Below are 57,671 nucleotides of genomic sequence, written 5' to 3'. Positions count from 1 at the left end.
CGTTTCTGGTGGATCACAGGTGATTAATGTGATGGTTGGGGAAGCGACAGATTGATCGAGGACGGACAATGTCGTCGGTGTGACAAGACGACTGGATGTGATGCGGTACGTATACCGATGTGTTTTTGTCGTGACGACGACGGTATCGCCTTTTTTGACGTCAGGCAGGCGATTGAAATGAAGCCCTTCCGTGAAACTTCGGTGTCCGGCGAGCGCATAATTGCCTTTTCCGGGTGATCCGGTTTCTGGAATATGACCGATACTACGGTCTAAGACCGCTGTCGTCGAGCCTTCTAAGATGACTTGCTCGAAATCTATGCTTGGAATCGATAGCAGTCCAACACCTGATTTTGCGAGCGGTTGTTTCGTCTCTTTTGCATCGACGGTCTTTAGACTTTTTGTCCATTGTTCTTTTAAATTGGCTGCCTCTTGTTCACGCTGATAGTCACTGATGAAGGGCCAAGCAATCAGAGCGATGCCTGCGAGTAAAAAAAGCAGACCGATGAATTTACGACGTGTCATGAGAAAAAGTCCTTTCGGATACGCTAAGGCGCATCATCTTTTTTAAAAATCAGGGAAAAACTTGTCCTTCCCCGATGGAAAACGATTCTGTTATGATAAAGAGAACGATTTAAAAACATGGGGTGCAAATAGAGATGAACTATAAAACAGCAGTAGCGTTGACGTTATCGAGCACGTTATTTTTAGGTGCTTGTTCGTTCGACCTTTCGCCAACGAGCGATACGAAAGAAGTCATTACTGAAAGTGAACAAGGTAAGGAAGTCCAAGCCGTTGTCAGTCCAGCCATTGATACGACGGATTCGTACTACCGGACGGTCTTGCCGTTTCGTCCAAGTGTTGCACGTGGAATGACACAAAAACGTGTCAGTTCACGTCTTGAGCTTGATGAAATCGAAACGGGTTTAATGCGTCACTCGACACAGTTTTTTGATCCGGAAAAATACTATTACCAAGAAGGTCAGTTACTCGAAGCCGACCAAATCGCGAAATGGTTGTTGCGAAAAGGAAAAGCAGGCGATGGCGTCAGCGATCCTGAAGGTCTGAACCCAGCTTATACGTCTGGTAAGTCGTATAAAGAAAAAAATCAAAAGTCACCTATGATTCTATCGCATATCTTAGAGCAAGACTACATGCTTGAAGAAGATAAGAAACTCGAACTCGGTGGCACGTCGATTGCGCTTGTCTTAAATAGTGAGTATGTGTTCCAAGATGAAAACTATGGACCAACCTATACCGTTAAACTTGATGAAAAGAAAGTCGTTGCTGAAGGAAAGCGGATGGCGAATGATTTAGTCAAGAAGATGCGTAAGACACAAGGGATGAAGACGACACCGATTCACGTCGCTCTCTACCTCCAGGAAAAAGAAGGGTCACCGGTTTCCGGTCACTATCTCTCGTCTGCCTTCATCGGTCGCGGGAATCAAATCAGTGCGAACGACTGGAAAAACTACAATGAGCGCTATTACTACTACCCGTCAGCACGCGCAACGAATGACGTGCGGGATGATGCGGCGAAATTCGATTTATTCAAAGACCGTCTAGAAGACTACTTCCCGAACTACACTGGTATGATGGGGGAAGGCTTCTATCAAGAAGATGAACTGAAAAAGCTTGAGATGAAGATTCCCGTTCAATTTTACGGAAAAGCAGAACTCGTCGCATTCGTTCAGTACGTGACGTATCTGCTTGAGAATCGTTGGGAGTATAATCGAAACATTCCAACGACGATTACTGTGACGAACTTGAACGGGGATACGGAAGCGATGCTATTCCTCGATCCGGATACAAAGAAACCGATCGTCAAGATTCGCTGATTTCTCGATTTACTTTATGAAGCGACATTCCTCCAATGGACGGAATGTCGCTTTTTTTATATAACGGACGCTGAAAGAGAGAAGTATATGAATAAGAAAGGAAGGGTATGGAAGAAGAATGGTATTTTGTTTCACTTTCCCATTTTTTAGATTTACGAAAGCCAGTAGGAGAGAGCATAATGAAAGAAGAACAGTTCTACAAACAGGAACGACGCGGTAAGTGATGAATCGTTAGTTCTTTTAAAAAGAAGAGGATAAAGGGGAGATTTAGATGAAAGGCGGTATCTATTCACAAATCGGTGCAGTTCGAGAGGAACTACCATCATCCTCACGAAAAGTCGCAGACTATGTCTTGACGCATATGAACCAAATTGCGCGCATGACGATCCACCAACTTGCAGAGGAATCAGATACAAGTGCCGCTGCAGTCGTCCGCTTCTGCCGCGCGCTCGGATTAAAGGGATACCCGGAGTTGCGGATGCGCATTTCTGCCGATACAGCACGGACGGATTTAAAAGGATATCACGATATCGAAAAGGATGAACGTCCTGTCGACTTGATTGAAAAAACGCTTAGTAACAGCATTCAAGCGTTACAGGATACTGCGAAGCAGTTGAATGATGAACGGATTGCGGATGCGATTGATGTGATTGATCAGGCACGCGCGATTTATTTTTACGGGATTGGGGCATCGCATGTCGTAGCTGAAGACGCTGCTCAAAAATGGACGCGTGTCGGGAAACTAGCGATTCAAGAAACGGACCAGCATCTACTTGCGACGATCTTAGCGAATGCACGTAAAGAAGATGTCTTCTTTGCGATTTCTTACAGCGGAGAAACGGAAGAGGTCGTCGAATTGATCCGTTTGGCGAAAATCCAAGGGCTGAAGGTCATCAGTCTGACACGTTTCGGGGACAACCGGATCAGCCAACTAGCGGATATCGCGCTTTGGACATCACGCGCACCGGAAGCGCCGCTTCGTAGTGCGGCGCTCAGTTCGCGTCTCGCCCAACTATTTGCGATCGATGTCTTGTTCTTATCGTATGCTGCGGGACATTATGAAGACACACTCGAACGCCTCCAATACACGCGGGAAAGCGTTAAGACACTGCATCAAAAGAAATAAGGGGGATACATATATGTCAGAACGAACTGCCGGACTAGACGCGTTGTATCCAGAAATGGTCGAGCGCCGTCGTTATTTACATCAGCACCCAGAGTTGTCGTTTCACGAAGTCGAGACCCCGCGTTATATCGCGCGACATTTAAAAGCGCTCGGAATCGAAGTCAGGACGGAGGTCGGCGGACGTGGTGTCGTCGGGTATATTCGTGGAGGAAAACCGGGGAAGACCGTCGCGTTACGTGCTGACTTTGATGCCTTACCGATTGCTGACGCTAAAGAGGTCGCGTATCGGTCGACGGTTCCGGGTGTGATGCATGCATGCGGTCACGATGGTCATACGGCGACGTTACTTGCCGTCGCAGAGACGCTCATGCAACAGCGGGAATCATTACCGGGGAACGTCGTCTTGATTCATCAACATGCGGAAGAAGTCGTTCCGGGCGGTGCACGCGATATGATTGCGGACGGTTGTCTCGAAGGGGTCGATGTCATCTTCGGAACGCATCTTTGGTCAACGATCGATTTAGGACATGTCGGTGTTCGGACCGGTCCGATCATGGCGGCGGCTGATAAGTTCGAGCTGACCTTATATGGAAAAGGCGGACACGGTGCGAAACCACATGAGACGATTGATGCTGTCTTACTCGGGGCAACGATCGTTAAGGAATTACAATCGATCGTCAGTCGTCAACTCAATCCACTGGAACCGGCAGTCGTGACCGTCGGAACATTACATGCGGGGAATACGTTTAATGTCATCGCGGATCAAGCGACGTTGACAGGAACGGTCCGGACGTTTGATGAAGCGACAGCGGACGAGATCATCGAGCGGATGGAGCGGACGATCAAAGGAATCTGTGAGGCAGTCGGAGCAACGTATCACTTTACATACGAAAAAGGCTATCCAGCTGTCATCAACCATGCTGCACCCACCGCATTGATTGAATCTGTCGCACGAGAAGTTCTAGGAGACGAGCGTGTATTTGAGATCGAACCAACGATGGGTGGCGAGGATTTTGCTTATTATCTGCAACACGTACCGGGCGCGTTCTTCTTTACAGGAGCGGGAGATGCTTCGTATCCACCGCATCATCATCCGCAGTTTGATTTTAAGGAGCCGGCGATGCTCGATGCAGCGCGTATTCTCGTCGAAGCGACGTGGCGGTATTTAGAACAAGCGACTGAAGCATGAAAAAAATCGCTCGTCTTGACTCCGAAAAGGAATCAGGGCGAGCGATTGCTGTCTTTTTATCCTAAAATTTCTTGAACACGACCGACTTGACCGTCTTCTAAGCGCACTTTAATCCCGTGCGGATGCTGCGGTGATTTCGTGAGAAGGTCTTTGACGATTCCTTCTGTTCGTTTACCTGTTCGTTGATCTTGCTTCAACACGATGCTGACTTTAAGACCAGGCGTGATATTTTTACGTGTTTTACCGTCCATCTGTAAATCCTCCCATCGTTCATTTCCAGTTTGGCTATCAGTATAACATGGTTCAGTCGGTGAAACTTGTTTGTCGCAAGGACGTAAAGTGAAAAGAGAACAGAATGTCAGAAAAAAGTTTGACTATATTTGACCAATTAAGATACGACTTTTATAATTAAGGTAATGAAGTATAGGAAAAGGAAGTGAATTCGAATGGCAAAAGACTACTACCAAACACTCGGTGTCGCAAAGGATGCATCGAATCAAGATATTAAGCGCGCGTACCGCAAATTGGCGAAGCAGTATCACCCGGACGTCAATAAAGAGGCGAGTGCGGACCAGCGTTTCAAGGATATCCAAGAAGCCTTCGATGTGCTTGGAGATGAGGAAAAACGAGCGCAGTATGATCGATACGGCAGTAACTTCGACCAGATGGCAGGCGCTGGAGCTGGTGGCGCTGGAGATTACGAAGATCTGTTCCGACAGTTTGGAGGTGGTGGACGGACACGACCTGGACAATCGTTCGGATTTGAAGACATGTTTGGTTCGTTCTTTAGTCAGGAAGAAGTGTCGACCGATGAAGAGCTTGAATTGACGGTCACACTCAGTCATCTTAGTACGAACGAAAAAGTCACGGTGCGTCTTGCGACGGGTTCGATCCAGCTGACGCTTCCGAAAGATGTCTATGACGGTAAAAAAGTCCGCTTACGTGGAAAAAGTTCAATGCGTAACCGACAAGGTGTCGCGGGAGATGTTTACGTGACGATTCACTTGAAGGATGACGATCAATTCCGACGGGTCGATCAAGACGTCATTTCAACCGTCCGTGTTCATCCGACGACGCTTGTGCTTGGAGGCGAAGTCGTCGCAGATACGCTTGAAGGGAAACGAATCAAACTGAAAGTCAAACCGGGCACGAAACCAGGAGCACGACTCCGGATTCCGAATCGTGGTCTGAGTCAAGCGAATGGTCATCGTGGGGCGTTACTCGTTCAACTCGAAGTCAAGTTACCTGAGATGGACCGTGCCTTTTATGAAGAGTGGGAACGTCAACTTGCAGTGAAGGAGTGATCAAGGATGGATTTTGAACGTTTAACGGATCGGGCACACGAGGGAATCGTCTCTGCCCAAGCGATCGCGAAACAACGTCGTCATAGTGAAATCACAGAATGGCATTTGTTACTTGCCTTACTTGCTCAAGAAGAAGGAATTGCACGAGTTGTCTTTGAAAAGTTGAATCAACGGATTGAGACATTGAATGCTGCGATTGACGAGGCGATTGGTAAACTTCCTGCCTTGTCCCAGGCGACGACGCCTCGGATCGGGGGCTCGTTGCTGAACGTGTTGACGGAAGCAGAGACGGAAGCGCGCCTCATGCAGGATGACTATGTCTCCGTCGAACACTTATTGCTAGCATTGATCAAACAATCAAGTCCAGCAGCTCAGTACCTACGTCGTCAAGGCATCACAGAAGAGACACTCCGGGAAGCGATCGTCAGTATGCGAGGCAATCGGAAGGTCACGACGAAAAATCCTGAAGAGACGTTTGATGTGCTGAAAAAATATGGACGTGATCTCGTAGCGGATTTCCGGTCTGGGAAAACAGACCCGGTCATCGGTCGTGATGATGAGATTCGACGTGTCATCCGGATTTTGAGTCGGAAGACAAAAAACAATCCCGTCTTGATTGGAGAACCCGGCGTCGGGAAAACGGCAATCGTTGAAGGACTCGCGCAACGGATCGTCCGAGGAGATGTACCGGAGAGTCTGAAGAACAAGCAGTTGTTCAGTTTAGACATGAGTGCGCTCGTCGCTGGTGCGAAATACCGTGGTGAGTTCGAAGAGCGACTGCAAGCAGTCTTGAATGAAGTCAAGGAAGCCGAAGGACAGATTCTCTTGTTCATCGATGAGCTGCATACGATTGTCGGTGCTGGGAAGACGGACGGCGCAATGGATGCCGGAAACATGCTCAAGCCGATGCTTGCGCGAGGAGAATTGCACTGTATCGGTGCGACGACGCTGGATGAGTACCGGAAGTATATCGAAAAGGACCCGGCGCTCGAACGTCGCTTCCAACAAGTCCTCGTCGCGGAACCAGATGTCGAGGATACGATCTCCATTCTGCGTGGACTAAAAGAACGATTCGAGATTCACCACGGTGTACGGATTCATGACAATGCGCTCGTCGCGGCGGCGATGTTATCCGATCGGTATATTACGGATCGGTTCATGCCGGATAAGGCGATTGATCTCGTTGATGAAGCATGTGCGATGATTCGGACCGATATGGAGTCGATGCCAGCTGAACTCGATTCGCTCGTCCGTCGAGTCATGCAGCTCGAAATCGAGGAAGCAGCGTTAAAGAAAGAGACGGATGAAGCATCCCGGAAACGACTCGCCGTCTTACAGCAAGAACTCAGTTCTGTCCGAGAAGACGAGAGTGCGCTACGGACACGATGGGAACGGGAGAAAGAGAGTTCGCAAAGTGTTCAGCAGTTACGTGCGGATCTTGAGAAAGCGAAACTGGCGTTACAAGAAGCGGAAGGGCGCTATGACTTGAACCGAGCATCGGAAATCAAGTACGGGCAAATTCCGGATCTTGAGGCACGTCTGAAAGTCGCGGAAGAGTCATCTGAACACGTCTCACACGAACTCGTTCGAGAAGCGGTGACGGAAGAAGAGATATCCGACATCGTTTCGAAATGGACCGGTATTCCGGTGACGCGGCTTGCTCAGGGCGAACGCGAAAAATTACTTTATCTTGAAGATACGCTTCATGATCGCGTCTTCGGTCAAGACGAAGCAGTCCGTCTCGTCGCGGACGCTGTCATTCGAGCGCGAGCAGGCATTAAGGATCCGAACCGTCCGATTGGCTCGTTCTTGTTCCTCGGTCCGACAGGGGTCGGGAAGACAGAACTCGCAAAAGCCTTGGCAGCGGCGATGTTCGATAGTGAAGATCACATCGTCCGTATCGATATGTCGGAGTATATGGAAAAACACAATGTCTCCCGTCTCGTCGGTGCGCCTCCGGGATACGTTGGTTATGAAGAAGGCGGTCAATTGACGGAAGCCGTCCGACGGAGCCCGTATTCGGTGCTGTTGTTCGATGAGATTGAAAAAGCGCACGGGGACGTCTTTAATATCTTGCTTCAGTTGCTAGACGATGGTCGATTGACGGATGCGCAAGGACGTGTCGTCGACTTCAAGAACACGATCGTCATCATGACGTCAAACATCGGGGCACCGATCCTGCTTGAAGCAGCCAAAGATGGTGTCATCGATGCAGCGGAAGAGGAAGCCGTTCGCCAAGAACTGAAGCGCCACTTCCGACCGGAGTTCTTGAACCGGATCGATGATACGATTTTATTCCATCCACTCCACCGGACGGAAATCGAACGAATCATCGACAAAGCGGTCGAGAAAATGAGTTCACGTTTATCTGGACGTGGTATTACGATTGATGTCACGGATGCTGCGAAGACGTTGATTTTCGAAGAAGCATTTGAACCACAATACGGCGCGCGTCCAATCAATCGTTATATGCAACGAACGATTGAGACGAAACTTGCCCGTGCCTTGATTAGTGGGGCGATTCAAGATGGTGCCCGGATTGCGATTGATGTAGAAGACGGTGAACTTGTCGTCCACGGATGAAGCAGATGCTAGAAAAAGGAGTCGACTCGGCTGAAACGAGTCGACTCCTTTTAGCGTTTACGGAAGAACCATATCCGTATCCGTCAGATGCGTGATAAGCTAGAAAAAAAGAGAAAGAGGGAACGCCATGAATGTTACACAAGCCCAACTCGAGGAGTTGATTGAAGAATGCCGTCCGTATACGGTGCTTGGACAAGTCGCCAGTTACATCCCAGAGCTTGCGAAGGTTGATCCGACACAGCTCGGAATCGCCGTCTGTAATGCCGACGGAACGTTCGTCTCGGCAGGTGATGCGGATACGATGTTTACGCTACAGAGTGTATCGAAGATCATCACGCTCGCATTCGTCCTCGAGACATTCGGAGAAGATTATGTCTTTTCAAAAGTCGGGATGGAACCGACGGGCGATGCGTTCAATTCGATCGCAAAACTCGAAGAGACGATTCCAACAAAACCGCTTAATCCAATGATCAATGCAGGAGCACTAGCCGTGACGAGCATGTTACCGGGAACGGATGCTGCCGATAAATTACTTCAATTGCGTCAATTCATCGCAAAGCTATTGGATATTGAAGTAGAAATGGTAAAATATGACGCAGATGTTGCTGAATCGGAATTCGAAACGACGGATTTAAATCGCGCATTATTGTACTTCATGCGCTATCACGGTGTCATCGAAGGCAATGTCGAAGAAATCATCGACGTCTATACGAAACAATGTGCGATTTTGACGAACTGTAAAGGACTTGCCATGATGGGGAAAATTTTGAGTACATCTGGAAAAACACCATCAGGACGCCAAGTCATTTCACGTCGGAACGCACGAATCATTCGAGCGATCATGACGACGTGTGGCATGTACGATGCATCTGGAGAATTTTCCGTCCAAGTCGGGCTTCCAGGAAAAAGTGGTGTTTCCGGTGCAGTCGTTGCTTGCGGTCGAAGTGATTTCGATATGGCTGATCTCGGAATCGGTGTCTTTGGACCATCGCTTGACGCAAAAGGAAACTCCATTGCCGGAACAAAAATGCTGGAATTACTCGTTCAACGTCATCCATGAGCGATTTCAATCTGATCAAGCGCAGAACGTAGCTCGTCCTCTAACCGCTTGATCTGACGCAAACGCTCTTCTTGATAAGCAGATGGAACCTCGAAAGAGCGCCATCTTTCTAATCGCTGATACGTATCATTGATGTGTCCGAGTCGTGTCTGGGTTGTCTTTAGACGATCAACAGCAGACTTCGGTTGATGCGTGTAGGGACGAAGGTACTCGACCGTATAACGGTATGCTTTTGTAGCAAGCCGTAATTCATGCATCCGTTCGACACGCTTCGTTCCATCCTTTCGTTGCACTTTTTCAAATTGTTCACGTTTTTTCTCATAGCGTTTCTCAGCGGCCTGAATCAGCTCTTTTTCTGACATCCGCTTGAGGCGCTTTGTCATCGGACCAGCTAAAAAGCGACGAACGGATCGATCCAGTTCATTGGAGATCAAGAGATGCATCGTCTCGATTAAAGTCGAACGTTTTCCTTGAAGTTGCAGAGCGACATGGTTCGCGAACAACTGATCGATTTCTGTTTTGTTTGAGGTCGCTTCGAGTTGTACGTCGAGGTCACGGACTTCGCCGAAAGCATGCATCAGCCGCTTCCAAATCAAATAAACGGGTTCCTCCGTCAAATCGACCAATCGGGCGAATGTGATCAGTTTCCGTAACCGAATCCGCGCTTGATGGACATCTTCCGGATTCTCAAACGTTTGAGCCTCTTTGGCATAATGATTGAAGGTAGACCATGTCTCAAGCAGTTCGAAAGTCAGCTTTTCAGTATCTCGATGGTTCATGAGATGAATCCCTCCTCGGATTATTTTCGTAAGAGTTCAAGAGTGCTAGGTTTTAAAATTAAGGAGGACTCCTCCTGAAATGTGGTGGAAACATGTTAGAAACAGTTACGTTCTCAGGAAAGATGAAGCAGTTCATGAAAATTTTCTTTCCCATCCTCGTAACGCAAGTCGCGTTTTACTTAATTAGTTTTTTCGATACGGTCATGGCCGGTCGATATGGTTCTGCTGATTTAGCAGGAGTCGGTGTCGGAGCAAGTCTCTGGGCACCCGTCTACACAGGACTGACCGGTATTCTACTTGCCGTCGCACCGCTCGTTTCCCAAGCGATGGGAGCGAAACGCGAGCGGGAAGTCAAACGGATCGTCATGCAGGCGTTGTACGTTGCTGTTGTGATCATTGGTTTGACCGTAGTCATCGGACTTATTGCTGTCAATCCGATTCTCGAACGGATGGAGTTATCAGCAGAGGCGCGTGAAGTCGCGCGAAATTATCTCGTGATGTTAGCACTCGGGATCGTACCGATGTTCGTTTTCTTCGTTTTACGAACACTCGTCGATTCATTAGGTAAATCAAATATCACGATGGTCTTACTACTAATCTCTTTACCCATTAACGTCCTTTTCAATTATCTATTCATCTTCGGAAACTTCGGTTTTCCGGAACTTGGTGGAGTGGGCGCGGGAGTTGCGACTGCCATCACGTACTGGATTCTCTGTCTAGCGATCATCGCTGTCGTCTTCAAAGGAGAATTATTTCAACGCCTTGGGATTCTGCGGCGCTTTTACCGTCCAGATATGAAGCGAATCAAGGAATTGATTCTACTCGGTGCTCCGATTGGTCTAGCGATTTTTTCTGAAGTCAGTATTTTCTCGGCGGTCACGTTGCTGCTCGGAGCGTACGGCGATGTCATCATCGGTGCCTATCAAGCGGCCATCAACTTCGCTTCGTTTGTCTATATGATCCCATTATCTGCTGCGTCCGCTTTGACGATCACAGTCGGTTTTGAGGTCGGTGCCAAACGAATCAAGGACGCTGTCCAGTACGTCGTCATTGGATTGACGATGTGTGTTGCCGTCTCCTTGTTCTCCGGAATCTTGTTGTACTTAAAGAATGAAGAACTTGCCGCTTTATATAGTCGTGATCCTCAAGTCATCGAAGCAGCCGCACACTTCATGATTTTAGCGATTTTCTTTCAACTGTCGGATGCCGTTGCTGCACCGACGCAAGGTGCATTACGTGGATTCAAGGATGTCAATGTCACCTTCTTGTTGACGATTGCTGCCTACTGGGTCATTGGACTACCATTAGGTTTTTATCTCGAACGCTATACGACGCTCGGACCAGATGGTTACTGGTGGGGATTGATCATCGGTCTTGCGGTCGGAGCAACGCTACTACTTGTTCGTCTTATGCATTTAATCCGTAAATCAAGGAGGCTGGCAGCTTGAAATTCTCAAAACAACGCATCATGACGATTGCGAAGATCATCTTACCGATCGTCTTGATTGGATTCATTTTTTATCAAGGACAAAACGAATTGCGTAGTTTGTCGCTACAGGAATCGATTCAAGCGATTCGTCAAGTCCCATCTTGGCAATTCATCCTGTTGATTCTCGCAGGTCTTGCGGCAGTCTCGACGATGTTCTTTTATGACTTCTTCTTATTACGTTCATTGGAGGCGAAAGCACCGATCGGACTAATTTTCCGAGCATCTTGGATTGCGAACTCCTTTAACGGCATCATCGGATTCGGCGGTCTCGCTGGGATGGCGATCCGCTCCGCTCTTTATCGACCATTCGTTGAAGGCGGTCGTTTGTTGAAGGCGATCGGCTGGATGGCACCGACGTTGATCAGTGGATTGTCCATCTTATCTGCCTTATCGCTTCTACACGTTTTTCCGGCGTTTGAAGTGCTCGATTTAAAAAAATGGCTGTGGCCCGTCATCATTGGTGTCGCATTCTTCTTTCCACTCTATCTGCTGTTCTCGTTTCGACGAGGCAATAGTAGCATCCATCCGAAATCGATTGCGTTATATTCACTCGTCTCACTCGCAGAATGGTTCAGTGCTGGCGTTGTCGTCTATCTGATTTTGGCAGCGCTCGGAACGGATGTCAGTTTCTCAAAAGTCATCGGTGTTTTTATCATCGCTGCGACAGCCGGTTTGATCTCGATGGTACCGGGTGGGTTTGGTTCGTTTGACTTAGTGTTTTTGATCGGCATGCAGCGTGCGGGTGTCGAGGAAGGCATCGTCTTGACAGGATTATTGATCTACCGTCTTGTCTACTACTTGATTCCGTTCCTGATCGGTGTCATTTTCTCAGCTCGGGAGTTCAGCGGTCCGGTCGTCAAGATGATCGAAGACAAACCGATCGTTGGTCCATCGATGGAGGTCGGGGGCGTCATTTGGCGCTTACAACTGCGATTCCTCAGTAAAATTCGTCATTTCACACTCGCATTGATCACACTCGTTGCCGGGATCACGATCTGGGGATTGGCGATTTTACCACCTGTCTCGACGCAATATGAATATTTGGAATCGAAATTACCGCATGAAGCGCTGTTACTCGCGAATAGTTTCTTCTTGATGGGCGGCTTATTGTTCGTCCTCTTATCGACAGCACTGTATCGTCGAACAAAACGGTCGTTATATATGATGTACGGGGCATCTTTTTTCGCATTGATTGGAATGGCACTTCGTGGTTTTAACTTGATTTCTTTCCTTGCCGTCATCCTCGTTCTCGTCTTGCTACTGATGTCGCGAAAAGCATTTCACCGAGAACGAACGCTCATTACGACGACACGCTTCATCCGGGTTGCCTTCGCTGGTCTATTGTACATTGGAGGATTCGTCTTTTTTGGATACGCCTTCTATACACTCGGATCAGCAGACGGAACAAAAGTGTATCCGGCACATGAAATTTTCATGTTTGCAGCGAGTGCCTCTATCTTTGCGCTCGTGTATGTTCTCGTCTTCATCCGCTTATTCAATACATTCAATCAACCGGTTCTCGGTGAGCGATTCGATGCTGAAAAGATCGAATCGGTATTGCGTGAGCAGGGTGGGAATTATTTGAGCCATCTCGCGTTTCTAGGTGATAAACGTTTCTTCTTCTCCGAAACAGGACGTTCATTCATCCAGTTCAGTCAGACCGGTAATCGGATCATGGTCCTTGGCGACCCCAGTGGAGATCCGAAGGAACATTCACAAGTCATCGCGTCTTTCTTACGTCGCGTCGAAGATCTTGGATATATTCCGAACATCTATCAAATTCAAGCGCAAAATATGTCTCTCTATCATGATTTTGGCTTCAACTTCTTCAAACTCGGGGAAGAAGCGATCGTTGATATCCCATCTTTCACTGTATCAGGGAAAAAACGAGCTGGACTTCGATCGATTAAAAATCGCTTTGAACGAGAGGGCATGACGTTCGAAGTAGTCGAGCCACCTATTTCAGGAACACTATTAGCAGAACTACAAGAGGTCTCCGACGAATGGTTAGGAGGGAAGTCCGAGAAAGGTTTCTCGCTCGGTTACTTCCACGAACCTTATTTAAACCGGGCACCGATCGGCATCATGCGTGAAGCGGAAGGACGATTGATCGGGTTCATGACATTCATGCCTGCTTACCAAGAAGGAGTCCTATCGATTGACTTGATGCGTTTTCGACCAGATGGACCGAATGGAATCATGGATGCGATGTTCATCCGACTATTCGAGTATGCGAAAGATGAAGGCTACCACACGTTCAACATGGGAATGGCTCCGCTTTCGTCTGTCGGAGAGGACGAGACGTCCTTCTGGCAAGAACGTGTGGCAGCGGATGTCTTCAATAATATTCGCTACATGTATAGTTTCACCGGTCTACGACGATACAAAGAAAAGTACGATCCAAAATGGGAAGGACGATATCTTGCTTACCGAAAGCGTCAATCGTTACCGATGGCAATCTTAAAAGCAACGCGTCTGATTTCTCGAAAGAAAGACCGGATTTTATTACCATGATCGACTGACGCATGAAGTCGGCAATCGACGGGTATACAAAGGGCGACCCTATATCTACGGATATGCGGGATCGTCCTTTTATAATTTCGTTTAAATGTACAAAGGTCTATACAACTAGAATTAATCGCGTTATACTAGATACGGAAGCAAGTCATGGAACGGATAGAGAAAGGAAGATGCCAGATGACAGTGATCATCAATGCTCGGATTTACACGGGAGAGCAGACGATTGAAGACGGCTTCATTCGTTTTGACCGAACAATCGAGGCGATTGGACCCATGTCGAAATTCGAGGAAATCGCAGGAGAAGAGATGATCGATGCGCAGCATCAATCACTCATTCCGGGAATGATCGATGTGCATATTCATGGGGGATATGATGTCGATGTCATGGATGGAGATGTCGAGAGGTTGCGTCATTTCAGCCGACAGATGTTACAAGAAGGTGTGACATCATTTTTAGCGACGACGATTACTCAGGACTGGGGAAATATCACACGCGCGCTTGAGACGGTCCGAGAGGTCGTAGCGCAAGACGATACAACGATCGTCGGCGTTCATCTTGAAGGACCATTCATCAATCCGGATTATGCGGGTGCACAGCCTCACGAACATATCGTCGAACCGGATGTCGAGCAGTTCTTGAAATGGCAAAAAGCAGCAGGGAACACGATCAAGCTCGTCACATACGCTCCGGAACGCCCGGGAGCACGTGCGTTCGAAGAAGCGGTGCGCTTGACGGGTGCGATTCCGTCAGCCGGACATACAGACGCGACGTATGCCCAAAACCAAGCCGGTCACGTCACGCATGGTACCCACCTCTACAATCAAATGCGGGCACTTCATCACCGGGAACCAGGCACGGTCGGATATTGCCTCCTGACACCAGACGTCTATGCGGAGATCATTCCGGATGGGATTCACAGTGCGCCAGAAATGGTCGACTTCGCCTACCGAATGAAAGGCGCAGATCGACTGATCGTCATCACGGATGCGATGCGTGCAAAAGGATTGGCTGATGGTGAATATGAGTTAGGTGGTCAGGCTGTATTCGTTCGAGACGGTGCGGCACGTCTTGAAAACGGTAGCTTAGCTGGAAGTGTCTTAACGATGGACGCCGCCTTACGGAATATCATCTCCTATACAGGCTGTTCGCTCGAAGAAGCGGTCCGCATGACATCGGTCAATGCGGCAAAAGAACTTCAATTGACTCAAAAGGGAAGCCTCTCGGTCGGCAAGGATGCGGACATCGTCCTGCTCGACGAAGCGCTACACATTCAAGAAACGATTCATCGTGGTACGCGACACCGGATCACGAACTGAAAGGAGTCTACCTCATGAAATGGATGATCGTAGAAAAAGGAGAAGAATTAGCACAGGTGGCCTATCAATTTTTGAAACAGGAAATTGAGCGTCACCCGGAAGGTTTGACGGTAGGACTGGCAACGGGAAGTTCACCGGTCGGCGTCTATGAAGAATGGCGGAAGGATTCGCTCGATTGTCGACATGTGACGACGGTTAATCTAGACGAATATGTCGGTCTCAGCCCAGAGCATCCACAAAGTTATCATAAGTTCATGCAAGAGCATCTATTCAAAGATGTCGCGTTTAAGGAATCATTCGTTCCAATCGGGGACACAGAAGATCCCGTGCGCGAAAGTGAACGATATGAAGCGCTCGTCCGCAATCGAGGAATCGACATTCAATTACTTGGAATCGGAGCGAATGGACACATCGCCTTCAATGAACCAGGTACACCGTTCGATGCTAAGACACACGTAACGGAATTGACAGAGTCGACACGAGAAGCGAACCAACGATTCTTTGATCGATTAGAAGAAGTACCGACGAAGGCGATCACGATGGGAATCGGTACGATCATGGAAGCGAAGAAAATCCTTCTCGTTGCTTCTAGTGAACGAAAGGCAGAAGCGGTTCGCGACATGATGGAAGGTGTCGCAACAACGGATTGTCCAGCGACTGTACTCAAGCGTCATGCTGATGTCATGGTGATCTTGGACGAAGAAGCTGCATCTTTATTGTCAGATGACGCTAAACGTACAGGACGAGCGGCTTATCTGAATTTCATGAAAGTATGACGATGGAAGAGCGATGAATCAAAAGGGATAGAGACAATCATTGGATTGACTCTATTCCTTTTTTTGATTCTGTTGAGCCTAGTCTCAAGCGATTTTTTATTTTGATAGAAAGGCATCAACAGGACATATACCAAGATCATTCAATCTCATGATACAGCGCACTAAGGGTCCATGATTTTTTCAGTGCAACGATTCCATACGATTTCTTTAATCGAAACGTAAATTGACATTTCATTAAATGTACGGATAATGGAGATTAGCGAACTTTACGGAAAATTTACATGAAAATGAGGGTTTACATGATGGAAACGCGATCCGCACGAAAGAGACAGCCAAGTGCTGGCAAGATGTTCATGAAAGTCATCGCTGCACTCGTCCTGCTTGTCACAATCATCGGTTCTGGATATGCTGGAGCTGTTTTTATTAAAACGCAAGAAACATTGGCAAAGACGCAGATTAACATTCCCGGCTCGAAGGTGAGCTCTAAATATGATGATGTTCCGTCTGAATCGTTCTTGATTCTTGGGACGGATGAAACGAAAAAAAGTAAAGAACGAAATGAACCGGCGCGATCAGATGTCATGATCGTCGGAATCTTAAATAAAAAAACGGAACAATTAGTGTTGACGAGTATTCCGCGTGATTCACTCGTGAACATCGATTATTCGAAATACGATGTACCTTATGGTAAGACAGGTGTTGAGCAAGATAAAATCACCCATGCCCATTACTTCGGTTCGATGGATAAATCGAATTCCTATAATGGGATTAAATTAGCGCGTGAAACGACAGAAAACCTGCTCGGTATTCAAATCGATCACGTCGTTAAAGTCAATTTCCAAGGATTCGTTCAATTGATCGATGCATTGGATGGCGTAGACATCGATGTACGATATGCGTTCAAAGAGCAAGATTCAAAACGTAAAGCCGGTACTGTCACTGTTGATAAAGGTATGCAACATTTAACAGGAGAGCAAGCACTTGCTTACGTCCGGAACCGTCATGATGATCCGCTCGGTGATATCGGACGCGGTCAAAAACAGATGCAAGTCATTCAAGCGGTCGCCAAAGAAGCGGCAAGTTTCCGTTCCCTCAGTGCATACCGTGATATTTTGGATGCTGTCGGTGATAACGTCGAAACGAACTTAGGTCCGAACGATTATACACGCTTAGCAGATTTCACAGCAGCGCTACGTAATACGACGGAGTACCAACTCGCTGGAGAAGGCTACATCGGTATTAGCGGGAAATGGGAATACCATCTCGATCCGAATCAATTGGAGCAAGTGAAAAGTAATTTAGCGAAAGCGATGCAAGGTCAAGAAGTCGAACCGATCAAGGAAGAGACAGACCCGGCACAAAGTACGACAGAAGAGTCAATTCCCAATACAGAAACTCAACAATAAGCGTTGGAAAATCCCCTTGTATCGTCACTGTACGACGATACAAGGGGATTTTTAGCGTTGGCGTTCCATTTCGACGGTGAAGGTATAGCGGTCGCCGCGGTAAGCGGAGATGACGTATTCAAACGGTTGCTCCGTCGCGAGATACGTCAGTTGCTCGACGGATAAGACAGGCGAAGCGGTCGATAGACCAAGATGACCCGCCTCTTCCTTTGTTGCAAGACGTGATTCGAACGTTTGACTCGCACGTCCAAGATTTAATCCGCTCGCTTCTGCAAATGCATAGAGCGATGCGGTCGCGACGTCTTGATCGAGTCCAGGTAAGAGCTGTTCCGGGATATAGACGGTCTCAAGGGCAAGCGCTTGCTCATCTGCGATTCGTAAACGTTTCAATTCATACACGGATGCCCCTTCGCGAATCCGGAGCTTGTTTGCGATCGTCATCGACGCGTCGATGATTTGATAGGAGAGAAGCGCACTCGTCGGTTCTAGTCCAAGATGTTCCATCTCTTCCGAGAAACTCGTCAAGCCAGACAGTTGCATGACGATTTTTTTATTCGCGACGAATGTTCCTCGTCCTTTTTGACGAATCAAGTAACCGGCGTTGACCAAGTTTGAAATGGCTTGCCGGACCGTCATTCGGCTAATTTGATGCGCTTCCGCAAATTCGCGCTCGGACGGAATTAGATCGCCAGGTTGAAGAACACCGCTTTCGATTTGTTGTTTTAAGGCAGCTTCGATTTGATAGTAGATGGGGAGTGGTGAATTTTTATTGATATGCTGAATCACGGCATTTCGTCCCTTCGCGATCGGTAGTCTTTCGTCTAGTGTACTAGGAAAAAGGCAAGCCGACAAACGATTCTGGATGAAATATGGCATAATACAGAGTGAAACTGACAGAGAAAGGTGGTCGAGGCATGCGCCCCGAACAAATAGAATCCGATGTCCGAACCTTTCAGACATCCATTCGCGCAACAAAACAAGTAGACGGCTATTGGGTTGCTTTAGAGAAAAGTTACTTCTATCCGGAGAGCGGTGGACAGCCGGCGGACCGTGGAACATTGAACGACCAACCGGTCCTTGACGTCCAAATCGAAGACGGTGTCGTCTGGCACCAACTGGCGACGCCGCTCACAGGTGACGTCACCGGGATCGTAGATGACGCAGTCCGGATCGATCATGCGGCGCAGCATACGGCACAACATGTCATCTCTGCAATCCTACAAGATGAATCAAATATCAAGACACTTAGTTTTCGGACGGGAAGTGAGGTCTCGACGCTTGATATCGAGACACCTGAATGGACAACTCTGCAACAAGAACAGCTGGATCGACGATTACGCCAGGTGATTGAACAAGGATTACCAATCACAGCGACCGAGTATGACGAGGCGGAAGCGCTACGCTTACCATTACGAAAAACACCACAAGTCGAAGGACGAATTCGCGTCGTTCAAATCGGTACACTCGATTATAGTGCCTGTGGTGGAACGCATCTCGATTCGACGGCACAGCTCGAGTCGATTCTCTTTACTGGAGTCGAACGAATTCGTGGAAATATTCGTCTTTCTTATGTCGCAAAGGAACGGGCATATCAACTCCTACAGGCAGAACGACGAGCTTTACGGGAAGCAGCGCAAGCTTTATCAGTCAAACCGGTTCAAATGCTAGAAGCCGTCCAAGCGTTACAAGAAGAGCAGAAACGCTTAACGAAACAGGTCGAACACGCCCAGGAACAACTTGCGACGTTCACACTCGCTCATGCTTTAGAACAACAAGAAGGCATTCTTGTGTTCGAACATCTGGATGAAGAAATCAAAATATCCGAGCAACTTGCTAAAGCGATTCAAGAAGCGGGACGCGTCGGCGTCGTCTGGAATGCGACGACGAACAAGTTACTGATGAGTAGTCCAGGTGAACCCCATCTCGGGAAGTTCGCTAAAGCACATGTCAAAATATTTAATGGGCGAGGCGGAGGAAATGCGGTTCAGGCACAGGCACAATTTACGAATCGGGATGATGCGATGGCATATGTCGATCGATTACGGGAGGAATATCAGTCATGACAGTCATTCAAGTACGTACAGCAGAACAACATCAAGCCGTCCGGATGATCCGGGAGCGTGTCTTCGTCGAGGAACAAGGCGTACCACGCCATCTTGAATATGATACACATGATGAAACAGCAATTCATCTGCTTGTCCTCGATGAGCAGAGTCGACCGGTCGCAACGGGGCGTACCCGTCCATATGACGACCAACGGATGAAGGTAGAGCGTGTCGCGACGCTAGCGACAGCGCGAGGAAAAGGATACGGTGGCGAGTTGATGCAGGCGATGGAACGAGTCGCACGTCGCGAAGGGAAGCAATTGCTAACACTCGGCGCACAAGTCCAAGCGATCCCGTTTTATCAAGGACTCGGTTATACGATCGTCTCCGATGAATTCGATGATGCGGGCATCCCACACCGGACGATGGAGAAAAAAATGTAAGTTATTTTGAAAGAAATCCTGCAAAAAGGGTTTCTTTTTTTGTTTTCTATGTATATATATAATTCATAATGAATTTTTATACAGACAGATGAATTTAAAACCAGGAGGGAATTATACATGTCGAAACAAAAATTGATCTTAGCGTACTCTGGGGGACTTGATACATCGGTAGCCATCAAGTGGTTGAGCAAGGACTATGACGTCATTGCCTTATGCATGGATGTCGGAGAAGGAAAAGATTTATCCATCATTAAAGAAAAAGCACTCCTCGTCGGTGCGATCGAATCGATCGTCCTCGATGTTAAAGAAGAATTCGCACAAGACTTCGTTTTACCGGCACTTCAATATGGCGCGCATTACGAAAATGCCTATCCGTTGATTTCAGCGCTTTCGCGTCCGTTGATCGCAGAAAAGCTTGTCGAAGTCGCGCATCAGCACGGTGCGACGGCAGTCGCTCACGGATGTACCGGAAAAGGGAACGACCAAGTCCGGTTCGAAGTTTCAGTCGCAGCACTTGATCCATCACTCGAAGTCATCGCACCGGTCCGGGAATGGAAATGGTCACGGGAAGAAGAAATCGCCTATGCGAAAGAAAACAATGTGCCGATTCCGATCAACCTCGATAGCCCATACTCAATCGACATGAACCTTTGGGGACGGAGTAACGAATGTGGCGTCCTAGAAAACCCTTGGACAGAGCCACCGCAAGACGCTTATGCGTTGACAGTAGCGCCAGAAGACGCTCCGGATCAGGCAGAAGAAGTCATCATTGGCTTTGAAGCAGGTGTTCCGGTCTCGATCAACGGAACGACGTATCCACTGGCGAAACTGATCACGGAACTGAACATCATCGCTGGTGCACATGGGGTCGGACGGATTGACCACGTCGAGAACCGTCTCGTCGGTATCAAATCGCGGGAAGTCTATGAGTGCCCAGGCGCAACGGTGTTACTCAAAGCGCACGCTGCACTCGAGACGATTACATTGACGAAGGACGTCGCGCATTTCAAACCACTACTCAGCAAACAATACGCAGAAACGATCTATAACGGTCTCTTCCATGCACCATTGACGAAAGGCTTGAAAGCATTCTTGACAGCGACACAACAGGACGTCACAGGAGAAGTTCGCGTTAAACTGTTCAAAGGAAATGCAACTGTGACAGGTCGTCAGTCCGCTGTCTCGCTCTACGATGAGAAACTTGCGACGTACACGAAAGAAGACGCATTCGATCATGAAGCAGCAAAAGGCTTCATCAAATTACACGGACTTGCCGTTTCGACGCATGCGAGCGTACATCGTCAGGCGGGTGTCACGAAATGACCAAACTCTGGGGTGGACGTTTTACGGAAAGTGCTTCCGCTCAAGCGGAAGCCTTCGGAGCATCGATCACGTTCGATCAAAAATTAGCGAGCGTCGATTTAAAAGGCAGTCTCGCACACGCGCAGATGCTATTTGAACAAGGGATTCTTGCTCAAGACGAGTGGACACAAATCGAGCAAGGACTGAAGCAACTGGAAACGACGTTAGCAGACCATTCCTATACGTTAGCGGATGAGGACATTCATATGAACCTCGAGCGTTTATTGACAGAACAGATTGGTCTGGTTGCAGGAAAACTGCATACGGCACGGAGTCGAAATGACCAGGTCGCAACGGATTTACATCTATGGATGGAACAACATGTTGAGGCGTTGACGACAGCATTACGCGAGCTCCAGTCGGTCATCACGGAACAAGCGGAGCAACATATCGAGACGGTCATGCCAGGGTATACGCATTTGCAACGGGCACAACCGATCTCGCTTGCGCATCACTTGCTCGCTTATTTCTGGATGTTCGAACGTGATGTCGAACGGTTGACGGATAATCAAAAACGAATTCGGAAATCACCGCTCGGGGCAGGTGCGCTCGCGGGGACGACATTCCCGATCAATCGTTTCCGGTCTGCTGAGTTGCTCGGTTTTGAGTCGGTCTATCCAAACAGTCTTGATGCTGTCTCGGACCGTGATTTCGTCATCGAATACCTCGGGATCGCTTCGACCGTCATGATGCATCTCTCGCGCTTTTGTGAAGAAATCATCATCTGGGCGTCGCAAGAATTTAGCTTTATCGAGTTATCCGATGCCTTCTCAACAGGATCGAGCATGATGCCACAAAAGAAAAATCCTGATTTCGCTGAGTTGATTCGTGGAAAAACGGGGCGCGTCTACGGTAACCTGATGGGCTTCTTGACGACGATGAAGGCATTACCACTCGCTTACAATAAAGACATGCAAGAGGATAAGGAAGGGGTCTTCGATACAGCAGATACCGTTCTCCAATCCGTTCAAATCTTCACTGGAATGATTGAATCTGCGACGTTTAAGACCGAAGCGCTCAAGAAGGCGACAATGCAAGACTTCTCGAATGCAACGGAACTCGCCGACTACCTTGTGACGAAAGGCATACCATTCCGGGAAGCGCACGAAATCGTAGGTAAAGCCGTCCTTTATTGTGTGCAAAACGGTTGTTTCCTGAAGGATTTGAATCTCGAGACGTATCAAACCTTCCATCCGGATATCACGGAAGACGTCTATCCGCTCCTCGATCCGGTTCAAGCAGTGGCACGCCGGAAAAGCTACGGCGGGACAGGGTTTGCTGCCGTGTCGGAGCAACTCGAACTCGCGAAACAGCATCTTGCGAATTGACGGATTTTGAAAAAAATCAGTCAAATGACTGGATTTAACAAAAGATGTCTGCTATAACTGTAACTAACAACCGACAGATAGAGGCGCGGATGACATGAGTAGCATCATTCTTGAAGGCAAGCATGCCGAATGATGTGAAAGGGGAAGTCCGCCGAAGTGAACGAGAAGATGCTTCTTCTCATTTGCTGGTACAACGGTTAAGATCCGTTGTACTGCCGAAACCGATGTTTCGGAGCGCTATCTTACGTAAAAGAACGAATGACTTTGTCTTCGTTTGTCCGATCGTGATAACGACGGGCCGTAGGAACGCTCCTACCGGCCCGTCGTTTTTTTCTGTATCGGGACAAAGGAGATAGGATTGTGACAACTGTACTTAAATTTGGTGGAAGCTCGGTTGCGACTGTCGAACAGATTCAGTCTATTGCGAATTATTTGAAGAGTCGCGCAGCCGAAGGTGAAAAACTTGTCGTCGTCGTTTCAGCGATGGGCAAGATGACAGATTCTTTGATTGCTCAGGCGCAAGCCATCACAGATCGCCCCGAGCGCCGAGAACTCGATCGTCTGCTTGCCATCGGAGAAGAACAGACGATTTCATTACTCAGCATCGCCCTCAACTCACTCGGCGTCAAAGCGTTATCGCAAACAGGCGCTCAAGCGGGAATCAGTACGATGGGATTGCATACGAAAAGTAAGATCAAACAGATTGATGGAAATCTATTACGACAAAAACTCGAAACATACGATGTCGTCATCGTCGCTGGATTCCAAGGTGTCAACGAACTCGGTGATGTCACGACGCTCGGACGTGGTGGATCGGATACAACGGCTGTTGCCCTTGCGGCAGTCCTTGATAAACGGTGTGAAATCTACACGGATGTCGACGGTGTCTATACGGCTGATCCACGAATCCATGCTGCTGCTCAACCGATTCCGCACATCTCATATGATGAGATGATGGAGATGAGCGCCCTCGGGTCGAAGGTCATGGAAATGCGGAGTGTCGAACTAGGAAAAAAATACGGCGTACACATCTTCGTCGGGAAAACACTTGAATCGAAAAGGGGAACATGGATCATGGAAGCGACGGAAACAATGGAACAAAAAGCGGTCACGAGTGTCAGTGTGACGAAGAACGTCTTGACGGTATCAATCAAACACGTACCGCAAACGAATGCAGCAGTAGCCGATATCTTCGAACTGTTATCCAATCGCCACGTCAACATCGACATGATCAGTCAAACGACGTTCGACAGTGACATTTTCTTATCGTTCTCATGTCCACTCGATGAGGAAGAGTTCCTCGATGAAGCATTGAAAGACATCATGGATCGCTTCACGACAGTCAAGGTCGATCGCCATAATCAACACGCAAAATTATCTGTCGTCGGAATCGGGATGCGGGATGCAACAGGTGTCGCTTCGAAGTTGTTCGCAATCTTCCGAGCAGAGAACATCCCGTTCTATCAAGTCACGACATCAGAAATCAGCATCTCGTACACGATTGCACAAGCAGACATTGAACGGACGGTTGCAGCGATTGCAAACGCGTTCGAGTTATAAGGAGGAAAACAGGATGTATCATGTAGCCGTCATTGGAGCAACCGGCGCCGTCGGTCAAAAAATGTTACAAGTCCTAGCAGAACTGGACTTCCCGGTCAGCCGCCTGTCCGCTTACGCTTCTGCTCGTTCAGCAGGGAACACGGTACAGTTCAAGGGAGAAGATATTACGATCCAAGCGCTGACGCCAAATATCACAGAAGACGGGATCGATGTCGCGTTGTTCGCAGCAGGCGGAACGATCAGTGAGCAATATGCCCCGTTACTAGCTGAAAACGGAACACTCGTCGTTGATAATTCAAGTGCTTTCCGGATGCAGGAGACGATTCCGCTCGTCGTGCCAGAAGTCAATCCGCAAGCGATTCAAGCGACGGACCGCTTGATCGCAAATCCGAACTGTTCGACCATTCAATCCGTCGTCGCTTTAGCACCGCTCCAGTCACTGGGATTCGAACGGATCAACTATACGACGTATCAGGCCGTATCTGGTTCTGGTCAAAAAGGAATCGAGGATCTGGCACGTGGAGCACGCGGAGAAGAGCCCGTCAATTATCCGCATCCGATTCACGATAACATCTTGCCGCATATCGATGTATTCCTTGAGAACGGCTATACGAAAGAAGAGCAGAAGATGATTGATGAAACACGGAAAATCTTCAATCTTCCAGCATTACCTGTCAGTGCGACATGTGTCCGGGTTCCAGTCACGAATTCTCACTCGGTTGCAATCAACGTCACGTTTACACAACCGACGACGGTTGCAGCGATCCGTGAAGCACTTGAAAACGCACCGGGCGTCGTCCTCATCGATGATGTCGCGAATACGCGTTATCCGATGCCACTTGACGCGAGTGGGACGGACGATGTCTATGTCGGACGAATTCGACAAGATGATAGTCTCGCGAATACGTTCCATCTCTGGTGTGTAGCCGACAACATTCGAAAAGGTGCCGCCTCGAATGCCGTACAAGTCGCACGCCAAGCCATCGAACAGTCGATTCATTCATAAAAAAGGAGGAGTTCTTCATGTTCAAAGGAGCAGGTACAGCGCTCGTCACACCATTTAATGAAGCAGGCGAGTTGGATCTACACGTATTCGAACGCTTGATCGAGCAACAACTCGCAGCAGGAATTCAGGCGCTTGTCGTCGGAGGAACGACAGGAGAAGGATCGACACTGACGAACACGGAATTCGAACAACTACTGACGACTGCCGTTCAAATCACGGCAGGACGAGTACCAGTCATTGCCGGAACGGGTTCGAACAACACGGCAGCAACAATCGAGAAGACGTTACTCGCAGAGCGCCTCGGTGCGGACGCAGCGATGCTCGTCACACCGTACTACAATAAAACATCGCAAGCGGGTCTCGTCGCACATTTCACGGCGGTCGCTGATGCAACCGAATTACCAATCATGCTGTACAACGTTCCGTCGCGGACAGGAGTTGCGATCGCAGTCGAAACAGCAGTGACGTTAGCACGTCATCCACGAATCCAAGCCTTTAAGGAAGCGAGTGGAGATGTCAGCTTCATGGGTGAACTGATGGCGGCGATTCCGGAAGACTTCGCGGTCTTCTGTGGAAATGATGATCAAATCCTGCCGTACATGGCATGGGGCGCACAAGGCGTCATCTCAGTTCTTTCGAACCCGTACCCAGCAGAGACACAAGCACTTGCTGAGGCGTTACTAGCGCAAGATCTCGTCACGGCACGCCGGATTCAGGCAGACTTGTTACCGGTCATCGGTGCCTTGTTCAGTGATGTCAATCCGATTCCAGTTAAAGCATCGCTTGAAGAACTCGGCTTTGCTGTCGGTGCGCCACGCTTGCCGCTCGTCCGTCAATCGGAAGCGGGGCACGCCCACTTACTCGAAACGATGCGGGCTTACAAAGGGGTGGTTCGATGAAACTCGCGTTACACGGTTATGGGGCGACAGGACAATACGTCGTCGAACTCGCACCACAAAGTGTCGTAGCGATCGTTGACCGGACGAAGTCATCCGATACGATCGCTTCATATGCCGAGCTAACGGAGATGTCAGAAACGGTCGATGCGATCATCGACTTCTCGCATCCGAGTTTGCTACCGGATCTGCTCGCATATGGGCTGGCGACAAAAACACCACTCGTCATCGCGACGACTGGTTTTTCGGAGGCGGAACTGGCATCGATCAAGGACGCCGCAAAAGAAATTCCAATTTTCCAGTCGTACAATATGTCGTACGGCATCGCGATGGTGCAGCAACTGCTGAAGACACTTGTGCCACTAGCAGGAGCGTATGACATCGAATTGCTCGAGAAACATCATAACCAAAAAGTCGATGCGCCAAGCGGAACGGCTGAGTTGTTATTGCAAACGATTCAGACGGCACGTGACGTCACACCGGTATATGACCGGTCACAGACGCGGCAAAAGCGGGAGACAAACGAGATCGGGATGCACGCGATGCGCGGTGGAACGATCTTCGGAGAACACGAAGTCTTATTCGCAGGTGTCGACGAATTGATTGAAATCAAACATACAGCGCTATCGAAAAAAGTATTTGCTTCTGGTGCGATCAAAGCAGCTGAAGCACTCATTCAAAAAACAGCGGGACTCTATACATTAGAGACGCTCTACACACAGGAGGATTCACATGTTACTCACTGATGCTTACGAAATTGCTAAATTCATTAAAGATGCTAAAAAACAAACACCGGTAAAACTTTACGTCAACGGCGATTTGGCGGGCTTGACGATCGAAGGCGCTACAGCATTCGGATCAGATGAATCAAAGATTTTCTTCGCGGATGCAGGACTTGTGGCTACTTTCTTAGAAAAGTATTCAGATCGCATCACGGATGTTCACGTGGAGTATGACCGTCGCAACAGTGCGGTACCAATGCTTGATACACGTCACTTGAATGCGCGCATCGAACCAGGTTCATGGATTCGTGATCATGTCGTCATCGGTGACAACGCAGTCGTCATGATGGGTGCGATCATCAATATCGGTGCATCAATCGGAGATGGTACAATGATTGATATGAACGCTGTCGTCGGTGCACGTGGGACGATCGGGAAAAACGTTCATGTCGGCGCAGGTGCCGTGGTCGCGGGTGTCCTCGAACCACCTTCAAAAACACCTGTCATCATTGAAGACGGTGTCTTGATTGGTGCAAATGCAGTCATTCTTGAAGGCGTCAAAGTCGGCAAAGATGCCGTCGTCGCTGCTGGTAGTGTCGTCACAGAAGACGTACCTGCTGGAAGCGTCGTTGCTGGAACACCTGCACGTGTCATCAAACAGAAAGATGCGAAAACAGAAGAGAAGACGCAATTGGTGGATGATTTACGTTCACTCTGATTGACGTCGAAGAGGAGGAAAACACATGGCAGTGGATACACAGTATGGAGAAGCAATTTGGTTAGATGGAGTCTTTCATGATCCGAAAGATGCGAACACGAGCGTCATGTCACATGCGATTCACTACGGTAGTGGATTCTTTGAAGGAATTCGTGCATACGCGACACCGGACGGACCGGCGATTTTCCAATTGAAGGAACATATCGAGCGTCTCTTCCGCAGTTGTGCGTACTACCATGTCACGATTCCGTATACTGTCGACGAACTTGTTCAAGCAACGATCGATTTAGTTGCGAAAAACGGATTTGAATCGTGTTATATCCGTCCATTCGTGTTCCTCGGTACGCCATGGCAAGCATTGATGGCGAAAGATACGACGGTTCATGTCGGCATCTCTTGCTGGGAGCTTGGGGAATACTTCGATAAAGGTGCTGGCATCCGTGCCAAAGTCGCATCATACCGCCGCGTCTCATCAACGATGATGCCGATGCAAGCGAAAGCGGCTGCGAACTATATGAACTCACAACTCTTAAAAGGTGAAGCGATCCGTGATGGATTTGATGAAGCCATCGCGCTCGACATGAACGGAAACGTCAGTGAAGCGAGTGTTGCGAATCTTTTCCTTCTTAAAAACGGAACGATTCATACACCGTCACTTGATTGTTCAGTACTCGACGGTATCACACGCCAAGTCATCATCCGTTTGGCACAAGATCAAGGCTATCCTGTCATCGAACGTCACATCGGACGCGATGAGTTATATGTCGCAGATGAGATCTTCTTAACAGGAACAGCTGCTGAAATCACGAGTGTCGGTGAAATCGATCATATCTCGATCAACGGCGGAACACGGAACGTCGCAGATGAGTTGCTCGATCTTTACCGTCAAGCCGTCACAGGTCAATTGCCGCAATATGCGGATTGGTTGACGTATGTGACACCCGCTGTCGCAGAATGACGACGCGTACACTCGTCACGATCGATCGGAAGGCGGTGCGACAGAACGTCGCATCGGTCTTCGCTCGGTCACGTAAACGTATTTTTGCCGTGGTCAAGAACAATGCGTATAACTTAGGTATGCTCGAGATGGTCGAGACGCTGATGGCATCTGATGTGCATCACTTTGCTGTCGCCGAGTTGTATGAAGCCATTGAAATCAAAACGAATTTTCCAGACAGTTATGTACTGGTGATGAATCCGACGGAGGATTTTGAAACAGCACGACGTTTCGGAATTGCACTCGGTGTCTCATCGCTAGAATGGCTCGCCCTAAACAGTAAACAGCTGCAGGGAATCGAGTTACATTTGAAGATCAACGTCGGGATGAATCGTTTTGGTGTCAGTTCGCTTCAAGAGGCGGAAGCTGTTCTTGCGCTTGCGCAAGCAGATTCGCTCGCTTTAACAGGTTTATATACACACTTTCCGCTTGCCGATGAGCCGGATGCGGATCACGATGGACAAGTCGAACGTTTCATCGCTATTGCCGATGTGTTACGAAAGCGCCATACGTTTACGTATATGCACTCGGAAAACAGTGCGACGATCGTCAAACACGATCCGCGTCTCGCATTTTGTAACTATGTCCGCCCGGGCATTTTCTTATTCGGCTATTCACCGATTGAAAAGATGGACTGGCTCGTTCCTTCGCTACGGATGACAACGGAGGTCGTTGAAATTCGCGAAATTGGACCAGGTGAGCATGTGGGATACGGGACGAACTTTACGAGTGCAGAACCGATGCGGATTGCTATTTTACCCGTCGGCTATGGAGACGGTGTCGTCCGTGGGCGTGCCGCGTTGCCTGTTCACATCAAAGAAAAACCTTATCCGGTCATCAATAAATTATTCATGAGTCATACATTCGTCGCTGTCGATGGAACGGTTGAGGTTGGAGACGAGGTCGTGCTATACGGGGATGGCGTTGAAATTGACGATATTACTCGGACAGGAGCAGCGAACAATTCAGAGCAGATGTGCGCCCGGTCGTGGCGTTTGACGCATCAGTATCTATAAGGAGGAACTTATTATGTATGGAAGTCAATACCTGACAGAAGAAAACAACACGTTGCACATCGATGGTGTCGCAGCGACCGATCTTGCAGCACAGTACGGAACACCATTGTACGTGATGGCAGAGCGGGAGCTGACGGATCGATTAGCGACCGTCCGGGAACACTTCCTTGATAAGTATCCGAACACGTATGCTTCCTTCGCTTCTAAAGCACTGACGGTTAGTGCGGTGTACGAACAAGTCGTGCGTCATGGTCTCGGAATCGATGTCGTTACGGGGGGCGAACTTTTCATCGCCCGCCAATCCGGCGTTCCGGCAGAACGGATCTATTTCCATGGTTCGAATAAATCGACGGCTGATCTTCAATATGCCGTCGAGGAAGGTGTCGGACGGATCGTCATCGATCACTTTGCCGAAATTGCACAACTCGAAGCCATCGCAGCGCAAGCAGGTCAAACCGTTCATGTCCTGATCCGGATCGTGCCACAAGTCATCGGGGGAGCGCATGCGAAAATCCAGACGGGTGGTGTCGATACGAAATTCGGTTTCTCAACGCATGCGTCAGATTATTTGGACGCGATCGAAGCGATTTTAGCATCGGAGCATCTGTCGTTACTCGGCATCCATTGTCATGTCGGTTCGCAAATCCAAGATCCGTCACTGTTCGAACAGACGGCTCGGACGATGATGGGCTTCGTCGAAACGATTCGTGCGCATCATGGCTTCACAGTCAGCGAAGTTAATGTTGGCGGTGGCTTCGGTATTGCCTATACACAGGACGATCATCCGCTTGATTTTGAAGCGACGATTGCACGCGTCATGGATGTCATCGAGACGGAAACGGAGCGACTCGGCATCGAACGTCCGCGCATCGGGATCGAGCCAGGGCGCTGGGTCGTTGCGAATGCAGGAACGACACTGTATACGGTCGGGGCAATCAAAGAGATCGAAGGCGTCCGAACATATCTTTCGGTCGATGGCGGAATGACAGATAACATTCGCCCAGCACTTTACGGTGCGGTGTATGAAACGGTCATCGCTAACCGGATGAGTGGCGAAACGACCGAAGTGACGGTCGTTGGAGCAGCTTGTGAATCAGGGGATCTCGTCGCTGAAAAAGCACAGTTGGTTACACCGAACGGTGGCGATACACTTGCTGTCTTTGGGACAGGAGCGTATAACTTTTCGATGGCAAGCAACTACAACCAGTTCTTACGTCCGGCACTCATTTTCGTTCGGGACGGGGAATCCCGTGAAGTCGTCCGTCGACAAACGTATGCGGATTTGATTCAGTGTGATCTTGGGATCAATGGGGTCCGATCAGAGTCGTAAGAGGTGCGGGGTCAAACTAGAGGACAAAAAAACCGACGCTATCGCGCCGGTTTCATGCATACGATCTAAAGCGATTCTTCTCTTGAATAGAGAGGGATCGTTTTTTTGTGTTGCGATTAGCATATTCATTTTGGAATTTTTAAGACTTGTCCAACGAGCAAGAGGTTCGGATTCGTAATGTTGTTTGCCTGCATCAATGCTGTGACGGTGACACCATATCGTGTCGCAATCGAGTAAAGTGTATCACCGGCTTTAACCGTATACATCGTTGTTGGAATTTTCAAGACTTGACCGACGTTCAACAGATTCCAGTTCGTGATGTTATTCGCACTCGCGAGGGCAGAGACCGAGACGTTGTATTTGCGGGCGATGGAATAGAGTGTATCGCCAGCTTTGACGGTATACGTCGTACCGGTTGAAGTCGGTGACCGTAACAGTTCTGAAATCGTGACGAACGAATAGCCTTTTGCTTTTAGTTTTGAAATCATCGTTGGCAAAGCGGTGGGTGTTCCTTTCGCACCAGCCCCAGTGTGCATCAGGATGATTGATCCGGGAACGACTTTTGGTATTACACGATCCAAGATGGCTGTTGAAGAGATGCCTTTCCAATCCGTCGTATCAATATTCCATTGAATCGTTTTCGTGTAACCTGCAGCCCCAACTGCACTCAACACGTTACTGTTACTTGCACCAAACGGCGCCCGGAAAATTGGTTTCGTCGTTTTTCCGGTCAAGGACCGGATGAGGGATTCTGTTCGGGATAATTCACTCGTCATCTGGCTTGCTGTTAAGGTCGTAAAATCCGGATGCGAATACGAGTGATTGCCGATTTGGTGTGTAGGAGAGGCGGTTGTGATGTTCTTGATCGATTGAGGATGATTGTTTGCACCACTGCCTGTCAAAAAGAAAGTCGCTTTCACTTGGTTACTTTTCAAGATACTTAAGATTTTTGCAATGTTCGTCCCATCTGAACCGTCATCAAACGTCAATGCGACGACTTTTTGTGTCGTCGTTCCTTTCGTCACAAACGTAGAGCTCGCCGCATTAACCTGTGAAGGAATCGAAAGTGGACTAAGGAGAAGTAATCCGATCATCATGATGGTAGGTTTCTTGATGTTCATCGTCTAGTACCTCCTTCATCAAAAACATGCTTTACAAGTACTCTTTATTAAGGTATTCCCTTTATTTTAAAAAAAGAACTAAGAAATTCCCGTTTTGCAAAGAAATAAAACTAAATTACAGAAAATTTGTTTAAACCGTAATCTTTTTGGGAAACCATAATATATGGAAATAGTAAAAAGGAGTGAGAAGGAATGATCGAATTCAAAAACGTCGGTAAGCAGTTTAAGGACAATGTCGTCTTGAAAGGCTTATCGCTCGAGATTCAAAAGGGTGAACTCGTTGTCTTCATCGGACCAAGTGGTTGTGGGAAGACGACATCACTTAAGATGATCAATCGATTGATTGAACCTTCTTCAGGTACGATTTTAGTCAACGGGAAGGACATCATGAAGACAGATACGATTGAATTAAGACGTCATATGGGATATGTCATCCAGCAAACCGGCTTGTTCCCTCACATGACGGTCCGGGAAAACATTCAATTGATTGCGGGGCTTGAGGGGAAAGATCACGATGAAATGGATCAACGGACAGAACAATTGTTGACGATGGTCGGGCTTGATCCAAAGCAATTCATCGATCGTTATCCGAGCGAACTCAGTGGTGGACAACAACAGCGTGTCGGTTTCGCACGAGCTTTAATGAATGATCCTGATGTCATTTTGATGGATGAGCCGTTCAGTGCACTCGATCCCGTTACCCGTAACGATCTACAGGAAGAACTTTTTAACTTGCAAGAAGAAGTGAAGAAGACGATCGTTTTCGTCACCCATGATATGGATGAAGCGATCAAGTTAGCGGATCGGATATGTATCATGCGTGATGGGGAAATCGTCCAGTTCGATACTCCAGAAGAAATCTTGCGTCATCCAAAAGATGAATATGTCGAATCGTTCATCGGAAAAAATAAAATCTGGAGTAGTCCAGAATTCATCAAGGCAGAAGATATCATGATCGAGGACCCAGTTTCAATCAGTGGCAAACGGACGTTGTTGCAGGGAATTGAAATCATGCGTGGACGCAAAGTCGACAGCCTGTTGATCACCGATCGTGACCGTGTCTTACAAGGGCTGATTAAGTTGAAGAACATCCAGACGATTCCGGATAAGAGCCAACGGATCGAAGAAGTGATGGAGGGCGAAATCATCGCCGTCAATGAACACGATTCATTACTCGATGTTCTTGAAGTCATGAATCAGGAAGAGACTGGTTATCTACCAGTAACGGATGCAACAGGAAAACTCAGAGGGTTGATCACACGTAGTAGCTTACTTTCCGTCTTGAGTGAGCAATTCATTCATGAGGAGGAAGTCCAATGAGCGGATTCTTTGATTATGTAAAAAATAATACCGATCAGATCGGTGATTTATTGCTAGAGCACTTACAGCTGACGGTCTTTGCCGTCGTCATCGCGGTCGTTCTCGGGATTCCGATCGGGATTCTGATCACCCGTTACCAAAAGTTCGCGAAGCCTGTCCTTGCGCTGACGAGCGTCGTGCAAGCTGTTCCGAGTCTTGCTTTACTCGGTTTCTTGATTCCGTTCATTGGTATCGGATCGACACCAGCGATTATCATGGTCGTGCTTTATTCACTCTTGCCAATCGTTAAAAATACGTACACGGGTCTGTCGAGCATTCCAGGGGACACGCTCGAAGCAGCTAAAGGAATTGGTTTAACGGATCGGCAAATCCTCAGTAAGGTTCAGATTCCACTTGCTTTGCCGATCATGATGGCAGGGATTCGAATTTCAGCCGTTACAGCTGTTGGTTTAATGACGATCTCAGCATTCATCGGTGCCGGTGGTCTTGGTTACCTCGTATTCTCAGGTATTCAAACAGTTGATAATAACCAGATTCTTGCCGGAGCAATCCCAGCCGGTATTTTAGCACTCGTCATCGACTTCGTCGTCAGTCGGATTGAATACTCCGTGGCGCCAAATGGGATTCCACTTGCAGATGGTCGAATCAAGAATAAGGCACGGAAGCGTCGCAAGGCGATGCCAGCTGGACGCAAGATCGCGATCGCAAGTATCGTTTTCATATTAATTGGTGGATCGGTCGCTTACTCTTTCCTTAAGGACGATAAGATCGTCATCGGATCGAAGAACTTTACAGAACAATTGATTCTCGGAAATATGTTAGCGGATTTAATCGAAGATAAAACGGATTTAGAAGTCGAACGTCAATTAAACCTCGGCGGGACGAAAGTCGCTTACGGGGCGCTTGAAAAAGGGGAAATCGACGCGTATGTCGAGTACACAGGTACTTTGTTGATCGACGTGCTCAAGCAAGACGTCGAGACGGATCCGGAAACGGTCTATGCAAAAGTCGGGAAGATGATTCCGGAAAAAAGTCAGGTCGACGTCCTTGACCCAATCGGTTTCAACAATACGTATGCCCTTGCCATGACGAAAGAAGATATCGAAAAATATGACTTGAAGACGGTATCAGATATGTCAAAAGTCAGTGATCGTTTGATTCTCGGATCAACAATCGAATTCGCGAACCGTGAAGATGGTTATCTTGGTTTGAAGAAAAAGTATCCAGATATGAAATTCCAAGATGTACAACCAGTCGATGGAGGACTCCGTTATACAGCACTGACAAATGGTCGAACGAACGTCATCGATAGCTTCTCAACAGATGGTTTGTTACAAAAATTCGATTTAACAGTGCTAGAAGACGATAAAAAGTTCTTCCCACCATACTATGCGGTACCGCTTGTTCGTCAAGAAACACTTGAAGAACATCCGGAGCTGAAAAAAGTCCTCAACACGTTAAAAGATAAAATTACGGATGAGAAGATGCAAGAATTGAATTACAAAGCAGATGTCGAGAAACAGCGCCCTGAAAAAGTCGCGCGTGATTTCTTGATCGAAGAAGGATTAATTTCAAAATAAACAGGTAGAGCCGAGGCGGGAATCCGCTTCGGCTCTTTTGGTATGCGCGCTGACGCGCTATATCGTTTTGGAAAATACGTAATCAAGTGATTAAATTATTTTTTGATGCGACTAGCGAGCCAAGCGCGAACAGTGCGTTGCTGAATCATACACGTTCTTCCTCTCGGTTTAATGTTCCAAGGCGGTGCTCGGCATCTTTAACGATACGTGTTTGAATCTCGACTGTCAACCAATCCGTTTCCGATTCGGGTAACGTCGGCAAACCGTAACTTGGGTTATTCGTAGATGAAAACAAATCAGACATGATGCGTTCTTCGTATACTGGAATCATATAAAATCCCCTCTCTGTGTCTTGATTCATCTCTTACACCTCTAGTGTACGAAAGAATTGTAAAGACGGAAGAGGGGAGGTATTAAGAACCTGTGAACTTTGTAAACGTTCTCACAAACTTGTCATATCCTCTGTGATAGCTTCAAAACTGTCAGCATACTGCTGACCTCGTTTCACGTATTTTCGGACTGTTCGTTCCATGATGAATCGATCATGGTCACTGATATCCCGGACGATTTTTGCAGGAACACCCATGACCATCGCGCCGGCAGGTACCTTCATTTTTGGCGGAACAAGGCTTCCGGCAGCAACGAATGCTCCTTCTCCGATTTCGGCTTCATCGAGGATCGTCGCCGACATTCCGATTAACGCTCCTTTTCGAATGATTCCGCCGTGAATCATCGCCATATGACCAATCGTCACTTCATCTTCAATGATAGTCGGATACCCTTCATACTGATGAATCATCGAACCGTCTTGGATGTTGACGCGTTCCCCGATGTGAATCGGACCTTCATCTCCGCGTATGACCGTATTGAACCAGACAGATGAGTCTTTTCCGATCGTGACCTCTCCGATGACTTTAGATCCGTCCGCTAAATAAACGGATGGATCGATGTTTGGAACAAGTGAACCGACACGATATTTCATGCGTTTTTCCCCCTCAGACATTAAATCGATACTCTTTCATCTTGACGTTACAAAAAATAAATTGCAACAGCTTCCAAACTAATTGTAAGATGGTAAAAATACGCTTACAACAGGAGGAGACAGGATGGAACAAACAGTGCGTGAACGATTGATCGCGATTGCTGCCAAAAAAGAGAAAGCAGCCGTCGTCTATCAGAATATTTCAGTCATTGATGTCATGACACGTGAGACATATACAGCAGATGTAGCGATTGATTCAGGTTATATTGCTGCTGTCGGAGAGGGGTATGACGGAATCGAGAATCGTTCGGGAGAAAGACTTTTCATCGCACCAAGTTTCGTCGATGCCCATGTCCATATTGAATCATCGATGGTGCCGCCAAGTGAGTATGAGCAAGCGATTCTACCGTTAGGTGTCACGACGATTATCGCCGATCCGCATGAGATCGCGAATGTCAAAGGAGCAGAAGGATTATCCTTTATGCTAGACGATGCTGAAGGTCTCGCGCTTGATGTCCGTATGATGTTACCGAGCTGCGTACCGGCGACTTCGTTTGAACACGCGGGAGCATCACTTGATGCGGCGGCACTTGCACCATTCGTCAATCATCCTGGTGTCCATGGTTTGGGAGAAGTCATGGATTATCCAGCGGTCGAACGAGCCGATCGCGATATGCTCCAAAAAATTAAACAGATCGAAGACGCAGGAAAACTGGTCGATGGTCATGCTGCGGGACTTGGACCACGCGAAATTAACATTTATGGTGTCGCCGGAATTCGAACGGATCATGAATCTGTCAGTAAAGAAGATGCGATTGCCCGAGCGCGTCGTGGTCTGTATGTCGAAGTGCGGGAAGGATCAGCTGCCCGAAACTTGAAGGAAGTACTCGATGCTGTGACGGAAAGCAACGCGAGCCGTTTCCTCTTCTGTACGGACGATAAACATTTGGATGATACATTACGCGAAGGTACGATCGACTATAATATCCGCTATGCGATTCGTCATGGAATTAAACGCGAAACAGCGTATGCGATGGCATCGTTGCATGCGACGAATGCCTATCGTCTGGACGATCGTGGAGCTATCGTGCCGGGACGCCGGGCGGACTTCGTCTTGTTATCCGATGCTGATAACGTCGTGATTGACGAGGTTTATATTAAAGGTGAGTGTGTCGCACGAGCAGGAAAAACGACCCGAACAGTACGACGCGCGCATGTTCCAGAATCGTTACGAGGTGCATTGAATACAAAACCGATTACACCAGAAGTATTTGCCCTTCCACTTGAATCATCACGGGCGCATGTGATCGGAGTCATTCCGAAAAGCATCGTCACGGAACATCTGGTTCTCGACGTTCCGCTTCAAGACGGACATTTCGTGCCTGTACCGGAGCAGGATCTCTTAAAGATTGCTGTCATTGAACGGCATCACGGCACATCCTTCTCGGCAGTCGGGATCGTCAAAGGTTTCAAGATGAAACGCGGAGCGATTGCGGCGACTGTTGCCCATGATTCGCACAACCTCGTCATCGTTGGCGCATCAGACGAAGAGATGCAACTCGCTGCGGAACGTCTCGTCCAAGCGGGTGGGGGAGTCATTGCCGTCAATGGGCAAGAGGTACTTGCTGAGTTACCGCTTGAAATCGCTGGACTGATGACGAATCGTCCCTTCCAAGAAGTTGGAGATACACTCGAAGCATTGAATGATGCCCTCGATGTATTAGAGGCGGATCGTTCCTTTAATCCCTATTTGACGATGTCATTCCTTTGCTTACCGGTCATTCCGGAATTAAAGCTGACCGACAGTGGATTATTCGATGTGAAACACTTCCAGCATATTTCAGTACAAGCAGACTGATGTCCGTCGCGAGTCTGAGTCTCTTTCCGGGACTCAGACCGTTTTGTGTTAGGAATAGATGATCTAAAATCAAAGAAAGGAACTTTACAAAACGGCTAAAATTCCTTGATGAAACTTAATAGTTTGGATGTTGAATCATTTTGGAAAGCTTGTTATAGTAAGGTCTATATCATTTGTGAGAAATCTCACTTTCTATGAAACTTTTATCTAAAAGGTTCGTAGAAAACAGTAGGACAACAAGGTTAGAAAGGAGATCATCATTATGGATAAGACATATTTTGAAGGGCACGAAGCTTTGATTGCGGATGTCTATCGTTCATTTACGCGTCAGTTCCATGCGTTACCAACACATCGACGAACAAAACGTCAGTTGCGAAATCTTGCATTCTCCGTCATTCGTCAAGCTCGACCAACGTATGAGGAACGCACCGTTCTTTATGCTTACTTCGCTGAATTCTTCCGAGCAGTTGAGGAAGGACAGGATGAAGAGATTGCTTTTTATAAACAAATTGCACAGTAAAGACCCCCGATGGCTCCGTCAGAAGGGGTCTTTGTTGTTTTTTGAGAATGTCGTCTGGAAATAAAAAAACAAGTAGGGAACGAGGTCCGCTACTTGTTCATCAATGTTTTAAAGGGTTATTTTACTTCCATCCATTTAAAGCTCATATCGGCACCGAATGGGTGACGGTATAATTTATCAATGTTTGTCCGTTGCAAGTAAGCTTCACCTTTTTGGTAGATCGGCGCAATCGCGTAGTCATCTGTTAGCAAGATTTTTTCAGCTTCTTGCATATCAGACCAACGCTTCGCTTCATCGGCTTGTTGTTTCGCTCCTTTGATGAGATCATCGAACTTTTTGTTCGAGTATTCCATCCGGTTGAAGCTTCCGCCTGTCAACCACATGTCGAGGAACGTCATTGGATCCTGATAGTCAGGTCCCCATCCAGCTGCAGAGATGTCATAATCACCCTTCGATTCGAGATCGAGGAAGTTTTTGAATGGTTGTTGTTTGATATTGATCGTCAAACCAGGAAGATGTTTCTCTAGGTCACCTTTTAAGTACTCAGAGACTTTCTTGAAAGCATCTTCATCCCGTGAGAGCATGCTGAGTTCAACTGTTTTGACACCAAGTTCCTTCAAACCAGCATCCCAAGCTTTTTTCGCTGCATCTGCATCGTAGCTTTGAAGATCCGGATACTTCGTACGGAAGTCTTCGCCATCTGGTGTAAATGTGAAATCCTTCGCAACGATAAAGTTCGCTGGTTTTGATCCATCGTTTAGGATGACATCGGTAATCCCTTGCTTCTCAAAACCGAGTGCAAGTGCTTTACGAATGTTTTTGTTTTTCAATGCTTTATTCTTTTGGTTAAAGCGAAGGAAGTTGATCCGAGCATCTGGACGAGTCTTGTAATCCTCTGATTTTTCGTACTGTGAGACGAACTCCGATGTAATCGGTGCAAAATCGACTTCTTTTGATTCAAAGAGGTTGACGCCAGTCGAAATCTCTTTGACGACTTTAACGTTAATTTGATCCATCTTGACGCTTGCTTTATCCCAGTAATCCGGATTTTTCTTATATGTCCACCCAGCGTTCGCTTGCCACTTATCGAGTACGAAAGGTCCGTTGAAGACCATTGTATCAACACTTGTCGCAAACTTATCGCCTTTATCTTCGACGAATGATTGCTTTAATGGTAAGTACGTTGGGAAACTCGTTAAGCCAAGGAAGTAAGGAGCAGGAGCTTCGAGTTGTACTTCAAGTGTTTGGTCATCGACTTTCTTGACACCGAGTTCATCGAGTTCAGCGTCTCCAGCCATGATTTTATTGGCGTTTTTCAAATCTTGTAAAATGTACGCGTATTCTGCTGCTGTCTTTGGATCAAGTGCACGTTTCCAAGCATAAATGAAATCATCTGCTGTGACAGCTGATCCATCTGACCATTTCGCATCTTTACGCAATTTGAACGTGTATGTTTTTTTATCGTCTGATACTTCGACACTTTCTGCGATTCCAGGTGTTGGCTTGTTATCGCCGTCAAGACGATAGAGTCCTTCAAAGACGTTGTTCGTAACAATGATGGAAGTCGAGTCCGTCGTTTTCGTCGGATCGAGCTGAGGTACATCTGTCGTCGAAACGAGCGTGACTTCCTTTTTCTTATTTTTCGAATCCGAGCCGCTTGCATTCTCATCATTTCCTTGCCCGCATGCAGCGACAGCAAGTAGTGCAATGCTGGATAGTCCAGCAAAAGCAATTTTCGATGGTTTATTCATGGAACGATGACCCCCCGAGAGTTAGTTTTAAATATTTCAGAAAAATGTGAACATATTGTTAATTTAAGTGAAAGTGATTAAAAATGCAACATAAATTTTCAGATAATTCTTACTGATCAAGGTCTATATCCTTAATTCCAAGTGATTTTAAATAGTCATAAAGTAGGAATAGGGTCAGCGAATGAGGGGAATACATCCGTAATGTTAATCGAATTGGATTTCCTCGCATGCGTATATTCGTAATCCGAACACCTTTTTGTTCAAGGGCGAAGATGATGTCGGATGGATCAAGATCGGCGGGAAGAAGTAAATGTGCGACGAGGACGTTTGCTTCAAATCGACTATTGTTGATGTGACGCATCACCCAAGTCAGACCTTCTAATAGGAAAAACAGAAAGAGAACGAGAAAAATCGATTCCCAAATGAATCCGGCACCGACAGCAATCCCAATCCCACTTGCACTCCATATAATGGCGGCAGTTGTTAGTCCGCTGACGATATCATGTGGTCGTCGTAAGATGACACCAGCTCCGATGAATCCGATTCCGGTAATGATTTGCGCGACAAGGCGCATCGGATCCATCTGGACATGAGTCGCCATATCGTGATAGAGCAGGACGGATTTTATAGAGACAATGGTTAAAAGACAGCTGATGAGGGTAATTACGAGGCTAGTGCGTATACCGACCGGTTTATTTTTAATTTCACGCTCGAATCCGATGAAAATTCCAAGTGTAGCAGCCAATAGGAGTTTTAGAAGGTCTTCGAGCTGAAATACATGAATCCAGTTCATTCGTCTCAAATCCTTTCTTTACTTTAGAAGGTGATTTGTTATAATGACTTTTGTGTCTTTCGAATGAATATACGTAAGATGTAATAGATATACGGAAAAAGGAAGTGTCTCATCATGAATCAGCAAAAAATCGGCTTCTTTGCGCTCGCGGCAATGGTCATCGGGTCCATGGTCGGTGGAGGAGCTTTTAACCTCCCTGGTGCAATGGCCCAAAGTGCAAGTGCAGGACCTATCCTCATCGGATGGAGTATAACGGGGATCGGAATGATCATGCTCGCGTTAGTATTCCAGCATCTCGCCAATAGTAAACCAGAGCTCGAAGGCGGCATTTATGCCTATGCGCGTGAAGGATTTGGACGTTTTGTCGGCTTTAACAGTGCGTGGGGATACTGGGTATCGGCGTGGATTGGAACGGTTGCGAATATCACGCTCGTGTTTAATGCGATTAGTTATTTCTTCCCGATTTTCGCAGCAGAAAATCGAATATTCCTCCTTTTGATGAGTGTGGTCGTCATTTGGGGATTGTTCTGGCTCGTCTCAAGCGGAATCAAGGAAGCGACACTCGTCAATTTGATTACGACGATTGCAAAGCTCGTTCCGATTTTGATTTTCATCCTTTTAGTAGGAATTGCCTTTAATATCAAAACGTTTAATTTGGATATTTGGGGAGAGGGAACAGAACTCGGTTCGATCTTCGATCAAGTAAAAGGAACGATGCTCGTCACGCTTTGGGCGTTCGTTGGTATTGAAGGGGCAGTCGTCTTGTCGAGTCGTGCTAAAAATCGAAGTGATGTCGGAAAAGCGACGGTAACAGGACTCGTTGGCGTGTTAGTCATCTATATCTTGATTTCTGTTCTATCACTCGGAGTGCTTAGTCAAGAACAACTAGCTGGATTAAAAGAACCGACGATGGCGTATGTATTAGAAGCAGCGATTGGACCAATCGGTGCGACGATCATCATGATCGGTTTGATTATTTCACTATCTGGCGCACTTCTCGGATGGACGATTCTCGCATCAGAAATATCGTATCTTGTGGCGAAAGACGGTGCGTTTCCGAAAGCATTCGCAAAAACGAATCGAAAAGGAGCTCCAGTCGGTGCGCTGTTGATTACACAGATCGCGACACAAGTCGTCGCAGGAATCGCGCTTTTCTCAGCGCAAACCTATCTTGTCTTATCGAGTATCGCCGGGATTTGTGCGTTATTACCGTACCTATTATCAGCGTTGTATAGCATTCGGACATCGCGCGAAGAACGCAATCAGAAAATGTTACTTTTCTCTGTCATCGCATCAGCGTATTCGATTTGGCTCGTCTATGCGTCGGGTATCTGGTACATCGTCATCGCGGCATTAGTCTATGCTCCAGGGATTCTCGCGTACGCGTTAGCAGAGCGAGAACAGCAACGGACGGGCATGTCACGTTATGAGTGGATTGCTAGTATGATCCTCGTTGTCTTAGCAGGAGTAGCCGTTTACGGAATGGTTGTAGGAGAAATTCAGTTGTAAGAAATGATATGCAAAAGAAGTCACGGTGATTGTTATCCACCGTGACTTCTTTTTTGATTAAGGTGCTAAGAATCGTTTTTCGATATCCTGTACAGATAGAGGTTCAGAGAAAATAAACCCTTGCATATGCTGACACGATGTTGTTTTTAGATAATCTAACGCGTGTTCTGTCTCAACACCTTCAGCGACAAGATTCAACTCTAAGTTGTGACCAAGTTGAATGATGGAATCCAGCAAGGCATGGTCATTTTTCGCCAGACCATCAATGAATACTTTATCAATTTTTAATTCGTCGATTGGAAAAGCACTGAGATACTGTAAAGAAGAATAACCGGTACCGAAATCATCGATTGATAAACGGAAGCCGAACGACTTGATGAGGTGCATACGTTCGACCGTTCGTTGCGTCTGTAAAATCGCAATATTCTCTGTCATCTCCAGCGTAACGGAAGATGGTGAAACGAGTCGCTCCGTTACGATATGTTGCAACGTTCGAATAAAAGAGTCACTTTGGAACTGATGCGGTGAAATATTGATTGCCATCGTCAGTTCAGGATTAATCGTCTGTTGCCATTTCGCGAGCTGTTCACATGCTTCAATGATGACCCAGTTGTTGATTGGTGTGATCAGTGAAGCTTCTTCAGCGAGTGGGATGAATTCATCTGGTGGAATACTCCCGAGTGCCGTGTGATTCCAGCGTAATAACGCTTCGAAGCCTTTAACGGCTTGTGTCTGAATTTCAATGATTGGTTGATAAGCAAGATATAGGGATTGATCTTCGAGTGCCGTGAAGAGGGAACGTTCGAGTTGGATTTTCCGTGTGAACTGTGTGTCCATCTCGTGTGTTAAGTACTGAATCGTTCCGGTACCAATTGATTTTCCTGCATATAGAGCAGTTTCAGAGCGGCGGTATAAATCTTCCAGTGTTTTTGCTTCCGACGGATAGACGGTGATCCCGAATGTACAAGAAACGATGAGTGAATGACCGTTAATGTAATAAGGACGCTGCAGTGCTTGTTGTAACTTTCGAGCATACTGAAAAAGTAGATTGCTCGACGGTGCAGGTAACAAGACACCAAACAGATCACTCGTCGGATGAAAAGCAAGTACATCTGTCGTATGTTGCAAAAGACGCGTTGCCATTGCTTGAAGAAGTTGATCGCCGACATGTGTTCCAAACGAATCGTTGATGACTTTGAAACGATCGATATCGAACAAAATGAGTGCAACGGGATCGTGTGATCCAGCAGAGCGGAATAAGGATTCTCCTTCGCGTAAAAATCCACGTTTATTCAATAAATGCGTCATCTCATGATGATGCACTAAAAAATCAAGTTCTTCTTCAAGCGCAGTTGTTTCCGTGATGTCGTTGCCGATGAACAGGTGCTGAAAACGAACGCCGTTCGCATCATAAATTGGAATCAATGTCGCTTGGAGATGTTTTCGTTCGCCCGTTTGCGAAGTGAGGCTAAGGCGACCAGACCAGGCTTTTCGTTCACGAAGTTGTGCACGAATCTCCGAAACGACGGGACTGGATGGGTCTAAGATGAGCGACCATGGTTGGTTGAGAAGCATCTCAGAACAATATCCTGTCACATCGATGAGTTGATCATTCGCGTACGTGATCGTTCCTCGTGCATCGAAGACAGCGACAGAAGCAATCTGATCGAATGCATAGCGCAAATCCATCAATCCTTGGAAGAGTGGTTTCATGTTCGTTTGTTGCTCAGCTGAAGGGATACAGCAAGCAAAAGCGGCAATAACGGTTCCTGTATCATCAAGTAAAGGAGACAGAAGGAGAGTTGATGTTACAGAAGTGCCCGTCTTATGCAATAAGGAGGCATTCGGTAATTGGACCGATTGACGGCGTTCCAAGAAGGCACGCCAAATCTGATGACTGAATGCCATGTCTTCCTGTTCAAGAAGTGGAACAGTCTGATCCACGACTTCTTGTTGTGTCCAGCCCCACTGGCTTTCGGCTAGTTCATTCCAAGAACGGATGGTCAAATCAGTATTCAGGATGAAAGCGGGTAAAGGGAATTCTTGAATGACGACTTCATAGGAATCAATGGTCGAACGATCCATTACGTGCGCACGCTCCTTTATGATGAAAAGAGATGACGGTTCACTTGTCTTGTCTTTTCCCAATATATTCAATTCTTACGCATCGTAATCCTCTAGGTTATACATTTTTTAGATGAAGATTATACAAGAAAATCTGCTATAATGATTTTGAAAGCGTTTTCTAAAGAGCTATAAGGGGGAATCTCGATGAATCAAACAGAGAAAATCATTCAACAGACAGAACAGTTCGGAGCACATAACTACCATCCACTCCCGATCGTCATTTCAGAAGCAGAGGGTGTCTTCGTAACGGATCCGGAAGGACGTCGTTATATGGATATGTTGAGCGCTTACTCAGCTGTCAACCAAGGGCATCGTCATCCGAAAATCATCGAGGCTCTAAAACGACAGGCGGATAAGATCACGTTGACGTCACGCGCCTTCCACAATGATCAACTGGGCTTTTTCTATGAAAAAGTAGCACAACTGACGGGTAAAGACATGGTATTACCGATGAATACAGGTGCGGAAGCTGTTGAGACAGCAGTAAAAGCAGCACGACGCTGGGCATATGAAGTCAAACAAATCCCAGGTGATGCTGAAATCATCGTTTGTGAAGGAAACTTCCATGGTCGGACGATGACAGCCGTCTCAATGTCAACGGAAGCAGAATACCAACGGGGATTTGGACCGCTTCTTCCTGGAATCAAGACAATTCCATACGGCGATCTTGAGGCATTAAAACAGGCGATCACTGAGAATACAGCGGCATTCATCTTGGAACCAATTCAAGGCGAAGCAGGCATCTTAATTCCTTACGATGGTTTCTTAAAAGATGCGCAAGAAGTTTGTCGTGCGCAGAATGTTCTGCTCGTATCGGATGAGATTCAATCTGGACTAGGCCGTTCTGGCAAATGGTTCGCCTCTGATTGGGACGAAGTGACGCCAGATATGTATATCCTCGGTAAAGCACTGGGTGGTGGTGTATTCCCGATCTCATGTGTGGCTGCGAATAAAGATGTCCTTTCCGTCTTCAATCCAGGATCACACGGCTCGACGTTCGGTGGAAATCCACTCGCTTGTGCCGTCTCGATTGCTTCACTTGAAGTATTAGAAGACGAAAAGTTACCGGAACGTTCACTCGAACTCGGTACGTACTTCATGGAGAAATTAAAACAAATCAACAACCCGATGATTAAAGAAGTACGTGGACGTGGATTATTCATTGGTGTTGAATTAACAGAAGCAGCGCGACCATATTGCGAAGCGTTGAAGGAAAAAGGCTTGCTCTGTAAAGAAACACATGAGACAGTCATTCGTTTTGCACCACCGCTCGTCATCACAAAAGAAGAGTTGGATTGGGCGTTCGAACGGATTGAACAAGTATTAGGTGTTTCCGTCGCCCAGTAAAAAGAATAGCTTTAGATTAAACAACAGTGGACAGGACGTTCACTGTTGTTTTTGTTTAGGTAAGTGTCGGTTTTGATACAGGAAACGTTTGAAAATCAGTGACAAGGGAACAGACAACTATCGCAAAAAAAACTTTTAAATGGGGGTAATGGTTATGTCAAACAACAGTGGTCTCAATAAAAAAGTAGATGGTCTCGTCGATAAAGTAGCGGGTAAAGCAAAAGAAGCGCTTGGGAAAGCAACAGGCGATAAATCGACAGAGCGCGAAGGTAAAAAAGATCAAGTAAAAGGCGAGGCGAAGAAAACAGTCGGTAACGTCCAACAAAATTTTGAAGATACAAATCGCCGCTAAGACCGTTGAAATTAAATAGAAAAACCGGACTGGAGAATGACTCTAGTCCGGTTTTTAGCGTCTGCTATAATGAATTTTTATATCAATAAAAAAAGATAATGAATAATTTGTATAAAGGTCTAGTCATTTAGATGTTTATGTGGAATAATAAAAAACGTAAAAGCGTTTACATTGTTCTGTCATTATCGTTTATTCAAGAAAGGGTGAAAGGTATGTTGCAGTTTCTACAACGCATTGGTAAAGCCTTGATGTTACCAATCGCAGTATTACCGGCTGCCGGAATCGTACTCCGATTAGGTTCAGCGGATATGTTAGATATTCCGTTGATGGTAGCAGCAGGAGGGGCTATTTTTGATAACCTGCCATTGATCTTTGCCATTGGTGTCGCGATTGGTCTATCGATCGATGCGAGCGGGGCAGCGGGTCTTGCCGGGGCCATCGGGTATCTCGTCTTAAAGAATGGCGTCGACTCGATGAACAAGGATTATTCCAGCGCACAAATTCAGGCAAAGTATGATGCGATCGCGGCGATCGTCAATGATTCCTCGACCAAGGTCGACGGAGCGACACTTGGTTCGATCGCGAATCAGGCGACACTCGGTTCGACCGTTAATATGGCGGTATTTGGTGGAATCATCGCGGGTATCGTCGCAGGACTTCTATACAATCGGTTCTATAACATTAAGTTACCGGATTGGTTAGCATTCTTTGGTGGTCGTCGTTTCGTTCCAATCATTACATCAGCGGTCATGCTCGTACTTGCTTTCATCTTTGGTTATGTCTGGCCGTTCATCGAGCAAGGCATCAACGGTGCTGGTGAATGGATGGTTGGTCTTGGTGCAGGAGGCGCTGCTCTATTTGGGTTCTTTAACCGTCTCTTGATTCCTGTCGGCTTACACCACGTCTTAAATAATATTTTCTGGTTCGTCTTCGGTTCATATGAAAAAGCAGATGGTACGGTCGCGAATGGTGACATCGCGCGCTTCTTCGCTGGAGATCCGACAGCTGGGATTTATCAAGCGGGCTTCTTCCCAATCATGATGTTCGCCTTACCGGCTGCAGCTTTTGCGATCGTCATGGCTGCGCGTAAGGAAAATCGAAAAGCAGTTGCTGGAGCGATGATTGGTCTTGGATTGACGTCCTTCTTGACAGGTATCACGGAACCGATCGAGTTCTCGTTCATGTTCTTATCACCTGTTTTATATGTCATTCATGCAGTTTTAACAGGTCTATCGATGGCCATCGTTAACTTACTTGGTATTTTACATGGCTTCTCCTTCTCGGCTGGTTTCATTGATTATGCCTTGAACTTCGGGATTGCCACAAAACCATTACTTCTCATCCCGGTTGGTCTCGCGTTCGCGGTCGTCTACTACTTCCTGTTCTACTTCATGATCACGAAATTTGATTTGAAAACACCAGGTCGTGAAGATGAATCGCTCGTCACAGACACGGGAGTCGTTTTGACAGATTCAGACGATAAATATGAGCAACAAGCAGCACGCATCTTTGCGGGACTAAAAGGAACAGAAAATGTCACGTCGATTGACAATTGTGCGACACGTTTACGTCTTCAAGTCAAAGATCCAAACATCATTGACGAAGCAGCGATTAAAGCGGCTGGAGCAAAAGGTGTCATGAAGATGGGGGCGACTAGCGTTCAAATCATCATCGGCACGGACGTCGAGTTCGTTGCGGATGCGATGAAACGACAGAAGTAAAGAAAACGACCTTTCCTGAGCTCAGGAAAGGTCGTTTTGCTGTACGTTCGCAACAGATGCTGTTTTGCTTGAGCGATAAATTGGATAAAAGATTCCGATCAAGATGATGACGATCCCGATCCATTGGGAACTCATCAGATGTTCTCCTAAAATTAAGACGGAACAGATGACTGCTGTCGGTAGTTCAGCCGCTCCAAGTAAAGAAACGCTTGCTGGGGAGAGATGAGGTGCGCCAGCAGCAAATAAGAGCGGTGGTAAAATCAACGCGAACAGACCGAGCGGAATCGCGTATAACAGAAGTCCATTTTCGAAGTTCGCAGACGACAAGAATGTTGTCGGTGGATACATCGTCATGACGAAAGCAAGACCACCTGTCATCATGTAAAAACTTTTCTTAATGACGGGTAAATGATTGGCGATGCGTCCGCTGGCGAGTAAGAAAATCGAGAAGCTGACAGCCGCTCCAAGACCGAATAATGTTCCACGCAGGTCGAGTGGGCTCGAGTAAGCAGCACTCGCAAGAATGGCTCCACCAATCAATAGAATCGCAGACAAGAAGTGTGCGCGAGATGGTAAGCGTCTGAATGCGAGCGCATCGATGATGACTCCGATCCAAGTAAATTGGAATAAGAGAATAATTGCAACGGATGCGGATACGGTTTGAAGACTTTGATAGTACAGATAACCAGTTGTACCACTTGAGATACCGATCAGCATGAGAAGACCAGCTGTTTTGAGATCGAGACGAAGATTTTTCGTAAATAAGGCAAGTCCGAAAATCATCAGCCAGCCGAAGAAAAATTGACTACCTGAAACGGCTGCTGAGTTGAATCCAGCAGCATAAGCGAGTTTGACGATCGTTGAGAGGACACCATAACTGATAGCGCCGATGAGAACGAATAAAGTGGCTTTTGAGCGATGCATGAATAATTTCCCTCCATTTTTAGTAAAAACCACACAAAAAAGGTTGCAACGGGGCCTTGTCCAGGTTTTTTGGACAGGGTTTGGTTGCAACCTGTGTGATTTATTGAGTTGATGTGTCGAGCAAACGATACAGCCGGGTTTTCGTTTGATTATACTGAACGGTCAGCGTATTCCACTTCTTTAATGACGCGGTAGCTTTCCGTGTTAAACGATTTAAATCCGCTGTTGACTCATCAATCTTAACGAAATCCGGTTTTTTCGTCAAGCGTGAAAGCACTTTCTTTTCGGCGTCCATCGCTTGTCGATACGTTTTCGAGAACGTTTGAAACGTCTGCTGGCGTTCCTTGATGATTGTCACTAAGGCAGTTCCTTCTGTTTTTGCTTTACCATCAAGTTGGTTGACAGCATCCTGCAATTCTTCAAGATCAAGTTCAGCGTACGTTTCTTTACGTAACGTTTCTTCTTGTTTCAATAAAGCAAGCCGTTCGTCATTTAAGGCTTCTAATTCCTCTCGTTCATTTTGAGAGCGTTTGATTTCTTCAGCACCTGCATCAAGAACGGCTTGATACGTATTAACTGAAATTTCGTCCTTACGAGCACGTTGATCAGCTAGCGTGAATGCTTTCTCTTCACCTTTGACTTGTTGCTCTAGCTGTTCATGAAGAGAGGTTGGTGAATCGTTGGAACAGGCAGCGAGTCCAAAGCTCGACAGGAACAGTACTGCTACGAATGTTTTTTTCATCTGGATAGTAACTCCTTATAAATTCGAGTGTTGCGCGAAGTTGTACGGAATATGGAAATCTTCATCATAAATCGCGAATTGATAGCCTTTTTTCTGAAGTCCGGCAACAATGGCTGGAAGTGCTTTGATGGCTTGTGGTTGTTCATGTAAGAGAATGATTTCAAACGGACGCTCTGCTCGCCGAATGACTGTATTCGCGACTTCTTTTGCACTATCTTTGTAATACCAGTCCATTGAATCGATCGACCAGTCCCACACACGGAAGTCTGCTGAATGAATGGCAGATGCCATTTTTTTTGTGATGCCTGGATCAGAGCCATAAGGTGGTCGTGTCAAATGTGGTGTTAGCTTCGTCAACTCATGGATTTTCTTCTGAACACTTTGCATCTCTGAGACATACTTTCCTTTTTCGTACAATGTATCGTAATCGTGTGTTTCCCCGTGTAATCCGATATAGTGTCCAGCTTTAGCAGCAGCTTTGACTTCTTGTGGAAAAGCATCTACTTGTGTTCCGAGATAAAAGAAAGTGGCACGAGTCTGAAGTTGATCCAATGTTCGAAGTAAGTCCGGTGTTAATGCGGATGGACCATCCTCGAATGTTAAATAAGCGACTTTTTTCGTCACACCATTCCATTTTTCCACGCGTGCTTTTTCCATATTGACGACAGGCACTTCAATAATGGATTTACCTGTCGTAATGGAATGTTGTTCAGGAGTAAAAACATATCGGAAAGCGACATATCCCCCAACTCCGAGAAAGACCAGTGTGAGAAGTAAGAAAAACCGAGGGAAAAACTTTCTTTTTTTGTACGCGGTCGTGGACCGAGTTCGCTAGCGTGGCTTGAGGTAAATGGATCCATCGTTGTCTGTCGCTCCTTTTGTCAAAAATATCATATACAGATAATGTAACATTCTGACTGTTTCTTTTGTAACAAACAGATGACAAAAAGATGACGGAAAATCGATTTTTCTAAAAAATATTGATTTATTTAGAAAGAGTTTAAAAGAAATAAAAAAACAACCACTAAGTAAGTGATTGTTTCATGTATTATTTAGTGTTCTGTTACAGCACACTCATCGCATTCCGTTTGATAGGATTCACATTGTTCATCCATCTCTTTTCCGCAATGGGCACACGTCTTGACGGGAAGCTCACGATAGAATGCAGCAGATGCTTCTTGGTAAAGGGGTTGTTCCATGTGTTTTTCCTCCTTCAAAGTAAACGCAATGATCTTTTTTCTTGATTTTATTGTATTAGTACAGAAGTTGAACGTCAACTATTGTTTTATAACAGTAGATTCGTTTGAAGTATTGATAGAGGACAATGAAAATAAGACATGCTACGATATCTAAGTAATCTGATAATGATAAGGGGGATTTACACATGACACAGGCAACACTTGATACAATGCGTGTCTTAACAGAAAGACGTTCCGTTCGTCATTACGACGAAACGTTCAAGCTTTCAAAACAGGAAGTAGAAGAACTATTAGAATGGACGACAGCCGCGCCGAGTGCTTGGAATTTGCAACACTGGCATTTCACGGTCTTTCATTCGGAAGAAGCGAAGCAGCAGCTTGCACCGATCGCATACAATCAGCCGGCTATCACTTCGGCTTCAGCAGTCATTGCGATCTTAGGTGATGTTCAAGCTAATCGAAACTACAATCCAGTGTACGGTCCAGCAGTGGAAGCAGGTGGCATGACAGAGGATCTGTTTGATTCGATCAAGGCACAGGTAGAAGGCGCTTATCAAAGTGAGGCGTATGGACGCGACGCGGCTATGTCGAATGCGAGCCTTGCTGCGATGCAATTGATGCTTGCGGCAGAAGCGCGTGGATTATCAACACTCGCAATGGGTGGATTTGATCATCAACGTTTTGCGGAAACGTTCATCACCGAGTCACGGTATGTACCAGTCATGCTGATTGCTGTCGGAAAAGCGGTTGAAGATGCGAAAAAACGTCCGGCACTACGTTTACCGATTGATCGAGTATCAACCTTCCTGTAAGTCATTCAAAATGGGGGAAGCGGGGTGGATTCCCCCATTTTAAATTTTTTATTTTTTTTCAGAAAAAGACTTGTCAGCCTTTTAGTTTCTTGATATATTAATACATGTCCTAGCAAGTACATAACGTACTGCAAACATGATTCTGTAGCTCAGCTGGGAGAGCGCTACCTTGACAGGGTAGAGGTCGCTGGTTCGAGCCCAGTCAGAATCATACCGAAAGCCCGCTTCTCCTTTAAAGGAAAAGCGGGCTTTTTTTTATTATTTCTTTATCTCATCCTCTGTGACCCATTTATGATTTTTCACCATCTCTCCACCGTCCGTTGGTTCATAGTTCACCATATAAACCGTCGTTTCTTTTACTTCGTCAATCGTCGCTTTAGCTCCATCCATACCCTTCATATGATCCGCTTTGACAGTCGCTTCATCACCAACTTGCAGTGGCTTAGTTGGAACGGGATCGAGTTCTTCCTGAATGACCCATTTATGATTTTTCACTATCTTTCCACCAGTAGTCGGTTTGTAACTAATCGCATAGACGACGGTATCATAAGCTCCCGCAATCGTTGCTTTAGCTCCGTTCATTCCATCCATATGATTCGTCGTCAACGTGACGTTGCTTCCTTTCGGATAAGTCGGATCACTGGCTTCCTTTAGACCAGACGGTATCTTTCCATCACTCGAATGCATCATATCTCCATGAGACATGTCGTGTGAGTCGCTATTGCTTCCTTCGTCATTTGAAGCGGATCCGCATGCACCGAGCCAAAGCGTAGAACTAAGAGCCAGTGCGGTTAACGTCAATGATTTTTTCATAATAAAACCCTCCTGAATTCACTAGTCTTTTTTACTATACCCAGCGTATGTGCAAATCGTGTGCAGATGAGGTGACAGTTTTGTTTGTCTGCGTCGATCGCGTTTTTTTTAGCTATACTAAAAGTGGAGAGGAAAAGGAGGAATCGTCATGCGTCGTATTTCATACTCGGTCGGAGGGATCGTGCTTGCGGCATTTTTAATTTGTGGCAGTGTGTTGTTTGGGACGTTGTATTATCAGTTGTCTCAAACACGAACGCAGGAAGTAGTGGACGGTTTACTGAACCGAGGAAATACCCATCGTGATGTCCTTGTCGATTCCTATGACCAAACGACGATGCGCCATGTCAGCATGATGGAAGCAGATTCATCGTTTACTGTAGTGATCACTGATGCAGATGGAAAACGACTCGAAGCGTCACGACCTTTGTCGAATGAGATGAAAAGTGTGCTAGAGCATACGGATTTCGATTACCGTCAACAAGGAAAAATCGTGACGATGCGTGACTTTTTAATGACGGACAGTCCCATCACCATCGACGGGAAACATCAGGGTCATGTCTTCATGTTCGCTTCTAAAGCAATCGTGGATCACGTACTTAATCCGTTGAAACAGCAGTTTTTCCAAGTGGGTCTGCTCGCACTTTTATTAGCAGGTGCGGCAAGCATTTGGACGACCCGACTCATCTCTCGTCCGCTGGTTCAAATGGAAAAAGCGACGGCACGTCTATTAGATGGGGAAGATGGAGCGTTGCCGATTGATCGACAAGACGAACTGGGACAATTGGCGCGTTCGATTCAGCAATTAAAACAAGATCTCGATTTTTTGAATCGGGAACGATCCGAATTTTTAGCAAGCGTATCTCATGAACTACGAACACCATTGACATATATAAAGGGATACGCGGACATTCTCGAACGTCAAACGTTGACGCCGGATGAGCAACAACGCTACGTTACGATCATTCGAGAAGAAAGTCAGCAAATGAATGAATGGATTGAGCAATTATTTTGGTTAGCACGCATTGATGCGAATGCTTTTATGATGGAACGAAAACCTGTCGATGTCGAAGACTTGATTCATCAAGTGATACGATTGATGCGCCTGGACATCGAACAAGAAAATGTTTCGTTCGAGATAGAAGGTGAGCGAATAGAAGTGATGGGTGACGCTCAGCAGCTCCGCCAGATGATCGTGAATATTGTTGAAAATGCACGGCGACATACGACGTCGGGAAAAATTATCGTTCGTTATGGTGTCAACGCAGTAGGGGCTTTCATTCAAATCGAAGATACAGGAGAAGGGATCGCTGCAGAATCTTTACCTCATGTAACGAAACGGCTCTACCGAACGGAAGCATCTCGTTCTCGAAAACATGGAGGAACTGGAATCGGACTCTCCATCGTTGAAGCAATTGCTCAGACACATGGAGCAGAATTGAACATCAAGAGTCAGCTTGGACATGGAACACAAGTGACACTGCAGTGGAAGGAGAAATAAAATGCCGCATGTATTGATCGTAGATGATGAACCAAGAATGCTTGAACTGCTCAAACTGTATATTCAGCCGTATGGGTACACGTGTCAGCTTGTGGATTCTGCGCAACAAGCTCTTGATCTCTGCCGTCAGCACGTATTCGACCTGATTTTACTAGATGTCATGATGCCGGATATGGATGGCTGGACATGTTGTCGTCTCATTCGAGAACACTCTAACATCCCAATCTTGATGGTTACGGCTCGGAATCAGCGGGAAGACATCATTCGGACACGAGAAGTAGGAGCGAATGATTACATATCAAAACCGATTCAAGAAGGGGAACTGATCGGGCGAATGGAAGTTTTATTACAGCAACAGTATGATGGTCTATCCTATGACCGGGAAAGCTATCGTTGTAGTTACCTCCAACAAAAGATTTCGTTAACGAAGACGGAGTTTGAGTTGTTAGGTGTATTTTTAGATTCTCCACGACGTGTTTGGACACGCGATCAACTAACGACGATGTTATGGGGAGCGGAAGCGTCTGTAGACGAGCGGACGATCGACTCGCATATCAGACATTTAAGAGAAAAACTACGTGTTTGCGGTTTTCCGATTGAACAGCATCTCGAAACAGTTCGCGGAATCGGATACCGATGGACACACCAATAAAGGGGAAAATCAAAACATGACGACACTCTATTTCGTACGGCACGCACACTCGACATATTCACCAGATGAACGGAAACGGCCACTTTCCGATAAAGGACGAGCAGATGCGATACGTTTACTTGAAACGTTTCAAGAAATTCCAATCGACAGGTTCTACAGCAGCCCGTATCAACGGGCGATCGAGACGATTGCACCGCTTGCGGAGGCACGTCAACAACCAATCATTGAGGTAGAGGAACTACGAGAGCGATTGTTAGCACCGGGAGAGCTTGACGATTTTCAAGCAGCGGTCACATATGTATGGCAACATCCGAATGAAAATCCGTATGGAGGCGAAACGAACAACGGAGCGTCGCAACGCATTCGGCCATTCATCGACGAACTAGTGGAGAAGCATCCTGACGAAATAGTCGTTCTTGGAACACACGGAAACATCATGGTGTTACTCTTAGAAACATTTGATTCGACGTTTGATTACGCATTTTGGAAATCCTTACCAATGCCAGCCGTATGTCGAATGGATGTGAGATTAGGAGAAAAGGCGGACATTCATGTCGTACCACTTTTGACGAATACAAAGTAAAAAAAGAGACGGAACTGATGAGTGAATCAGTTTCCGTCTCTTTTGTAATTGGAGAAATCTTAAGGCGTAGGAACAGCACCTTCATGTTTTCGGATCAAATCAGCTGTTAATTGACCGGACAAGGTGACCATTGGTACACCGCCGCCTGGATGTGTCGACCCACCAACGAAATAAAGTCCTTCGTACAAGTCACTCTTCGATGGAATCTTGAATCCACCATTTTTCTTCCGATCGGCTGCGACACCATAAATCGATCCACCGTTTGGACCGTATAATTCTTTCAAATCCTCTGGGGTAAAGCGATATTCAAACTCGATCGATTCCCGAAGTCCATGAAGTCCCATCCGCTCCAGTTTATCGAGAACGACTTCGCGGTACGCATCCCAGTCGACCTCACCTTTTTGAAGTGTTAGCGGTGGAACGTGTGTCAAGACGAATAAGTTATCCTTCCCTTCAGGAGCTTGGGAAGCGTCGGATTTTGACGAGACACCGACATAAATCGTTGGATCCTCTGGAGGAGTACCTTCTTTGAACATTTGGGCGAATTCACGCTCTGGATTTTCTGAGAAAAAGAAATTATGATGCGCTAGCCCGCGATACTCACGATTTACACCGAGCAATAGGACAAGACCTGAAACGGAAGGGGCAAACGACGCTTGTAATTTTTTTGCCTGTTTCCGGGCTTTTTTCTCCGGAACGATCCGTTCGTAAGTCGGGATGACCTCAAGGTTTGAGACGACGATGTCGGCTGCATGGAATGTTCCGTTTGATAGAACGCCCACCGCTTTTTTATTTTCAAGGACGATTTGTTCAACGGGGGAGTTGAGGTGAACTGTGACACGGAGCTCATCAAGTAACCGTTTCATGGCACGCGCGATTTGGTACATCCCACCTTTGACATAATAGATACCGAGACCCATTTGAACATAAATCATCTGATTGAAGACAGCAGGTGCCTGATATGGGTTGGAACCGACATACATGACCATATAGTTGAATAGCTGTTCGAGATACGGATCATTGAGATGTTTTTTGGTTCCGGTCGCAACGGTATTCATCGGGTCCATCTTTAATAAATCAGACATCGTATGGTATTTTTTTAAGTCCTTTAAATCTTCAAGACTGTATTTATAAAAACTGTCGAGGCACAAGTCGTACATTTGTTTGGAGTACCGGAACAATTCGACAAAATCAGCCCGTGACGAGACGTGCTCGACTTCTTCGAGCATTCCAGGTAAGTCACCTTTGACATCGATTTTTGTTCCATCCTCAAAGAATGTACGCCATTGCGGTTCAATGCGCTCGATTTCTAAGTAATCATCCAAGTTACGATGAACGCTTGAGAAGAGTTGTTCGAGTACCCAAGGCATCGTTAAGATAGAAGGACCGGTATCGAAAGTAAATCCCTTTCCACTACGTTGATTCAGTTTCCCTCCAACGTTCGCATTCTTTTCAAGCATCGTGACTGCATAACCATCTCCAGCCAAACGAATGGCAGCAGACATACCAGCAAGACCAGCTCCAATGACGATTGCACGTTTCTTCAAATGGATCACTTCTCCTTTAGTAGATGAATGGAATCAATCGTTTTCGTTTTGCAGCCCATACCGTATAGGCGGGTCCAAAACCTTTCGTTAACATCGCTTCTTCGATTCGAATCCGGTAGAGCAAGAAAATGAACATCAGAAGTCCGGAGAGAATGAAAAGTCCGAACTGACCGGTGAACAGGGGGAAGCTCATCGTAATCAACAACAACCCACTGTATAACGGGTGACGTAAAAAGCGATAGGGACCGCTACTGACGAGCTGATCACCAGACGCCACGACGACATGACGAGTGAACTGTTGTTTTAAGTGGAGAATTCCCCATAGGCGTAAGGAAACACCACACCATAATAAAATGCATGAAGAGATGCGCATGACAGAAGAAACAGTTTCATTCGCAAAGAGGAAAGCGCAGACGATCGTTCCGCTTAGGACAAGGAAAATCAAATAAAAACTAACTTGTTCTGCTGCGCCTGACTTAGACTCGGAGCGATTCCGGAAACGAATCATCTCGCCAATCCAGCAGATGCTACCGATACTGAAAATCCATTCCCAAAGTGACACGTACGCTACTCCTTTCTACATCAGAATCATGTTTCGAAAACGCATACATCGTTATTTACCCATTGTAATTCGTCCTTAAGCTACATTTAGAAAACTTCAGAAATACTTCATTTTCATGACAAGCATTCCGAAAGAACCATGTTTGAAAAAAAGAATGGTATTCTAATCTAAAATATGGAATGTAAATATTATTAGATGGAGTGAAAATCGAAAATGAAGAGAAAACAGATATTCATCATGACATTGGCAGTGATAGCTACGGTTACGTCCACGACGACTTACATACCAGCAGTCGATGCATCAACATCTTCTTATCGTCAAGCCAAGACATCCCTTCATTTACGTCAAGGGGCATCACTCGAGCAACCGAGTCTTACGGTTATTCCAACAGGGATCTATGTGACGGAACTGTCGAAAGTCGGTACCTGGTCAAAAGTACAATATGGTACGAAGATTGGTTATGCGAGCACAAAATATCTACTAACGGATGAACAAATCGGTGGAAAACGGATCGGTCATACTCTCATCGCGAATAAGAACTTAGCGCTCCG

53 protein-coding genes, 1 tRNA gene and 1 riboswitch (2 of these 55 running past the window's edge) are annotated in these 57,671 nt (G+C 46.7%); of the genes, 37 read left to right on the top strand and 17 right to left on the bottom strand.

Features of this window, described 5'->3' with window-relative positions:
• On the bottom strand, positions 1–522 hold the 5' portion of the coding sequence (locus tag N179_RS12785; protein ID WP_023467085.1) for a class D sortase. The gene continues 60 nt to the left of window position 1, outside the view; 522 of the gene's 582 nt are visible here — the first part of the coding sequence; its start codon is at positions 520–522; the stop codon falls past the left edge of the window.
• A gap of 134 nt (positions 523–656) precedes the next feature.
• Here N179_RS12785 and N179_RS12780 point away from each other — a divergent pair, with 134 nt between their 5' ends.
• The 3 genes from N179_RS12780 to N179_RS12770 all read left to right on the top strand — a co-directional run bounded on the left by N179_RS12780 (position 657) and on the right by N179_RS12770 (position 4,150).
• Complete coding sequence (locus N179_RS12780; RefSeq protein ID WP_023467087.1) at positions 657–1,835, top strand: CamS family sex pheromone protein; 1,179 nt, start codon at positions 657–659, stop codon at positions 1,833–1,835.
• A 271-nt stretch (positions 1,836–2,106) separates the two neighbouring features.
• Positions 2,107–2,961, top strand: coding sequence for a MurR/RpiR family transcriptional regulator (locus N179_RS12775; protein ID WP_050678993.1), 855 nt, complete (start codon positions 2,107–2,109; stop codon positions 2,959–2,961).
• A 13-nt stretch (positions 2,962–2,974) separates the two neighbouring features.
• Positions 2,975–4,150 carry a M20 metallopeptidase family protein gene (locus tag N179_RS12770; RefSeq protein WP_023467092.1) on the top strand — a complete coding sequence of 392 codons (1,176 nt, stop codon included), beginning with the start codon at positions 2,975–2,977 and terminating at the stop codon, positions 4,148–4,150.
• A gap of 56 nt (positions 4,151–4,206) precedes the next feature.
• Here N179_RS12770 and N179_RS12765 read toward each other — a convergent pair whose 3' ends face one another.
• Positions 4,207–4,401: a YwbE family protein gene (locus tag N179_RS12765; protein ID WP_023467094.1), complete on the bottom strand. Its 195-nt coding sequence runs from the start codon at positions 4,399–4,401 to the stop codon at positions 4,207–4,209.
• A gap of 195 nt (positions 4,402–4,596) precedes the next feature.
• On the opposite strand from N179_RS12765, the gene N179_RS17260 reads away from it, so the two are divergent.
• The 3 genes from N179_RS17260 to glsA all read left to right on the top strand — a co-directional run bounded on the left by N179_RS17260 (position 4,597) and on the right by glsA (position 9,097).
• Positions 4,597–5,454, top strand: a complete 858-nt coding sequence (locus N179_RS17260) for a DnaJ C-terminal domain-containing protein (RefSeq protein WP_075642981.1) — start codon at positions 4,597–4,599, stop codon at positions 5,452–5,454.
• Between the two features lie 6 nt (positions 5,455–5,460).
• Positions 5,461–8,037, top strand: a complete 2,577-nt coding sequence (clpB, locus tag N179_RS12755) for an ATP-dependent chaperone ClpB (RefSeq protein WP_075642980.1) — start codon at positions 5,461–5,463, stop codon at positions 8,035–8,037.
• Positions 8,038–8,164: 127 nt separating this feature from the next.
• On the top strand, positions 8,165–9,097 hold the full coding sequence (gene glsA, locus N179_RS12750; RefSeq protein WP_023467099.1) for a glutaminase A: 933 nt from the start codon (positions 8,165–8,167) through the stop codon (positions 9,095–9,097).
• Here the strand turns inward: glsA and N179_RS12745 are convergent.
• Positions 9,088–9,876: a CHAD domain-containing protein gene (locus N179_RS12745; protein ID WP_023467100.1), complete on the bottom strand. Its 789-nt coding sequence runs from the start codon at positions 9,874–9,876 to the stop codon at positions 9,088–9,090. The two genes, glsA and N179_RS12745, sit on opposite strands and share 10 nt — an antisense overlap.
• 92 nt (positions 9,877–9,968) lie before the next feature.
• Between N179_RS12745 and N179_RS12740 the strand changes: the two genes are divergently transcribed.
• The 5 genes from N179_RS12740 to N179_RS12720 all read left to right on the top strand — a co-directional run bounded on the left by N179_RS12740 (position 9,969) and on the right by N179_RS12720 (position 17,384).
• On the top strand, positions 9,969–11,324 hold the full coding sequence (locus N179_RS12740; RefSeq protein WP_023467101.1) for an MATE family efflux transporter: 1,356 nt from the start codon (positions 9,969–9,971) through the stop codon (positions 11,322–11,324).
• Positions 11,321–13,879, top strand: a complete 2,559-nt coding sequence (gene mprF / locus N179_RS12735; RefSeq protein WP_023467102.1) for a bifunctional lysylphosphatidylglycerol flippase/synthetase MprF — start codon at positions 11,321–11,323, stop codon at positions 13,877–13,879. Before N179_RS12740 ends, mprF begins: the two co-directional genes overlap by 4 nt.
• Before the next feature lie 183 nt (positions 13,880–14,062).
• On the top strand, positions 14,063–15,202 hold the full coding sequence (gene nagA / locus N179_RS12730) for an N-acetylglucosamine-6-phosphate deacetylase (protein ID WP_075642979.1): 1,140 nt from the start codon (positions 14,063–14,065) through the stop codon (positions 15,200–15,202).
• 14 nt (positions 15,203–15,216) lie between these two features.
• Entirely contained in the window at positions 15,217–15,978 is a 762-nt protein-coding gene (gene nagB / locus N179_RS12725) for a glucosamine-6-phosphate deaminase (RefSeq protein ID WP_023467104.1), read from the top strand.
• Between the two features lie 299 nt (positions 15,979–16,277).
• On the top strand, positions 16,278–17,384 hold the full coding sequence (locus N179_RS12720) for an LCP family protein (protein ID WP_244150237.1): 1,107 nt from the start codon (positions 16,278–16,280) through the stop codon (positions 17,382–17,384).
• Positions 17,385–17,435: 51 nt separating this feature from the next.
• Here N179_RS12720 and phnF read toward each other — a convergent pair whose 3' ends face one another.
• Positions 17,436–18,170 (bottom strand): phosphonate metabolism transcriptional regulator PhnF, encoded by a 735-nt coding sequence (gene phnF, locus N179_RS12715; RefSeq protein WP_023467107.1) that lies wholly within the window; start codon positions 18,168–18,170, stop codon positions 17,436–17,438.
• 128 nt (positions 18,171–18,298) lie between these two features.
• Here phnF and N179_RS12710 point away from each other — a divergent pair, with 128 nt between their 5' ends.
• The 12 genes from N179_RS12710 to lysA all read left to right on the top strand — a co-directional run bounded on the left by N179_RS12710 (position 18,299) and on the right by lysA (position 30,807).
• Positions 18,299–19,447: an alanyl-tRNA editing protein gene (locus N179_RS12710; RefSeq protein ID WP_035398938.1), complete on the top strand. Its 1,149-nt coding sequence runs from the start codon at positions 18,299–18,301 to the stop codon at positions 19,445–19,447.
• The gene (locus N179_RS12705) at positions 19,444–19,872 is read left to right on the top strand and encodes a GNAT family N-acetyltransferase (protein ID WP_023467111.1); all 429 of its coding nucleotides are present in this window, start codon (positions 19,444–19,446) and stop codon (positions 19,870–19,872) included. The genes N179_RS12710 and N179_RS12705 overlap by 4 nt, the downstream gene beginning before the upstream one ends.
• 117 nt (positions 19,873–19,989) lie before the next feature.
• On the top strand, positions 19,990–21,195 hold the full coding sequence (locus tag N179_RS12700) for an argininosuccinate synthase (protein WP_023467113.1): 1,206 nt from the start codon (positions 19,990–19,992) through the stop codon (positions 21,193–21,195).
• Positions 21,192–22,562 (top strand): argininosuccinate lyase, encoded by a 1,371-nt coding sequence (gene argH / locus N179_RS12695; RefSeq protein ID WP_075642977.1) that lies wholly within the window; start codon positions 21,192–21,194, stop codon positions 22,560–22,562. Before N179_RS12700 ends, argH begins: the two co-directional genes overlap by 4 nt.
• 70 nt (positions 22,563–22,632) lie before the next feature.
• Positions 22,633–22,810, top strand: a riboswitch (Lysine riboswitch).
• A 112-nt stretch (positions 22,811–22,922) separates the two neighbouring features.
• Positions 22,923–24,122: an aspartate kinase gene (locus N179_RS12690; protein WP_023467116.1), complete on the top strand. Its 1,200-nt coding sequence runs from the start codon at positions 22,923–22,925 to the stop codon at positions 24,120–24,122.
• Between the two features lie 13 nt (positions 24,123–24,135).
• Positions 24,136–25,128 (top strand): aspartate-semialdehyde dehydrogenase, encoded by a 993-nt coding sequence (locus N179_RS12685; protein WP_023467117.1) that lies wholly within the window; start codon positions 24,136–24,138, stop codon positions 25,126–25,128.
• Between the two features lie 17 nt (positions 25,129–25,145).
• Positions 25,146–26,027, top strand: a complete 882-nt coding sequence (dapA, locus tag N179_RS12680; protein ID WP_023467119.1) for a 4-hydroxy-tetrahydrodipicolinate synthase — start codon at positions 25,146–25,148, stop codon at positions 26,025–26,027.
• Positions 26,024–26,770: a 4-hydroxy-tetrahydrodipicolinate reductase gene (gene dapB / locus N179_RS12675; protein ID WP_023467121.1), complete on the top strand. Its 747-nt coding sequence runs from the start codon at positions 26,024–26,026 to the stop codon at positions 26,768–26,770. The genes dapA and dapB overlap by 4 nt, the downstream gene beginning before the upstream one ends.
• Positions 26,757–27,464 carry a 2,3,4,5-tetrahydropyridine-2,6-dicarboxylate N-acetyltransferase gene (gene dapD / locus N179_RS12670; protein ID WP_075642976.1) on the top strand — a complete coding sequence of 236 codons (708 nt, stop codon included), beginning with the start codon at positions 26,757–26,759 and terminating at the stop codon, positions 27,462–27,464. The genes dapB and dapD overlap by 14 nt, the downstream gene beginning before the upstream one ends.
• A 25-nt stretch (positions 27,465–27,489) precedes the next feature.
• On the top strand, positions 27,490–28,422 hold the full coding sequence (locus N179_RS12665; RefSeq protein WP_035398934.1) for a branched-chain amino acid transaminase: 933 nt from the start codon (positions 27,490–27,492) through the stop codon (positions 28,420–28,422).
• Positions 28,419–29,477 (top strand): alanine racemase, encoded by a 1,059-nt coding sequence (gene alr / locus N179_RS12660; RefSeq protein WP_075642975.1) that lies wholly within the window; start codon positions 28,419–28,421, stop codon positions 29,475–29,477. Before N179_RS12665 ends, alr begins: the two co-directional genes overlap by 4 nt.
• Before the next feature lie 13 nt (positions 29,478–29,490).
• Positions 29,491–30,807: a diaminopimelate decarboxylase gene (gene lysA, locus N179_RS12655; protein ID WP_075642974.1), complete on the top strand. Its 1,317-nt coding sequence runs from the start codon at positions 29,491–29,493 to the stop codon at positions 30,805–30,807.
• Between the two features lie 125 nt (positions 30,808–30,932).
• Here the strand turns inward: lysA and N179_RS12650 are convergent, their stop codons facing one another.
• Positions 30,933–31,928: a LysM peptidoglycan-binding domain-containing protein gene (locus N179_RS12650; protein ID WP_075642973.1), complete on the bottom strand. Its 996-nt coding sequence runs from the start codon at positions 31,926–31,928 to the stop codon at positions 30,933–30,935.
• Positions 31,929–32,120: 192 nt separating this feature from the next.
• Here N179_RS12650 and N179_RS12645 point away from each other — a divergent pair, with 192 nt between their 5' ends.
• A complete protein-coding gene (locus N179_RS12645) occupies positions 32,121–33,248 on the top strand; it encodes an ABC transporter ATP-binding protein (RefSeq protein ID WP_053452313.1) in 1,128 nt (375 codons plus the stop codon).
• The gene (locus N179_RS12640; RefSeq protein ID WP_023467129.1) at positions 33,245–34,828 is read left to right on the top strand and encodes an ABC transporter permease/substrate-binding protein; all 1,584 of its coding nucleotides are present in this window, start codon (positions 33,245–33,247) and stop codon (positions 34,826–34,828) included. Before N179_RS12645 ends, N179_RS12640 begins: the two co-directional genes overlap by 4 nt.
• Positions 34,829–34,973: 145 nt before the next feature.
• Here N179_RS12640 and N179_RS12635 read toward each other — a convergent pair whose 3' ends face one another.
• A complete protein-coding gene (locus N179_RS12635; RefSeq protein ID WP_023467130.1) occupies positions 34,974–35,159 on the bottom strand; it encodes a hypothetical protein in 186 nt (61 codons plus the stop codon).
• Between the two features lie 111 nt (positions 35,160–35,270).
• Entirely contained in the window at positions 35,271–35,810 is a 540-nt protein-coding gene (locus N179_RS12630) for a gamma carbonic anhydrase family protein (protein ID WP_023467131.1), read from the bottom strand.
• Positions 35,811–35,934: 124 nt separating this feature from the next.
• Between N179_RS12630 and ade the strand changes: the two genes are divergently transcribed.
• Together ade and N179_RS12620 are read left to right on the top strand one after the other, a co-directional pair.
• Positions 35,935–37,668 carry an adenine deaminase gene (gene ade / locus N179_RS12625; RefSeq protein ID WP_023467132.1) on the top strand — a complete coding sequence of 578 codons (1,734 nt, stop codon included), beginning with the start codon at positions 35,935–35,937 and terminating at the stop codon, positions 37,666–37,668.
• Positions 37,669–37,930: 262 nt separating this feature from the next.
• Positions 37,931–38,188, top strand: coding sequence for a hypothetical protein (locus tag N179_RS12620; protein ID WP_023467133.1), 258 nt, complete (start codon positions 37,931–37,933; stop codon positions 38,186–38,188).
• Positions 38,189–38,304: 116 nt separating this feature from the next.
• Here N179_RS12620 and N179_RS12615 read toward each other — a convergent pair whose 3' ends face one another.
• Both N179_RS12615 and N179_RS12610 read right to left on the bottom strand, forming a co-directional pair.
• A complete protein-coding gene (locus N179_RS12615) occupies positions 38,305–39,939 on the bottom strand; it encodes a peptide ABC transporter substrate-binding protein (protein ID WP_075642972.1) in 1,635 nt (544 codons plus the stop codon).
• Positions 39,940–40,048: 109 nt separating this feature from the next.
• A complete protein-coding gene (locus N179_RS12610; RefSeq protein WP_023467135.1) occupies positions 40,049–40,732 on the bottom strand; it encodes an MgtC/SapB family protein in 684 nt (227 codons plus the stop codon).
• Positions 40,733–40,843: 111 nt separating this feature from the next.
• On the opposite strand from N179_RS12610, the gene N179_RS12605 reads away from it, so the two are divergent.
• The gene (locus N179_RS12605; protein ID WP_200934658.1) at positions 40,844–42,241 is read left to right on the top strand and encodes a basic amino acid/polyamine antiporter; all 1,398 of its coding nucleotides are present in this window, start codon (positions 40,844–40,846) and stop codon (positions 42,239–42,241) included.
• A 57-nt stretch (positions 42,242–42,298) separates the two neighbouring features.
• Here N179_RS12605 and N179_RS12600 read toward each other — a convergent pair whose 3' ends face one another.
• The gene (locus tag N179_RS12600; protein ID WP_055966617.1) at positions 42,299–44,326 is read right to left on the bottom strand and encodes an EAL domain-containing protein; all 2,028 of its coding nucleotides are present in this window, start codon (positions 44,324–44,326) and stop codon (positions 42,299–42,301) included.
• A gap of 186 nt (positions 44,327–44,512) precedes the next feature.
• Here N179_RS12600 and N179_RS12595 point away from each other — a divergent pair, with 186 nt between their 5' ends.
• The 3 genes from N179_RS12595 (at position 44,513) to nagE (ending at position 47,788) form a co-directional block, all read left to right on the top strand.
• The gene (locus N179_RS12595) at positions 44,513–45,715 is read left to right on the top strand and encodes an ornithine--oxo-acid transaminase (protein ID WP_023467138.1); all 1,203 of its coding nucleotides are present in this window, start codon (positions 44,513–44,515) and stop codon (positions 45,713–45,715) included.
• 154 nt (positions 45,716–45,869) lie between these two features.
• Complete coding sequence (locus N179_RS12590; protein ID WP_023467139.1) at positions 45,870–46,067, top strand: CsbD family protein; 198 nt, start codon at positions 45,870–45,872, stop codon at positions 46,065–46,067.
• Positions 46,068–46,279: 212 nt separating this feature from the next.
• Positions 46,280–47,788: an N-acetylglucosamine-specific PTS transporter subunit IIBC gene (gene nagE / locus N179_RS12585; protein ID WP_035398909.1), complete on the top strand. Its 1,509-nt coding sequence runs from the start codon at positions 46,280–46,282 to the stop codon at positions 47,786–47,788.
• Positions 47,789–47,809: 21 nt separating this feature from the next.
• Here the strand turns inward: nagE and N179_RS12580 are convergent, their stop codons facing one another.
• From N179_RS12580 to yhfH, 4 genes are all read right to left on the bottom strand, one after another.
• Entirely contained in the window at positions 47,810–48,712 is a 903-nt protein-coding gene (locus N179_RS12580; RefSeq protein WP_035398907.1) for an EamA family transporter, read from the bottom strand.
• A gap of 100 nt (positions 48,713–48,812) precedes the next feature.
• Positions 48,813–49,454 (bottom strand): YkyA family protein, encoded by a 642-nt coding sequence (locus tag N179_RS12575; RefSeq protein ID WP_052017209.1) that lies wholly within the window; start codon positions 49,452–49,454, stop codon positions 48,813–48,815.
• Between the two features lie 15 nt (positions 49,455–49,469).
• Positions 49,470–50,096, bottom strand: coding sequence for a polysaccharide deacetylase family protein (locus N179_RS12570; RefSeq protein WP_235515858.1), 627 nt, complete (start codon positions 50,094–50,096; stop codon positions 49,470–49,472).
• Positions 50,097–50,506: 410 nt separating this feature from the next.
• Positions 50,507–50,653, bottom strand: a complete 147-nt coding sequence (gene yhfH / locus N179_RS12565; protein ID WP_064505459.1) for a protein YhfH — start codon at positions 50,651–50,653, stop codon at positions 50,507–50,509.
• Positions 50,654–50,838: 185 nt separating this feature from the next.
• Here yhfH and N179_RS12560 point away from each other — a divergent pair, with 185 nt between their 5' ends.
• Together N179_RS12560 and N179_RS12555 are read left to right on the top strand one after the other, a co-directional pair.
• Positions 50,839–51,465, top strand: coding sequence for a nitroreductase family protein (locus N179_RS12560; RefSeq protein ID WP_035398905.1), 627 nt, complete (start codon positions 50,839–50,841; stop codon positions 51,463–51,465).
• A 138-nt stretch (positions 51,466–51,603) separates the two neighbouring features.
• Positions 51,604–51,676: transfer RNA gene (locus N179_RS12555), tRNA-Val, on the top strand.
• Positions 51,677–51,723: 47 nt separating this feature from the next.
• On the opposite strand, the gene N179_RS12550 is transcribed toward N179_RS12555, so the two are convergent.
• Positions 51,724–52,278: a YdhK family protein gene (locus N179_RS12550; protein ID WP_035398904.1), complete on the bottom strand. Its 555-nt coding sequence runs from the start codon at positions 52,276–52,278 to the stop codon at positions 51,724–51,726.
• A gap of 148 nt (positions 52,279–52,426) precedes the next feature.
• Between N179_RS12550 and N179_RS12545 the strand changes: the two genes are divergently transcribed.
• The 3 genes from N179_RS12545 to N179_RS12535 are packed head-to-tail and all read left to right on the top strand — an operon-like array spanning position 52,427 to position 55,011.
• A complete protein-coding gene (locus N179_RS12545; RefSeq protein WP_035398902.1) occupies positions 52,427–53,776 on the top strand; it encodes a HAMP domain-containing sensor histidine kinase in 1,350 nt (449 codons plus the stop codon).
• Between the two features lies 1 nt (position 53,777).
• Positions 53,778–54,428: a response regulator transcription factor gene (locus tag N179_RS12540; protein WP_023467148.1), complete on the top strand. Its 651-nt coding sequence runs from the start codon at positions 53,778–53,780 to the stop codon at positions 54,426–54,428.
• 16 nt (positions 54,429–54,444) lie between these two features.
• The gene (locus N179_RS12535; protein ID WP_075642970.1) at positions 54,445–55,011 is read left to right on the top strand and encodes a histidine phosphatase family protein; all 567 of its coding nucleotides are present in this window, start codon (positions 54,445–54,447) and stop codon (positions 55,009–55,011) included.
• Positions 55,012–55,070: 59 nt separating this feature from the next.
• Here N179_RS12535 and N179_RS12530 read toward each other — a convergent pair whose 3' ends face one another.
• Together N179_RS12530 and N179_RS12525 are read right to left on the bottom strand one after the other, a co-directional pair.
• Positions 55,071–56,558: a phytoene desaturase family protein gene (locus tag N179_RS12530; protein ID WP_023467150.1), complete on the bottom strand. Its 1,488-nt coding sequence runs from the start codon at positions 56,556–56,558 to the stop codon at positions 55,071–55,073.
• Positions 56,559–56,574: 16 nt separating this feature from the next.
• Positions 56,575–57,120, bottom strand: a complete 546-nt coding sequence (locus N179_RS12525) for a methyltransferase family protein (RefSeq protein ID WP_023467151.1) — start codon at positions 57,118–57,120, stop codon at positions 56,575–56,577.
• Positions 57,121–57,333: 213 nt separating this feature from the next.
• Between N179_RS12525 and N179_RS12520 the strand changes: the two genes are divergently transcribed.
• A protein-coding gene (locus N179_RS12520; RefSeq protein WP_035398898.1) for a M15 family metallopeptidase crosses the window boundary here: on the top strand, positions 57,334–57,671 show its start. It continues 496 nt past the right edge of the window; only the first 338 of its 834 coding nucleotides appear in the window; its start codon is at positions 57,334–57,336; its stop codon lies off the right edge, out of view.

It is taken from the genome of Exiguobacterium indicum HHS 31 (assembly GCF_001939065.1).
Taxonomy (GTDB): domain Bacteria; phylum Bacillota; class Bacilli; order Exiguobacteriales; family Exiguobacteriaceae; genus Exiguobacterium_A; species Exiguobacterium_A indicum.
This window is presented reverse-complemented; position numbering and strand designations above follow the sequence as displayed.

What these genes read in the sequence shown, in the direction of transcription:
- N179_RS12640 (WP_023467129.1), top strand. Translation starts at nt 33,245, where the DNA reads ATGAGCGGATTCTTTGATTATGTAAAAAATAATACCGATCAGATCGGT.
- N179_RS12615 (WP_075642972.1), bottom strand. Translation starts at nt 39,939, where the DNA reads ATGAATAAACCATCGAAAATTGCTTTTGCTGGACTATCCAGCATTGCA.
- N179_RS12575 (WP_052017209.1), bottom strand. Translation starts at nt 49,454, where the DNA reads ATGAAAAAAACATTCGTAGCAGTACTGTTCCTGTCGAGCTTTGGACTC.
- N179_RS12590 (WP_023467139.1), top strand. Translation starts at nt 45,870, where the DNA reads ATGTCAAACAACAGTGGTCTCAATAAAAAAGTAGATGGTCTCGTCGAT.
- N179_RS12580 (WP_035398907.1), bottom strand. Translation starts at nt 48,712, where the DNA reads ATGCATCGCTCAAAAGCCACTTTATTCGTTCTCATCGGCGCTATCAGT.
- N179_RS12595 (WP_023467138.1), top strand. Translation starts at nt 44,513, where the DNA reads ATGAATCAAACAGAGAAAATCATTCAACAGACAGAACAGTTCGGAGCA.
- N179_RS12765 (WP_023467094.1), bottom strand. Translation starts at nt 4,401, where the DNA reads ATGGACGGTAAAACACGTAAAAATATCACGCCTGGTCTTAAAGTCAGC.
- N179_RS12535 (WP_075642970.1), top strand. Translation starts at nt 54,445, where the DNA reads ATGACGACACTCTATTTCGTACGGCACGCACACTCGACATATTCACCA.
- nagA (WP_075642979.1), top strand. Translation starts at nt 14,063, where the DNA reads ATGACAGTGATCATCAATGCTCGGATTTACACGGGAGAGCAGACGATT.
- dapB (WP_023467121.1), top strand. Translation starts at nt 26,024, where the DNA reads ATGAAACTCGCGTTACACGGTTATGGGGCGACAGGACAATACGTCGTC.
- N179_RS12685 (WP_023467117.1), top strand. Translation starts at nt 24,136, where the DNA reads ATGTATCATGTAGCCGTCATTGGAGCAACCGGCGCCGTCGGTCAAAAA.
- nagE (WP_035398909.1), top strand. Translation starts at nt 46,280, where the DNA reads ATGTTGCAGTTTCTACAACGCATTGGTAAAGCCTTGATGTTACCAATC.
- N179_RS12665 (WP_035398934.1), top strand. Translation starts at nt 27,490, where the DNA reads ATGGCAGTGGATACACAGTATGGAGAAGCAATTTGGTTAGATGGAGTC.
- clpB (WP_075642980.1), top strand. Translation starts at nt 5,461, where the DNA reads ATGGATTTTGAACGTTTAACGGATCGGGCACACGAGGGAATCGTCTCT.
- N179_RS12645 (WP_053452313.1), top strand. Translation starts at nt 32,121, where the DNA reads ATGATCGAATTCAAAAACGTCGGTAAGCAGTTTAAGGACAATGTCGTC.
- N179_RS12770 (WP_023467092.1), top strand. Translation starts at nt 2,975, where the DNA reads ATGTCAGAACGAACTGCCGGACTAGACGCGTTGTATCCAGAAATGGTC.
- alr (WP_075642975.1), top strand. Translation starts at nt 28,419, where the DNA reads ATGACGACGCGTACACTCGTCACGATCGATCGGAAGGCGGTGCGACAG.
- N179_RS12620 (WP_023467133.1), top strand. Translation starts at nt 37,931, where the DNA reads ATGGATAAGACATATTTTGAAGGGCACGAAGCTTTGATTGCGGATGTC.
- N179_RS12775 (WP_050678993.1), top strand. Translation starts at nt 2,107, where the DNA reads ATGAAAGGCGGTATCTATTCACAAATCGGTGCAGTTCGAGAGGAACTA.
- yhfH (WP_064505459.1), bottom strand. Translation starts at nt 50,653, where the DNA reads ATGGAACAACCCCTTTACCAAGAAGCATCTGCTGCATTCTATCGTGAG.
- N179_RS17260 (WP_075642981.1), top strand. Translation starts at nt 4,597, where the DNA reads ATGGCAAAAGACTACTACCAAACACTCGGTGTCGCAAAGGATGCATCG.
- N179_RS12545 (WP_035398902.1), top strand. Translation starts at nt 52,427, where the DNA reads ATGCGTCGTATTTCATACTCGGTCGGAGGGATCGTGCTTGCGGCATTT.
- N179_RS12540 (WP_023467148.1), top strand. Translation starts at nt 53,778, where the DNA reads ATGCCGCATGTATTGATCGTAGATGATGAACCAAGAATGCTTGAACTG.
- N179_RS12650 (WP_075642973.1), bottom strand. Translation starts at nt 31,928, where the DNA reads ATGAACATCAAGAAACCTACCATCATGATGATCGGATTACTTCTCCTT.
- N179_RS12550 (WP_035398904.1), bottom strand. Translation starts at nt 52,278, where the DNA reads ATGAAAAAATCATTGACGTTAACCGCACTGGCTCTTAGTTCTACGCTT.
- N179_RS12635 (WP_023467130.1), bottom strand. Translation starts at nt 35,159, where the DNA reads ATGATTCCAGTATACGAAGAACGCATCATGTCTGATTTGTTTTCATCT.
- N179_RS12560 (WP_035398905.1), top strand. Translation starts at nt 50,839, where the DNA reads ATGACACAGGCAACACTTGATACAATGCGTGTCTTAACAGAAAGACGT.
- N179_RS12780 (WP_023467087.1), top strand. Translation starts at nt 657, where the DNA reads ATGAACTATAAAACAGCAGTAGCGTTGACGTTATCGAGCACGTTATTT.
- lysA (WP_075642974.1), top strand. Translation starts at nt 29,491, where the DNA reads ATGTATGGAAGTCAATACCTGACAGAAGAAAACAACACGTTGCACATC.
- dapD (WP_075642976.1), top strand. Translation starts at nt 26,757, where the DNA reads ATGTTACTCACTGATGCTTACGAAATTGCTAAATTCATTAAAGATGCT.
- N179_RS12610 (WP_023467135.1), bottom strand. Translation starts at nt 40,732, where the DNA reads ATGAACTGGATTCATGTATTTCAGCTCGAAGACCTTCTAAAACTCCTA.
- N179_RS12600 (WP_055966617.1), bottom strand. Translation starts at nt 44,326, where the DNA reads ATGGATCGTTCGACCATTGATTCCTATGAAGTCGTCATTCAAGAATTC.
- N179_RS12745 (WP_023467100.1), bottom strand. Translation starts at nt 9,876, where the DNA reads ATGAACCATCGAGATACTGAAAAGCTGACTTTCGAACTGCTTGAGACA.
- argH (WP_075642977.1), top strand. Translation starts at nt 21,192, where the DNA reads ATGACCAAACTCTGGGGTGGACGTTTTACGGAAAGTGCTTCCGCTCAA.
- glsA (WP_023467099.1), top strand. Translation starts at nt 8,165, where the DNA reads ATGAATGTTACACAAGCCCAACTCGAGGAGTTGATTGAAGAATGCCGT.
- N179_RS12710 (WP_035398938.1), top strand. Translation starts at nt 18,299, where the DNA reads ATGCGCCCCGAACAAATAGAATCCGATGTCCGAACCTTTCAGACATCC.
- nagB (WP_023467104.1), top strand. Translation starts at nt 15,217, where the DNA reads ATGAAATGGATGATCGTAGAAAAAGGAGAAGAATTAGCACAGGTGGCC.
- ade (WP_023467132.1), top strand. Translation starts at nt 35,935, where the DNA reads ATGGAACAAACAGTGCGTGAACGATTGATCGCGATTGCTGCCAAAAAA.
- dapA (WP_023467119.1), top strand. Translation starts at nt 25,146, where the DNA reads ATGTTCAAAGGAGCAGGTACAGCGCTCGTCACACCATTTAATGAAGCA.
- N179_RS12700 (WP_023467113.1), top strand. Translation starts at nt 19,990, where the DNA reads ATGTCGAAACAAAAATTGATCTTAGCGTACTCTGGGGGACTTGATACA.
- N179_RS12705 (WP_023467111.1), top strand. Translation starts at nt 19,444, where the DNA reads ATGACAGTCATTCAAGTACGTACAGCAGAACAACATCAAGCCGTCCGG.
- N179_RS12630 (WP_023467131.1), bottom strand. Translation starts at nt 35,810, where the DNA reads ATGAAATATCGTGTCGGTTCACTTGTTCCAAACATCGATCCATCCGTT.
- N179_RS12720 (WP_244150237.1), top strand. Translation starts at nt 16,278, where the DNA reads ATGATGGAAACGCGATCCGCACGAAAGAGACAGCCAAGTGCTGGCAAG.
- N179_RS12740 (WP_023467101.1), top strand. Translation starts at nt 9,969, where the DNA reads ATGTTAGAAACAGTTACGTTCTCAGGAAAGATGAAGCAGTTCATGAAA.